Here is a 56921-nt window from a genome sequence, read left to right as displayed (position 1 = left end):
GATATCGGCAGCGCTCATGACCTGAGAGGTCTCAGGTGTGTCCACCATTCGACTCCTTCCTCGCCTCACAGGACGATCATTAAAGGAGTGTTTATTGTCTACTCCAGCCTATCAGGCCATCAGCCTGCTGCTGGCTCCGCCGGGAGGGTTCATCCGAGGGTCGGTTTGAGCTTCTGAATCCTGCCCAGGATGCCGTTGACGAACCGCGGGGATTCATCGGTGGAGAGGCGGCGGACCATGCCCACTGCCTCATCGACGGCGGTGCCGTCGGGGACCTCGTCGTTGTGCAGCAGCTCCCAGGTGCCGATGCGCAGGGCGATGAGGTCCACCCTCGGCATCCGCTCCAGGGTCCAGCCGCGGGCGTAGGTGGCCAGCAGCTCGTCGATCTCTTCTTTGTGCTCCCACACTCCGGTGATCAGGGTGCGGACATACTCGTCGACGACCAGTTCGGCCTTCTCGGTGCGTGTACTCAGAACCTCTTGGGGGCTGCAGTCGCGCTGCTCTGCTTCGAAGAGGATCTCCAGGGCCCGCATACGGGCCTTTGTGCGTTTGACTGCCACGGTGTGATCAGTCGTTGACGCGGCCGAGGTAGTCGCCGTTGCGGGTGTCGACCTTGACCTTGGTGCCCTGCTCGACGAACAGCGGGACCTGGATCTCTGCACCGGTCTCCACCGTGGCGGGCTTCGTGCCGGCCTTGGAGCGGTCGCCCTGCAGACCGGGGTCGGTCTGGGTGATCTCCAGGACCACTGAGGGCGGCAGTTCCACGTAGAGCGGGGTGCCCTCGTGCATGGCGATAGTCGCTTCGGCCGATTCCAGCAGGTAGTTGGCGGCGTCGCCGACTACAGAGGCGGGGACGTTGATCTGGTCGTAGTCGCGCAGATCCATGAAGACGAAGTCATCGCCGTCCTGGTACAGGTACTGGTAGTCGGAGCGGTCGACTGTGGCGAACTCCACTTTGGCACCGGCGTTGAAGGTCTTGTCGACGACCTTGCCTGAGGTGATGTTCTTCAGCTTGGTGCGGATGAATGCTCCGCCTTTACCGGGCTTGACGTGCTGGAACTCCAGAGTGGACCAGAGTTGTCCCTCGAGCTTCAGTACAGCACCGTTCTTGATGTCATTCGAAGTAGCCATGATTGCCCATCCTACCCTCTTCTGGGAGGCGGTCCTGCGGCGCGGTTCGGCACGTGGGCCTAGGGTATGGGCTTGCGTGAGTCGTAGCGCATGAACCCTGGCAGCCAGCGCATCATCAGCGCTGCCACCACGGCACACGCGATACCGCCGATGATCATGGTCCAGTGTTCACCGATGGCCTCACCCACTGAGCCGGAGACCATATCTCCTACCCGAGGACCGCCTGCGACCACCACGATGAATACGCCTTGGAGCCGGCCGCGCATATGATCCGGGGTTGCCGACTGCAGCACGGTGGAGCGGAAGATCGCCGAGACTGAATCAGCCGAACCGGCCATCATCATGAAGACTGCCGCAGGCCAGACCCACCAGGTCAGGGACCCATCACCTGGTACTGGGTGACCGGAGGCAAAGAGCACGACGACGCCGAAGCCGGTGATGGCTAGGCCATAGGCGACCACGGCCCAGAAGATCGCGGCTCCGTGTCGGTGAATGCGGGTCAGCGGCCCGGAGAAGAGTCCGGTGAAGAATGCACCGGCGGCCATGGCGGCCATCAGGATTCCCACGGTGAGCTCTCCCCCACCGATCATAATCGCCCCGATAGCCGGCAGCACTGCCCTGGGCGCTGCCATGACCATGGCGTTGATGTCGATCAGGAAGGTCATCCGCACGTTCTTGCGGGTGGAGAGGAATTTGAAGCCCTCCAGGACTGAACGCAGCCCGGCCCGGCGGCTGAGAGCCTCGTCGTCCTCTGCTTTGCCCGGTGGCAAGCTCGGCAGCAGCCACAGCGCCCAGAGTGCGGCCAGGAAGGTCAGCACTTCGATGGTGTAGGTCCAGGCGAAGCCGACGGTGACCACCAGAGTTCCGGCTAATAGGGGTCCGGCCATCATGGCGATGGACATGGTCAGCATGTTGAGCGCATTGGCTGCTGGCAGCAGCTCGCGGCCTACCAATGCTGGGATCATCGCGCTGCGGGTGGGCTGGTTGACTCCCTGGGCGGCTGAATGTGCAGCGATCAGGCCATAAAGCACCCAGACATTCCCGAGTTCAAGCCACGCCTGGGCGGCAATTCCGGCGGCTGAGGCCCAGAGCGCGAAACCTGAGATCAGGGCGACCTTGCGCCGGTCGTAGTTATCGGCGATGGATCCGCCGTAGAGCCCGGCGATCACCAATGGGACCAGGGCGAAGAGTCCCACCAACCCCACGTAAAGGCTGGAGGCGGTGAGGTCGTAGACCTGCAGGCTGACTGCGGTGAGGGTGACCTGCACGCCGACGGCGGAGATCGAGTTGCCGATCCAGAGCCTGCGGTAGGCCGGTGAGACCTTCAGCGGGGTGATATCGGCAAGGAATCTGGACACCAGAGAATTCTAATCCCGCTCACGCCACCCCGCTTGGTCCACTGACCGCGTAGCTGTCAGATTGTCGCGTCCCTATAAGAGCGCGACAACTCAATAAGAGCGCGGCGAATGGGCTTGCCGCGGGGCATATTCCAGTGGCCAACCCACCAACTTTACTGAGGGTTCCTGGCCGGACCGCTACTTATTCACATCCAGTGGATAGCGCCTGACGGATTCTTCAAAGACGGCAATGCTGGGGGTATGCACTACGCCGCAGACCCTGCTCCGCTCCGGCTGGCCGGACCACAACCTGATGGCCGCCACTCCTCGGAGGAACTCTCAGCTGCGATGAAGCAGGGACGCATGCTACGAATCCGCCGCGGAATCTACATCTCCACCGCTTTATGGCAAAGTATTCAACCCTCTCAGCGCTATCAGCTGAGTATCGCCGCAACTAGTCTTCTACATCCAGGCGCCCTATTCTGCCGAGAGTCGGCCCTAAGCATCCACGGCCTTCCGCTGCTCTCACTTCCACAAAAGGTTCACCTACGGGTCGGACATAAGAGTTCAGCCCGGCCAAGCCGGCAATGCCCCATGACTGGATCACTCACGCCTGAAGACTTTCTTAGACGAGCTAAGGAATCGGAAGCAATAAGCGCCGACAGCACTACCTCGAGACTTCTTCAGGGCTTCGATATTGCCCGCCATATGGGCACCGCGCTTGACCCGGATCCGGAAACGGCCCGGCTTCCTCTGCCGCATCCCGGTCAATCAGATGACAAACTGCACCACCTGCCCCTACGGGTCGAACCTCTGGGAGCTTGCTTAGTCGACACTCTTCCGAGGCTACCCTTTGCCGATGCCACTGTGGCGTTGGAAGCGGTCATGAGCCGATTCAGAAAACCTGCACCTTTGGCCTCGCCGGAATTACTGGAGCTTGTGGAGGATGGGATTAAATCGCAGCGAAAACGGCGGTACCTCACCCAGCTCCTGCAGTTTGCCTCATCCCTTTCGGAATCACCTGGTGAGTCACTAACCCGGGTTCGGCTTCATGAGCTAGGAATCGTTCAGCCTGACCAGCAGGTGGAGCTTGAGGCCGACGGGAAGAGATTTCGAGTGGATTTTCTCTGGGAGAAGGCCAAGGTCATTCTGGAGTTCGACGGGTGGATGAAATACCGGAACCATGCTTCCTCATTCGACCAGACCCATAAGCAAGAGAAACTCCGTGAAGATGCCCTCCGCAGCCTGGGCTACTCGGTGCTCCGGGTCTACTGGGAAGACCTCATGGAACCAGGCTGTACAAGACTGCGAAAGCTGCTTCACCGGCACGGGATCCCATCAGCCAATCCTGATGCACATACTCGATAAGGTCGGATCGACGGGAAGACATTAAGGAGGAGCTCCTGCTCATGGGAATGTTCGATGAAGTCCGGTGCCGGTACCCCCTGCTTCGTGCTCAGGATGAAATATTCCAGACTAAGGACCTCAACTACCTCGTCTTCGGCGATCACATAAGCGGCACTATGAGCCTGTTCGAGATTACTGAGACAGGCCGACTGCGTATCGAGAAGCACGAACGCAAATGGGTAGAGGCACCTGAGGCTGTCCTAACAAAGGGTTACTACAAATCTGTTAAGAGTTGGTGGGAGCAGGTGGACAGTGTCCACGGTGATCTGCGTATCTACACCAACCTCGAGACGGGCGGCCAAGAGCCGGAATGGGTGGAGTACTGTCTAAGGTTTACCCACGGTCAGTTAGAGAGCGTTGTAGACGCCTCAGAAAACTGTCCAGACGAAGTAGCAACGCCGGAGACCAGTGGCACATACCTAGTTGTCAAGGACGAGACACCCTTATACATCGGTAAGGGTGGCCCAGAACGAGCGCATACGAGCCAAACTAACAAAGGCGGAAGTGATTTCATCATGCTCGCTTACGGCATCACCTCCGATGAAGCCCACCGGGTTGAAACAGCGGTCATGCGAGCCTTCGAGGTCGCTGGTCTCGAGGTGGACAACGAAGTCAAGGGGCACGGGAACAAACGTCTGGACCAGTCCCTGGTTCTCGCCGATATGACGACTCCCAAAACAGGTCCTCGAAGAACCCTGACCGGTGCCGACACTGGTCTGGCGATTGTCGTACCCGTCGATTTAATTCATTCGGAAGCAGGAGACAATAGGCACTTTGCAACTTCTGAAGAGAGAGTTCATTTCAATATGACCCGATGGTGGAGGATGGACTCGGCGAAACGTGTCCTGACCTCCGAACTGGCCAGTGCTGGCCATCCCGTCCGGCTGATTGCAGTGGTCCCAGGTGCTACCAATGGAATCGTGGTCAAAACCTATCTGATTACCTCAGTCACAGTGGATGACTCAGGCGTCATCTTTGACACTGAGGAGGACCCGCAGGGACCGCAGCTCACGGGACACTTTGGACCATTCCCTCGCCAGCTATCCATCCAGTACATAAGCTCTAGAGGCAGCGGCGCCACCCCATTTATTGAAGAGGCAGAAGAGACTCTCAGAGCGGTCTCCTAAGATGCACAGCCCAGCCCGATAATTCACCGTAGCTCTGTTGGGAAATCATGGCCTTATAGGGCGGCGACGTCCCAACAGGTAAGCGGCAAATGAGTGGGTCAGAGGCTGATGGTGGTGGAGGTGTCCGGTTCCTCGGCGATTTCCTGGTATGTGGCAAAGAGGATGGAGGGATCGGGGATCTCGACAGTGGTCGGGGATCCGATGCCGTTGAGCAGCACGAAGCGCAGGGTATCGCCGCGGTTCTTCTTATCCCGGCGGATGCCCTCCAGCAGCTGGTTCCAGCGGTCTCCTCGGTAGGTGACCGGCAGGCCCAGGCTTGTGAGAATCTCGTGGTGCCGGTCAGCCTCGGCGTCGCTGAGTCGACCAAGGGAGCGGGCCAGCTCTGCGGCGAAGACCATACCCACCGAGACTGCTGCACCGTGGCGCCACTGATAACGCTCAGCCAGCTCGATGGCATGGCCCAGGGTGTGCCCGTAGTTCAGCGATTCCCGAACTCCGGATTCGCGCACGTCCTCACCAACCACCTTGGCCTTGACTCGGATCGAGCGCTCAACCAGCTCCCGCAACTGCCAGGAGTGCGGGTTCTGCGCCTGATCCGGAGCAGATTCGATGATCTTCAGGATCTCCTCATCGGCGATGAACCCGCATTTGACCACCTCGGCCAGCCCGGCCACCAGCTCATTGCGCGGCAGAGAGATCAGAGTGTCCAGATCGGCCAGGACCCCTGCGGGCTGGTGGAAGGAGCCTACGAGGTTCTTACCCTCGGCAGTGTTGATACCGGTCTTACCGCCCACGGCGGCATCGACCATACCCAGCAGGGTGGTGGGCATATGCACCACGCGGACCCCACGCAGCCAGGTGGCGGCAACGAATCCGGCAACATCGGTGACTGCCCCGCCACCGACTGAGACCACCGCATCGGAGCGGGTGAAGTCGTTCTGTCCCAGCACCTGCCAGCAGAAGGCCGCGACCTGGATGTGCTTGCCCTCTTCGGCGTCGGGGATCTCGGCCGTCACGGCCTGGAATCCGGCCTTCTCAAGGTCCTCTCGGACCACATCGCCAGTTGCCCGCAGAGCACGGGGGTGGATGACCAGCACACGTTCGGCCTGGGTGCCGATCATAGTGTGCAGCCGGGCGAGCAGACCATTGCCGACAACGACGTCGTAGCCGAGCTCCTGCCCTCCGGCCCCGGTACCTTCGCCGACGGTAATAGTTGTAGATTCGGTGCTCATAAAGTCCTGTCGCGTCCTTTCCTCATGGCCTCCACGATGGTATCGACTCTGTGGCCCACCGTCGCCTCGGCCGCGCTGACTACGAAGTCAGCGCAATCGCGGTAGAGAGGCTCGCGTTCGGCGTAGATTCTCTTCCACCGCTCCACTGGGGCTTCTCCACCCTTTGTCAGCATAGGGCGTGTGGTCGCATCGCCGATACGGGCCTGTGCCTGTTCCTCGGTGACATCGAGCATCACCACGTATTGGTTTTTCAGCAGCTGGCGAATTTCTGGCGAGAGGATCGAGCCTCCGCCGAGGCTGATCACTGAGGGTCGCGGCGAGTCCAGCAGCTCGGCGACAACCTGGGCTTCCCGTTCTCTGAATGCTTCTTCACCGTGCTCGGCGAAGAACTCCGGAATGGGCCCGTAACGAGCTACGAAGAAGTGATCAGTGTCGATATGCGGCCGGCCCAGCTTTCGGGCCAGGGCCGCGCCGACAGTGGATTTCCCGGAGGCCATAGGGCCTATGAGGACTACGTTGCTCATGGGCCCGTCAGGAATCGGACTGCATGGCGGCCGGGGCCTGTACGGGGTCCCCATCGTGTCCGGCGAGGCCGGGTTCGCTGCCGACCTCGGGCAGGGCTGCCAGGTAGTTCTCCAGGTTGCGGCGCACCTCGGGCAGGGAGTCCCCGCCGAATTTCTCCAGTACTGCCTGGGCCAGCACCAGCTGGACCATGGCCTCAGCCACGACTCCTGCGGCCGGCACAGCGCAGACATCGGAGCGCTGGTGGTGGGCGGTGGTGGCGTCGCCGCTGGCGATATCGACTGTGCGCAGGGCGCGCGGAACGGTGGCGATGGGTTTCATACCGGCACGGACCCTCAGGGTCTCCCCAATGCTCATCCCGCCTTCGATACCGCCGGCCCGGTTGGTGGTGCGGATGATATTGCCCTCGGCGTCGCGTTCGATCTCGTCATGGGCCTCGGAGCCGCGGCGTGCTGCGGTGCGGAAACCATCACCGACCTCCACGCCCTTGATGGCCTGGATGCCCATCAGGGCTGCGGCCAGGCGGGCGTCGAGGCGGCGGTCCCAGTGCACATAGCTGCCCAGTCCTGGGGGCAGACCATCGACGACGACTTCGACGACGCCGCCGAGAGTCTCGCCGGCCTTATGGGCTGCGTCGACCTCGGCCACCATGGCTTCGGAGGTCTCGGCGTGGAAACAGCGAAGGGGGTCGTTGTCGAGGTATTCGACATCGTCTGCCCCCGGTAGCGGAGCATCCTCTGGGGAGCTGACCGTGCCGATGGCGACGGTATGGGAGACAGTGCGGATGCCCAGGCCGCTCAGCAGTTGGTTGGCTGCAGTGCCCAATGCGACCCGGGTGGCGGTCTCTCGGGCTGAGGCGCGTTCCAGCACTGGCCGGGCTTCGCTGAAGCCGTATTTCTGCATGCCGGTGTAGTCGGCATGGCCAGGGCGGGGACGGGTCAGGGGCGCGTTGCGGGCCAGGCCTTCGACCTCGGTGGGGTCCACGGGATCGGCCGACATGACCTTCTCCCATTTGGGCCACTCAGTATTGGCGATCTCGATGGCTACCGGTCCGCCCATGGTGACTCCGTGGCGTACGCCGCCCAGCAGCTGGACCTGGTCCTTTTCGAATTTCATCCGGGCGCCACGACCGTAGCCCAGGCGGCGCCGAGCCAGGGCATCCTGAATCTGCTCAGTGGTCAGTTCGATCCCGGCGGGCAATCCCTCGATGATGCCGGTGAGGGCTTTGCCATGGGATTCTCCGGAAGTCAGCCAGCGCAACATGGGGTTCATCCTATCGTTGTGGTCAGCCGAGGCAGCCTCAGAGGCCGACGGCCGAACGCATCCGCTCGACCATGATCAAGTGCTGTTGCTCAGCCAGCTCCCCGGCGGGGTTGGTGGTGCTGGCAGTGAACAGCTCAACCTGTTTGACGGCTTGGTGCAGCAGCATGTCTAGCCCGCTGATCACTGTCCATTCGCGCTCAGTCCAGGCCTGGGCCAGCACTGAGGGCCAGGGGTCATAGGCGACATCGAGCAGGATCGGATAGGGAGGACCTGCTGGTGGAAGCTGACTGACCAGGGAGTCTGCTGCCCGCGGAGGCAGAGTCGAGACGACGACGTCGACGAGATTGTCTTTCAGGTCCTCGCCCAGCTGGTCCAGCCTGCGAATGACCAGGGGTAGACCGAGCTGTTCGGCCAGGGGCGCGGCCGAGGCGGCTCGTTCGGGGCTGCGGGCGTAGACGCGGGCTTCGGCGAAGTTCAGTTCAGCGGCGGCTGCCAAGGCGGCTGCCGCTGTTCCCCCTGCGCCCAGTACGGCGAAGCTTCCAGCAGCCTGCTCATCCCGGGCTACGCCCTGTTCGCGAAGTGCGTTGACGATGCCATCGACATCGGTGTTCTCTCCGTGCAGGGTTCGGCCCCCGTGGCCATCCTCACCAATAACGACCGTGTTGAGCACGCCCAGGGCGGAGACGCGCTCTGAGACGGTGGTCATCTGCTCCACCATGGCGGCCTTCAGCGGCATGGTCACTGACCAGCCAAGCCACCCCTGCTGGGCGCCGTCACCGGTGAGGAACTCTGAAATATGGGGTTCCTCCACCTCGATGCGGGTGTAGTCGATCTCCAGCCCGAGGTACTGGTAGGCGGCACCGTGGAGCTGCGGTGATTTTGAGTGGCTGATCGGAGAGCCGAGTACTGCAGCTCTCTGATCTGAGGCGGGCTGGCTCATCCGTCCAGTTCGTCCTCAGCGGCTTCCACATCTGCCGGCCCACAAGCGCCAGGGTTGTCACTGCAGAATTCGAGGAATTCATCCACGTCATCCTCGTGTTCAGCGTAGGTCTCGTTGAACCGGGTCTCACCGGTGACCGGGTTAACCGTCACCCAGAAGTAGGCGTTGGTATCTGCGGGATCGGCAGCCGCGGTGATGGTGTCACCGATGGGTGCTGCAATCGGGCCTGGGGGCAGACCGGGATGCACATAGGTGTTGTACTCATTGGACTCGTTGAGTCGTTCTTCCTCCGGGAAGTGCAAGTCCCCAGTCAACCCCAGGCCGTAGTTGACCGCCGCGTCAATCTGCAGAAGACCTTCAATACCCTCGTGATCGGGGTTATCAATGCGGTTATGGATGGCTCCGGCCATAATCCGGTAATCCTCCAGCCGCTCTTCGCGGGTCCGTTCCTCAGTGATGGAGTTATTGGCCTCAGCAGTGATCAGCGAGGCGACGATAACCGTCTCCCACTGCTCATCGGGGTCGGTGATGCCGGCCTCCTCAAGACGATCGAAGGTCGGCTGGACCAGCATCTGTAGGACTTCCTCGGCTTCGGCATCCAAGGGGATGTCCTCGTACTCACCTGGGGCGATGAACCCTTCCAGGTTTTCGGCTTCCTCAGGGAGACCGAAGTGTTGGGGGTTCTCGTTATATTCCTGCAGCTCGGCCATGGAGATGCCAGTGCGGGTGGCAACCTGCTGCAGAGCCTCGTCAATTGTCCAGCCGGTGGCGATGTCGATGTAGTCTCCGCCGGCGTCTGCGCCGAAGAGTTCGGTCACAGCGTCCTCAGCGGGCATCTGCTCACGCAGTTCGACTGTGCCGGGCTGGGGTACTGGCTCACTGTCCAGTTCTCCGATGGCATCGCGGAAGGCGTCCGATGAGGCGACGATCTCCTCCTGGACCAGCCGTGTGGTGATGGAGTCCAGGCCGTCGTTCTGCACGATCTCGAATTCAACGGTGTCGCCGGCGACGGTGTCGTAGTCATAGACAGTGTCATCGGTGAACATATCCCTGATGAACCACACCAAAAAGCCCATCACAGCGATGAAGCCCACAACTGTGATGAGCAGCGTGATATTGCGCCGGCGGCGTTTGGCCCGACGCTGCCTCAGCAGGTTGCGGCTCATACGTCCCTCCATCGGGGCGACGGTCTGATAGCCGCGTCCATAACCGGAAGCGCCAACCAGCACCGGGGCGCCGTCTTCGTCATGGTCGATATGTTCGTCGTGGTACTCGGGATCCCACTCGCCGAACTCGTCGTATTCCCAGGGATATCCCTCATCGTAGCTGTGGTCCTCGAGCTCCTCATAGTGTTCCGCCTCCGGTGAGACTGCGGAACGCGAGGGAGCAACGACCTCTTCGAAGGGAGTCGCCGGTGCCGGGGAGATCGAAGGCTGAGGTGCAGGCTGTCCCGTCTGGGGTTCGGGCTGCTGAGGCGCCGGTGTCGGAGTTGCCGGCGGAACCGCCTGATTGTCCTGAGTCTGGAGCCTGCGGCGTTCTTTGCGGGAGACGAAGTCACGCTGGCCAGAGGCCGAACGTTCCTTGCGCTTGTCCTTGGGTGTGGTGGTCTCCTGGTCAAAGAGCGCAGGAGTGGGCTCATCTGCAGTGGATGAGTTGCTCAGCCGCCGCACCGCGGATTCGCGTTCGCGCTGGGCTGCTCGCTCTCGCTCGCGCGCCTCGCGAATCTCCCGGCGCCGACGCCGGGCCCCCACCTCATGGATGGGCTGTTCATCGCTCACGCGGTTCCTCGCTGGACATGTCGACGGCTCGGTCTGTGGGCAGAACTAGAGCAGCGCCTAATTCCGGACCCAAACGATTGTAATCTACCTGTGACCTTAGCTCGAAGTGAGCATCTGCAACCAACTCCGGCGTGCCGCCAGAGCGTCCTCAGCTTCGCGTTTGGCCTTGTCATCCCCGGCCTTCTCGGCTGCGGCCAGTTCATCCTCCAGTTGAGCGATGGTCTCCTCCAATTGGATGACCATGTCGTTCTGGCGGTCATTGCGGGCCGAAGCGCGGGTATCGGTACCTGCACCCTGGGCGTCACGGAAGGCGCCCTGGACCTCCCCGATGGCGCGTTCCATACGCTTGACGTCCCCACGCGGAACCTTGCCTGCTGCCTCGAATTCGTCCAGCAGCTTGAAGTACCGGTCCCGGACGGCGTCGGGCTTGGTGAAAGGCATCAGTTCCCGCAGTTTGCCGAGGATCTCTTCCTTCTTCTTAAGGTTCTCGGCGTACTCAGCATCGATCTTGGCGTTAGCTTCATCACGTGCTGAGAAGAACGTGTCCTGAGCCGCACGGAATCGGGTCCACTGGGCGTCCTCAGTCTTACGGGGTCCGCGGCCCAGGGACTTCCACTGGTCCATCAGGCGGTGGTAGGCCTTGGTGGTCGGCCCCCATTCAGTGGAGCTGCTGAGCTTCTCAGCCTCAGCGATCAGCTCTGCCTTGGCGCGCTTGATCTCAGCGGCTTCCTTATCGCGTTTGACGAAGAAAGCCTTCCGGCTGCGCTCAAAGTTACTGCGAGCCTCCCGGAATCGCTTCCAGAGGGGATCCTCCTGGGATTTGCTCAGCCGGGGCGGGGTCCGCTGCTCGGTCTTCCACTGCTCGAAGAGCTCAGCCATCTTCGCCTGTGCAGTCTTCCAGTGGGTGTTGTCGGGATCGGAGGCGGCCAGCTGCTCGGCTTCGGCCACAATCTCCTCACGCTGGGCGATCTTGGCTGCCACAGCTTCTTCGTTCTGTTTCTTCTCCTCCTCGGAGATGCCCTCGATACCGGATTCGATCTCCTGCAGGATCCCGCGCAGGGATTCCACGTCACCCACCCACACTCCGGCCTCGAGCTCTTTGCGTAGTGAATCCAGAGCAGTACGCAGCGACCCCGAAGAGTCGGCCTGGGTGGCCACCCGCGCCCGCAGCAGCAGTGACCGGTTATAGAGGTCGTCAAACTTGCGGATGAAATACTGCAGGGCTGCCTCGGCATCGCCGGCGGAGAACTGGCCGACGTATGCTTCCTCGGCTCCCGGGGTCGGGGCTACATAGACGTGCCCCTCCCCATCCACACGGGTGCGGTCGGAGACCTCCTCAACGGAGGTCTGGTGATACTTCGGCTTGATCGCAGGACTCATGTCTTCAAGAGTACCGCCTGGCGGTATGATGGTCAGGTTTGACACCATCAGTTGAAGGAGCAGAACCCGCAAATGGCACGTCAGGCCTCGCTTTCCGGTTACCTCGAGCTACTGCCTCAGGAGCGCCTGGCCGAGCTGCATCTGCTGGACACTCTGCGTGGAATCTTTGAGTCTCACGGTTACGGATCTTTGGAGACACGGGCGGTGGAGACTGTCGAGACTCTGCTGCAGAAAGGCGAGATCGACAAAGAGATCTATACGGTCTCCCGGATCCACGACGACGGCGCGAAAGACGCCCGGCTGGCCCTGCGTTTCGATAACACTGTCCCCTTCGCCCGGTATGTGACAGAGAATGCCGGTCACCTCGCATTTCCCTACCGGCGCTATCAGATTCAGAAGGTATGGCGCGGTGAGCGCCCCCAGGCCGGCCGGTTCCGGGAGTTCACCCAGGCCGATATTGACATCGTGGGCGATGGTGCCCTGCCGCCGCGGGCTGATGTGGAGATTGCGGTGGTGATGGCCAGCGCTTTGGAGGCTCTGCAGATCGGTGACTTCACCATGCGGATCAATTCCCGGAAGCTCTCGGAGGGCTTCTACCGCGCCATCGGCATCGAACAGACTGCTGAGGTGCTGCGCGCGGTGGACAAACTGGAGAAGATCGGCCCTGCCCGAGTGGAGCAGGAGATCATGGAGACCGCCGGAGCCACCAGTGAGCAGGCTCAGCAGGCCCTGGCCCTGGCGCAGATCCGCACCCCGGATGTCTCCTTTGTCGAGCAGGTCCGTGCACTGCTGCCGGATCAGACCGGCCACGAGCTGCTGGAAGAGGGCCTGGCCGAGGTCACCGAGGTCATCCACGAGATGAGCATCCGGGTTCCCGGCCGAGCCGTGGCGGATCTCTCGATCGCCCGGGGTCTGGACTACTACACCGGCACCGTATTTGAGACGGTGCTGCATGATCACCCGCAGCTGGGTTCGATCTGTTCCGGCGGCCGCTATGAATCCCTGGCCACTAAAGGCAAGCGGACGTTCCCCGGCGTCGGGCTTTCCATTGGCGTAACCCGGCTGCTCTCAGCACTCTTCGACTCCGGTGAGCTGGTGGCATCCCGCAGTGTGCCCACCGCGGTGTATGTGACCCTGCGTTCGGATGACGACTGGGGTGCTGCCCAGAATGTTGCCGATACGCTGCGTTCCCGCGGGATCAACGCCGAGGTCGCTCTGAGCGCGGAGAAGTTCGGCAAGCAGATCAAATACGCCGATAAGCGCGGCATCCCGTTTGTGTGGTTCACTGACGACGACGGCCGCCACGAGGTCAAGGACATCCGCAGTGGTGACCAGGTTCAGGCGGATCCGGCCAGCTGGACTCCGGCTGATGAGGACCTCTCCCCCCAGATCATTCGCAAGACAGCAGACCTTTAGGAAGGACACCGTGCTCCGCACCCACACCACCGGCGAGATCAACGCCGGATTGATTGGCCAGACCGTCACCCTGACCGGATGGGTTGCCCGACGCCGCGATCACGGCGGCGTCGCCTTCTTGGATCTGCGGGATGCCGCCGGCATCGCTCAGGTGGTTGTCCGCGATGAGGCTGATTTCGACCCGCTGCGCAATGAGTGGGTGCTGAAGGTCACCGGCACTGTGGAGCGCCGCCCCGAGGGCAATGAGAACCCCAACCTGCCTTCTGGTGAGGTGGAGATCATTGTCGAAGAGCTCGAGGTGCTCAATAAGGCTGCCGCGCTGCCCTTCCAGATTGATGAGCATGTGGAGGTCGGTGAAGAGGCTCGCCTGAAGCATCGTTACCTGGACCTGCGCCGGCCCGCCCCGGCCAAGGCGATGAAGCTGCGCTCTGAGGCCAACCGTGTGGCCCGTGAGTACCTGCACGAGCAGGACTACACCGAGGTTGAGACTCCGACCCTGACCCGGTCTACCCCGGAGGGCGCCCGCGACTTCCTGGTGCCGGCACGTCTGGCGCCCGGCTCCTGGTATGCACTGCCGCAGTCCCCGCAGCTGTTCAAGCAGCTGCTGCAGGTCGGCGGGCTCGAGAAGTACTACCAGATTGCCCGCTGCTACCGCGATGAGGATTTCCGTGCTGACCGTCAGCCGGAGTTCACCCAGCTGGACATCGAGGCCTCCTTCGTGGAGCAGGAGGACATCATCTCCCTGGTGGAGGAGTTGGTTCGCCGTCTCTGGAAGCTGGTCGACGTCGATATCGAGACTCCGATTCCGCATATCACCTACCGGGAGGCCATGCGGCGCTACGGCACCGATAAGCCGGATCTGCGCTTCGACCTGGAGCTTACTGAGCTCACCGAGTTCTTCAAGGACACCCCCTTCCGTGTATTCCAGGCACCCTATGTGGGCGCTGTGGTGATGCCCGGTGGCGCTGACCAGCCGCGACGCACCCTGGATGCCTGGCAGGAATGGGCTAAGCAGCGCGGCGCCAAGGGTCTGGCCTATGTGCTGGTTCAGGAGGATGGCGAACTCGGCGGCCCGGTGGCCAAGAACCTCTCCGATGCGGAGAAGGCTGGCCTGGCTGAGGCTGTTGGCGCTAACCCCGGTGACTGCATCTTCTTCGCCGCCGGTGAGGTCTCCCCCTCCCGGGGACTGCTGGGTGCGGCCCGCAACGAGATCGCTCAGCGGCTCGGGCTCATCGAGGAGGGCAGCTGGTCCTTCGTATGGGTTGTCGACGCTCCAATGTTCGAATCCGCTGCCGAGGCCACTGCCGCTGGCGACGTCGCCGTCGGCTCCGGTTCCTGGACTGCAGTGCACCACGCATTCACCGCACCGAAGCCGGAGTTTGCCGATTCCTTCGACACCGACCCCGGTGAGGCTCTGGCCTATGCCTACGATCTGGTCTGCAATGGCAATGAGATCGGTGGCGGGTCCATCCGTATTCATCGCCAGGATATGCAGGAGCGGGTCTTCAAGGTCATGGGCATCTCTGAGGAGGAGGCCCAGGAGAAGTTCGGCTTCCTGCTCGATGCGATGAAGTACGGCGCTCCCCCGCATGGTGGTTTCGCCTTCGGTTGGGACCGCACAGTCGCGTTCCTGGCTGGCGAGGAGTCTATCCGCGAGGTCATTGCCTTCCCGAAGACCGGCGGCGGCTACGATCCGCTCACCGCAGCTCCGGCAGAGATCACTGCCCAGCAGCGTAAGGAAGCCGGCGTGGATGCCAAGCCGGAGCCGAAGGAAAAGAAATCCGCCGACAGCTAAGCCGCACGTAGACTCATGAAGCGGTCCCCGGAGGTCACCGGCCTCCGGGGACCGCTTTTTCTTGGCGACATCAGTGTCTCAAAGACCTCGATTAGCGTGAACTCACGATCATCACATCAATCTCTTGCTCCTCACCGCCGCCGGTAGCCGTAAAAGGAGCTAGCCAAGAGTCGACCAGAACCTCTGATTCCCGCTATTCGAGGGGTCATAAACTTCAGTCTCTTGGAGCTACACGCAGCCGGATTCCGTCCGGATCAGCTGCCACAAAAGTCCGACCAAATACCGCATCATGGGGTGGCTCGAGGATCTCGACGCCGCTATCGAGAAACTCGCGGTACGCAGCATCGATAGCCTCCGGCCCCTCGTCCAGGGTGATACACAACTGCAACCTTTCCGTTGTCTCTCAGGGACATGAGCAACGCTAAGCAGATAAGGTGACAGAAATTGACCAGTTTCGAGCGATGAGGTTGACGTGACTCCGGACCGGCTCTTTCTGCTGCTGCGGCTGCTGGAACAGAGCCCCACGACGACGGCGAGTACCCTGGCCTCCCAATTAGGCGTCTCGGTACGCACTCTCCGCCGTGATCTGCAGTGGTTGAGTGAGGCTGGCTTCCCCGTGCTCACCAGACCCGGTAAATATGGCGGGGTGACCTGGGTGCCGGGCAGTTTCTATGATCTCAGCAGGCTCAGCCCTCAGGAGCTAGTCCGCGAGTGGGAACAGCACGGGGACCTAAGAGTGCAGCTTCGCCTGGCACCATCCCAAGTGGAACGCGCCCATCGGCTGCTCGGGTCGCGACTGGTACCGCCGTCAGATGTTTCTGAGCAGCCTATCGGCGACGGCGCATCAGAGTGGGTGAGATTGGACTATCGCTATCGGGACCTTGAAGACATCCGTGGCCTGTTGCCCTTCGGCCCAGACCTGCTGATCATCTCACCACCCGAGGCTAAGCAGCGACTGCGCGAACTGGCAGAACAGACAGTGGCCCTGTACCGCGACTGAACTCTGCACCTCATTCCGAGAGGCCTCAACTACGTTCAGCCTCTACCAGGTGCCGCGTGGAGTGAGCGATGAATGCACCGTGTTCCCGAATGTGGGCGTCCATGTCTCTGAGTCTCTGGCGGTAACGCTCAGCGGTGAATTCCGGAACCCACCAGGGGCATTTCCGCAGAATCCAGACCACCGCCCCAACATCGAAGAATTCCATGCGGCAGCGGGCGGTGTGCAGGCCAATCACCCTGAGCCCAGCAATCTCGGCCTCAGCTCTTTCCACTTCGGGATGTCGGCGTCGTCGTGTGTCCTCTGACTGTGGCCCCAAGAAGAACTCTGTCAGTTCAAATGCCGACGCCGGCCCAACATGCTGGGCGAAGTAGCACCCGCCTGGTTTGAGCACGCGTGCAATCTCCGACCATACGGGAGTCACTGGATGCCGGCTGGTCACCAGATCGAAGCTGGCATCCGATAATGGCAAAGGCTCCCCTGGCACCGCCTCCAGCACCTCAACCCCGCGCGGGCCGAGCCGCTCGCGCGCCAGTCGGAGATTAGGCTCCCAGCCTTCTGTGGCGACCATCCGCCCCGGAAACACCGGGGCTTCGTTGAGCACTTCTCCCCCACCGGTGTCCAGATCGAGCGCAGACGACACCTGGGCCAGCCGATCGCCTAGCAACCGGGCATAACCCCAGGGCGGGCGTCCCTCAACGGCACGCCCCTTCAGCCATCCGAAGCCCCAGCCATCGACATCCGCGGCCGAGGCCTCAGCTACTAACTCCTGGCAGTCACGCACAGCCCCGATTCTTCCACGTATGAAGCATCCGCCTGCTCTAGCCCGCACTAGGCAAAGGCGCTAAGCTAAGTCGTGGCGATACGCCTCGCCGAACCTCCATCCACCCGGTGCTCGCGCCACCGGGGGTCGCGCAAGCGGCGGAGGCAAAGGGGACCGAAGAGTGCTCGGCGTGCGGAATGACCGGATCCCGTTAACGGGCGTATGTCCCGGCGGGCGCGAGCCGCTGACAGGCGCCTGCATGAGACGGAGAGACCGATGACCGCCCAAGAATCCCTGAAGAAACGCATCCGCGCCCGCATGGCCAAGACCGGCGAGCGCTACACCGCCGCCCGCGCCGCCCTACTCGAACAGCCCGCCCCACAGCCGAGTCACGCCAACTGGGCAGCTACTCCCCCACACAACGAGACCGCAATTCGTGAAAATACTGGCCACAGTTGGGATGAGTGGGTCGCCCTGATCGATGCCGGCCCCGGCCGGGAGGCAGGACACACCGCCATCGCCACCTGGGTGGTGGAGGAACACGGCATAGGCGGATGGTGGGCTCAGGGCGTCACCGTCGGCTACGAGCGGATCACCGGGCTGAGACTGCCCGGTCAGATGAAGGACGGGACCTTCACTGTCGCCAAGACTAAGAAGTTGGACCTTGACGGCACAGAGTTCCGTGAACTGCTCAACGACGACGACGCCCGTTCCTCCCTGCTGCCGGGCCTGACCTCACAGCCACGGTCCAAGCCCACAACTAAGGCCCCGAAGTTCAGCATCGCCGATGCAGAGACCGGGGACGACCTCGGCATTCTGCAGTTCCGGGTCGATCCCGCTGCATCAGGATGCAAACTGGTGGTCACCCACGAGAAACTCCCCGATCCGGACTCCGCCGAGACCTGGAAACAGTACTGGGCGGACTGGCTCGAGGACCTCGCCGACCAGGACCGCTGATCAGACCACACTCCCCTGGGCTGCCGGCGAGAGGTGTCTACGAAGACCCCGGTGGACTGTTGAGTTCCACCTGCCCCCGGTGGGCGGCCACGAGGTACCACTGGTCTGCTTTCAGGACCAGCCCAAGTGGGTCGAGTAGCCGTTGGACATGCAAGGGGTCCCGCTGGGGGCGCCGGTACCGGATCTGTAGTCGCTTACCGGACCAGACTGCTTTGGCCACCACCGGCAGTGCCCTGGGCTTCTCCGGCTCGATGAACCAGCGTCCGTGGTCCACATAGAACCGCTCCATGGTCGACTCACCGGCCTCGGCCGCCGGAGTTCGAGTCGCCAACATCTTCAGCCGGGCAGTCTCGAGATCTGCCTCCAGCCCCAGGTCCGTGGCCCCGGCCTCCCCCATGAGCAGTGCCTGCAGTTCGGTTGCGGTCATACCGGTCAGCGGCGAGCGCCAGCCTTGGACCAATCCGACACCACCGCTGGGGCCAGGTTGTGTCCAACCCCTGCGCCTACCGGGTGTTCGACGTCGATGATCTCTTGGCCAATACCTCCGGTGCCCTACTGGGTGCAGTAGCCGCAGCCGTCCTGGTGGCTCTGCGGGAGCGTATCTTCCCCGCCGACCGCCCTCGCACCGGAACCCGCGGTGTGACCACCGGCCGACGGCTCACGGCCATGGTCTGCGACCTGCTGTCCATGATCCTTCTCGGGGTGGGCGCCGGTGTGGCCAGCAACGCCTATCAGATCTACGTGTGGGACCGTACCTCCGCCAAACTCGACACCCACCTCACCGGTCAGATCAGCCTCTGGGCTCCGTTGGTGCTGCTGGGCCTGCTGACCCTGGCCACCGGTCGCACTGTGGGCGATCACGCCGTCCGGTTGCGCTACGCAGATTCCTCCGGTGGGTCCAATCTGCTGCGGGCCGCCATTCGCTACCTCGCCGGCATCGGAGGCTTCCAACTCTTGGGGCTGGTTTCGCCGGCGGATCTGGCCTTCCTGATCCTGAGCTTCGCGGCGATTTTCATCACCAAGGACCGCGGCGGACTCCCCGGTCTGCTCTCCCGCAGCACCCTGCAGGACGATGCTGCCCCTGTCACCACGGACTCCCCTGCCTCCAGGTAGTAGACCGTTGTCACCTGCCTCGGGCAGCAATACCCTAGTGTGACAGTTAACACAGGGGGCAGGAACATGTGGGAGCCAGTACGCCGGCGGTGTACTCCGCCGCGCCTATTCGCCATCGCGATATCGGGGCCACTGCTGCTGGCCGGCTGCGCTGGGGAGTCCTCAGGACCCGGTGAGCCGACGGAGACCACCAGCGCCACCCCCTCCACCACGATTTTCGTGGAGCAGTCCGATTACGACGACGTCCCCACCTCCACAGTTGAGCTACCGGACGGGCGAGACCTCGAGGTTCAGGCCCAGGAGGCTCTGCTGCGCGATGATGTCACTGTCACTTTCCGGGAGTTCGGCGACTCCGACGGCGGCATGATCGTGGCTACATCTGAGGCGGAAGAGCCGGTGCTGATCTCAGCAGAGATTGCCATGGAGGACGGTCCCGCCGACGGAGTCCTACTGCTGGCCAGCCCTTTGGATGTTGGTTACGAGCGCGGTGAATGGGAGTACGCCGAACCGCCGCGCACACCTACTGTGCTGCTGCCACCTGGGGGCGTGGCGCCGGTCAGCCCTGCCGGCACTGGTCTTGAGATCCTCTGCGTGGAAGTGGTCTCAGAGCGGGATACTAGTCCACAGAATGATTTCGAGGCCGATGTGCCGGGGCTGCGGGTCGACACACTGTACCGCTCCTCTACCGGCACCTTGGAGATGGCCTGCTCAGAACTGGACTCCGATCCAGCGGAGGTCACCACTGAGACCTGGGCCTATGAGCGGCTGAATATTCCTGTTCTAACCGACGAATATGCTGACCTCGCCGTCGATATCGAATCCGAACTGACCGAGACCGATGATTCTCTTCAGCTGGATATGACGGTCACCGCCTTGGAGGACATCACTCTTCACGCACCAGGCACCAGAGATGCTTTCTTCGTCGTCCTGGGCGATGCTCAATGGATACCGGATATCAGCGCCGAGGAGAGGGAACTCGCAGCGGGGGAAGACTTCGAGCTGACTGAGGAATTCTCTCCCCGGCTCCGCAGCCGCACAGACAGTCTCACTGTGTGTTTCGAGGCCCACGGCGAGGAGATAGCCACCAGGGCCTGCCATGATGTGGAGGACTGGTGAGTCGGCTACGACGAGTAGGCTAGCGGTGTGACTGGTGACCTCTTCTCAACCCCTGAGGAAGACTACGACGACGCCGCTGAATCTTCCGGTGGCCGTCGTCGTCATACCCCCTTGGCTGTGCGGATGCGGCCACGTTCCATCGAGGAGATCGTGGGGCAGAAGCATCTGCTGAAAGAGGGGTCTCCCCTGCGGGTTCTGGCCGAGGGCGCGAAGGGGCCGGCCGGACCCAGTTCGGTGATCCTCTATGGTCCTCCCGGTACGGGTAAAACGACAATCGCCCATGTGATCGCCCGCGGCGGCTCGAGGAAATTCGTGGAACTCTCGGCCATCCGTGCCGGAGTCAAAGACGTCCGGCAGGTGATGGATAAGGCCCTGGATGATCGGGATCTGCGGGGTATCACCACCGTACTGTTCCTCGATGAGATTCACCGGTTCAATAAGGCTCAGCAGGATGCGCTGCTACCAGGTGTTGAGAACGGGTGGGTAATCCTGGTGGCAGCGACCACTGAGAACCCGTCCTTCAGTGTGGTGGCCCCGCTGCTGTCCCGATCGCTCCTGCTGACGTTGACATCCTTGACCAGTGAGGATCTCGGTGAGCTCATCGACCGTTCACTCCATGATTCCAGGGGCTTGGCTGATCAGTTCACCCTCGACGACGACGCCCGAGATCATATTCTGCGGGTCTCCGGAGGTGATGCCCGCCGAGTGCTGACCACTCTGGAGGCAGCTGCGGCAGTGGCGGCCGGGCGGGATTCTGCCGAGATCACCTCAGCCGATGCCGAGCAGGCAGCCGATTTCGCCGTGCAGAGGTATGACAAGGATGGCGATCAGCACTATGACATCATCTCGGCCTTCATCAAATCCCTGCGCGGCTCCGATGTTGATGCGGCCCTGCACTATCTGGCGAAGATGATCGTTGCCGGGGAGGACCCGCGGTTCATTGCCCGGCGCCTGGTGATTGCAGCCAGCGAGGAGGTGGCCATGGCTGACCCCAGTGCCCTGCAGACCGCTGTGGCCGCGGCTCAGGCTGTGCAGCTGATCGGGATGCCTGAGGGCCGGATCATTCTGGCCCAGGCGACCGTGCATATTGCCACGGCCCCGAAGTCGAATGCTTCCTATAAGGCCCTGGATGCGGCAATCGCTGATGTTCGTGCCGGCAAGGGCGGGCCGGTGCCGCCGCATCTGCGTGATGCTCATTATTCAGGGTCACATCGCCTCGGGCATGGCAAGGGTTATATCTACGCCCATGATGCGCCTCATCATGTCGCTGCCCAGCAGTATCCACCCGATGATCTGGTCGGCACTGACTACTACTCCCCCACCCAGAGTGGTTATGAGCGCAGCGTCAGCGAACGCTTGGAACGGCTCCGCGACATCGTTCGAGGAACGTGAGGGAAGCAACCCGTAATTTCCAGAGCATCTTCCCTATGTTTTTTCCATGGACGGATCCCGGGAGCAGGCCGAGGCTGAAGAGCTGAACTCGGAGCCCAAAAAGCCAAAACAAGCTCGGAGACGCTGGGTGAAACACGTGGTTACGAGTGCACTCCCGTTGGCCATAGTTGCCGGTATCGGGCTCTATAAACATTGGCCCCTCAGCGTGCCTACTAAGCGATGACTTGCGGGTCAGAAGCGAAAACCAGTGCATCAGCAGGTGACGCCCAGCACCCCCTCACCCCAGCCCATGAAGCCCGGGTCCGCAGGGCGGCTGTGGGCTCCCGATCTCAGAGAACTGGAGGAGCTGTTCGACGTCACTTTCCGGCACCACATTGGCGACCTCGATCAGGAGCACTCCACCGATAAAGGCAGCAGCATGGTCGTCAGTGATGAGGAAACAGCGCTCCAATGTGGACGACCCACCGCATGCTGCTGTCAAGAGCCGGAGATCGACTCACTCACCGAGGCTGGGCTGTACCGGCTAGAAGAAGTCCTCGATGATGCCGACTTCGAGGTGGTCCCTGCACCCTGGGCGGTCAAACAGCGCCTGCGGGCCATGCTGGCCGCCAAGGACATCTCAGCGGTCCAGAACGCCCGAATTGACTTCTAGATGACCGTGGCAGCCGCTGACATGGTAGAGACAGACAAGATGGCGGCCACCGTCAAGAAGTGGTGGACCGAGATCAAAGTCTTCGTGCGCACCCGAATCAACAATGGACATACTGAAGCCGCCAATACCGCGATCAAGCACATCAAACGCGCCGATCGCGGGTTCCGCAACCATAGGAACTATCAATCACGTATCCTAGGCACCAGCGTCAGGCACACATGCCGACACCAAAGGATTTCCTACCGACAAAGACTCCACGCTCCACGGGTAATAGCCGTTCCAGGGTTCTTCAAGCAAATTGTTCATTGGTGGCGGGAAAACGGCGTCGTCTTCATCGCCGATGAGGTGCAGACAGGCTTCGCCCGCACCGGCCGCTGGTTTACAGAAACTAGATCACGCCGCCCTATGAGTCGAAGACCTTGTCCGCGAACGCCTTGAAGAGGTTCAGAGAAGTGATCCGCGAGTATGGGATATACGGGACCGCGGAGCAATGCTGGCTTTTGAACTTTTGGATCCTGCGACAGAAGGTCTCGACGCGCCATTGACCTCGGCTGTGGCGTCGGCAGCCGGTCAGTCAGGTACGACCACTGTGACCTGCGGAACCTATTGCCATGTTGTCCGCCTTCTCCCCTACCCGCTCATTGCCAGCCACGATCTCCCCATTGAGGGTCTCGGCGTCATCACTGACGCTTTGGCTGAAGCTTGAACGCTGTGCCACGACTCAGCCAACCCGACTGCTCACGGCGAGCAGGGCCAGCCGCCCCTCCCGGACTAGCGTCTTGTTTCTGACGAATCGCTTGTGGCTGCCGGAAACATGGCTTCTACCAGCATTGCGGCAACATCTCTGCTGGGACCGGCCCAGGGGTAGTGATGACCGGTAATGAGCGGGCTACTGTTGACTTCTAAAACGTGTGGCTCGCTCCCATTGCCATCCCTGGGTAATAGCATGTCGAGACCCGCGACACGCAAACCTGGGATAGCGCGAGCAACGTTTTCTGCCATCGCTATTTCTCCAGGAGTCATATCGTCAGTGGCATCATGGGCCTCACCGCCACTACTGACATTTGAGTTTGAACGCAACCATACTTTCTGACCACGTGCAGGAACAGAATCCAGACTCAACCCTTGGGAGCCTAACTTGCTTAACACGGCGTCGTCGATAGTTATTTGAGATTCTATATATATTTTATTTTTCGAACTCAATCTCTGCTTATTTTTATTGTGTATAAGTTTGTTTATAGTTGACCTGCCATTTCCTAGAATATGAGCTGCAATACGCCGTTGAGCCGCCGCGACTTTTCCGTAGATGAGCAGAACTCGATGTTCCTCTCCGGGGATGAAACGCTCAACAAGGACCTCGGTCACAGACTCTGCAACCGTGTTGAAGGCACTTTCGAACTCAGCGAACCCGTCGATACCAACATGAACCAGGTCGCCCTTACCTCCGTTGGGAGGCTTCACCACCACTGGCAACTTGCACAGAGCCCACTGCCATGCTGGGCCAACATGTTCTGCACCGAACACCATGTTATCTGGTGCATTGACACCGTAATTTCTAAGCAGCCGGGCCGTCACGTCCTTATAGAGGGTGCAGCGCCTAGCCAGCACTTTATTGATATTCGATCGCGAGCCGTCAAACCAGATGCGCCGCTTCCCGAGATAAAGCGTCAACCGCCGACGCTCATCGGAAGACACCGCGATTCCACGACTCATGGCCCGGTTGGCAATTAAGGTGGCCGTGGGGCCAGCATTAATGCCGAGTTCACGCAGATGCTTGCGTGTTTCCGCGAGGTCCACTGAGCAACCTTTCGCTGTCCGCCAACGAACCAATACAAATCCGTCATTTACTGAACCACTGTCCTGGTTGTTGATTCTAAGCTTTTCAATAGTCATGCGCAATTTCGTTACTTCAGAAGAGCGGTCACCATACTGCCCTTACGAACGAGGTAAGCAAGCAGGTCATGGACACACGCCTAGATGAAGCTGACTGGGGTCTGGTGATGACACTTCGCAAATAAGCCCGATGTGGTTCTCCTTTAAGGAATCTATCAAACGACACTTTCTCTATTCTTTTAAAGACACATTGGCGGTTAATTGCGGAGGTATGTTGAGTCAAGGTGCTCACCCCTGTTGAATGATGGGTTTGCGAAGAATCAGATTGTCTACCGATGGACGCGAGCTATGTTCCAGCCTACGGACCCACACCCCTCTCTGCCCACTGCCAGCAGCCATGCCGAAGCCTTTCAAGATCCGGTCTCGGTGGTGTTCAACCTCGTCGGCTACCAGTAACAGCCTGTGATCTGCCGCTGGGTGGGCGCCGGGTCATCGCGGCGGCCAACAGGAGATAGGTGGCATGCCCGGACTGCGGTGTGATCTCGGGCCGGGTACGCCAGTGAATCAAGGACCTCGGGGCCGGGGGTGCCTCCAACTACGGCACGATCAAGCGGGTAACTACCCAGCTGGGCTACGGGGTGGAGTGCCTGCGCAGGTGGGTCCGCCAGGTTGAGGTCGATGCCGGAGAAGCACCGGGCGTTAGCAGCGAGCAGTCAGCACGGGAGAAGGCCTTGGAACAAGAGGCCCGGGAGCTGCGGCGGGCTCATTAGATCCTCAAGCGTGCAGCGTCCTTCTTTGGGGCGGAGCTCGACCGCCAGCACAAGATCTAGCCGATTTTATCGACACCCATAAAGACGAGATCGTCGAAGGTCGGCGGCTTGGAGTCGAGCCCATCTAGGCTGTCCTGCCCCAGGCGGGGTGGCAGGTGGCTTCCAGCACGTATTTCGCGGCGAAGATCCTGGCTCCTTCAGCCCGGGCGTCCCGGGACGCTGACCTAGTTGTAGTTCCCCGTGAGGTTGTGAACGCGAGCTGAGGGAACAGCGCCTCCTGGCGCGGTGTGGGTTCTGTGGTGATTGTAGTAGTGCAGGAAATTCTCGTACGAAGCTGCACGGCAGGATTCACTGATGTAGGAGCGAGCGTAGGCCCATTCGTTCATCAACGTGCGATTGAACCGCTCCACTTTGCCGTTGGTCTGTGGCCGGCGGGGTCGGGTTCTCTTGTGCTTGACCTCTGGACCGAGGGCGTTCTTGAATTCGCCTGAGCGGTAGCAGGAACCGTTGTCGGTCATCACCGCGCTGACCTGGACTCCGATGCTGGTGAAGAAGGCCTCCGCCCGGGCCCAGAACCTGGCTGCGGTGTGTTTTCGCTCATCATCGAGGATCTCCGAGTAGACCACTCTGGAGTGGTCATCGACCGCGTGATGCAAGAACCGGTAGCCACGAGAAGCTGGCGCCCCGGCTCGGGCTGCTGCGTCCGTGGCGCGGTGGGCCATAAGATCCTGGACTGACNGCCCCGGCTCGGGCTGCTGCGTCCGTGGCGCGGTGGGCCATAAGATCCTGGACTGACCCGCGGCCGTGGGCCCGCCATCCTCCTCCGTCGGGGATCCGGCCCAGCTTCTTGATATCGACATGGATCAGCTGCCCGGGGGTTGAGGCTTCATACCGGTTCGCCAGTGGGCGGCGGACTCGCAGCCCGGTGGCCTGATCGATCCAGGCCAGTTTCGGCATCCGATACCGATCCAGGACCCGGCCCACGGTTGATCGAGGGATGCCCAGCCGGGCGCTGATGCGATGTGGTCCCCACTGGCGGGTGAACCGCAGCGCGATGATTCGGCGTTCCTTTCCTCGGCTGAGCTGACGCGAGCAGCGGCGTGGCCGGCTGGAGCGGTCCCCGAGTCCTTGGTGGTCTCGTGCTCGACGGACCCAACGAGAAACGGTAGCCGGTGAGACCTGGAAGCGTTCAGCGACCCGCCGCTGCGGCCAGCCATGATCGAGGACGAGAGCGACCATCCGAGCTCTGCCCTCAGGTGTCATTGGGGCGTTACGGTGAGTCATGGAGACCTCCGGTTCTAGGTGTGCTGGTGGTACACACACCGATACCGGAGGTCTCTGTTCAACTCACGGACCGTTCACAACGTGTCGAGGAACTCAACCTAGTCCGGCAGCTAGTAGCCCTGCATGCGGGGAACTAGAGCGTCTATGGGGTCAGGAAGCTGTGGAAGGCCGTCCAGCGGGCCAGGGTGGGCCTCGGTCGGGAGTCAGACCGCCAGGCTGATGAAAGCAGCTGGGGTAGAAAGTGTTCAGCGACGGAAGAGGATCCGTACCATCACGCTCGATGCGGCAGCGTCTCGGCACCCTGATCTGGTGAACCGCCAGTTCACTGCCACCGCGCCGAACCGGCTATGCGTCACCGATCTGACCTTCGTGCCCACCTGGGCCGGTGTTGCTTATGTGTGTTTCATCATCGACGCGTTCAGCCGGATGATCGTCGGTTGACGGGTGGCATCCAATATGCCCACCGAGACCGTACTGGATGCCACTGAGATGGCCCGCTGGGCCAGAGGCCCGAAGCATGACCAGCTGCGGTGTCATTCGGCTGCCGGCATCCAATTCACCTCCATCCGCTACGGGGACCGGTTGGCTGAGATCGGGGCGGTGCCCTCGATCGGCAGCGTCGGAGATTCCCATGACTGTCAGTCTGTTTCCAGCGGGTTCTGCAAGAATCGAGTAGTCCCGGCCGGAGCGCTCTGACCCTTGCTTATGATTGGCTCCGAAGGTGTTTTGGCGTTGTACTGTCGAGCTGCCGGCCGGGCAGGCAAGAACATGCTGCCGGCCGGGTTGGGAGTGACCAATAGGACTCTGGAGCCAAGCGAGTCAACGAAGCATCCCCGTGACAGTCCTGTCCACCTGACCGACGACAGTGTGCAACGTTCACACTAGGCCGGCAAGGAACACCAGCACTATGGGCACAGAGCCTGACATCAGATCCGGGTACGTCGTCATCGGCGTCGATACCCACAAATACATCCACATCGCCGCAGTGATGGACTCCGTCGCTGGAATCCTGGCCACGTTGACGACCAGCACTGATACCGGCGGGTTCAAGCTGTTACTGACCTGGGCAGAATCCCTCGGGAAGGTCCTTGTCTTCGGCATCGAAGGCACCGGCTCTTACGGGGCCACCATGACCTCATTCCTGGGCCGAAACGGCCACAAGGCGATCGAAGCCGGAAGGCCAGATCGGCCGATGTGCCGGATGAACGGCAAATCCCACACCCTCGATGCCGAGAATGCCGCACGAGCGAGACTCTCAGGGCTGGCCACAGCGACCCCGAAGACCGCTGATGGCGCCGTGGAGACGATCCGGCAACTGAAGGTCATCCACGACACCGCAGTGCGTGACCGCTCAGCAGCTATGGTGATCCTCAAAGACATGCTCGTCCACGGCGACGACGACCGCGCACCTTCAGTCGGTGCGGGGGCGTCGTCGCTATTCAGCTATTGGGCCTCAGTGGCCGTGGGGGTCGTGGCCGTGCGGCTTTCCGCTGGTCACCGACTCCTGAGACTGGGCCGCCTCGAGACCGGTGGTCTCGTGGTCGTGGCCATGGTGCTCCAGGGCCTCGAGGTATTCCTCGCGGCTGACCGGCTCCACACGGTCCTCGAACCAGATGCGGTTCAGACGTGCCCGAATCTTCTCGGTCAGAGTCACCTTACCCTTGGCGTTCGGCTGCGGGCCGGAGGGCTCCGGTGCCTCGTAGGAGACCAGAGTCCACAGCTCGTACTCCGAGGGCATCTTGTGCCTCTCGTGGAACTCGCCCTCAGGGCTGACCTCAATGACACCAGCCTCATGGCCGTGCAGAGCGACCTCACGGTCCTTACGCTGCAGAGCCAGGCAGATGCGCTTAGTCAAGATGTAGGCGATAACCGGGCCGAGGAAGAACAGCACACGCGACCAATAGGTGATGTCGTTCAACGACAATCCGAAGTGGGTCGCGATGAGGTCGTTGGAGCCCATACCCCACATGATGAGGTAGTTGGTCACGACAGCAGCGCCGAAGGCGGTGCGGGTCGGGGCGTTCCGCGGACGGTCCAGCAGGTGGTGTTCCTTCTTGTCCCCGGTGATCCACGCTTCGATCCAAGGCCAGACGAACATACCGAGGAATATCGCCGCCACGGGCAGCATCGGTATCAGCACCGGCAATGCCAGTGAGTTACCGCCCCATGGTGTCGGGATCACCCATTCCAGGGAAAAGTCGCCGAGATAACCGGGCATCAGACGCAACACACCCTCGAAGGGTCCGATGTACCAGTCAGGCTGGGCGCCTGCCTGCACCGGTGATGGGTCATAGGGGCCGTAGTTCCACAGCGCGTTGATCTGGAAGGTACCTGCGATGAAGCACAGGATGCCCAGCACGATGAAGAAGAAGCCGCCAGCCTTAGCTGCATAGACAGGTCCGACCGGGTAGCCAACCACATTGCGCTCAGTACGACCGGGTCCGGGGTACTGAGTGTGCTTGTGAACGACCACCATGAACAGGTGGACCGCGATCAGGATCAGGATCAGCGCCGGAATGATGAAGATATGCAGGCTGTAGAGGCGCGGGATGACCTCGTTACCCGGGAACTCTCCACCGAAGAGGAAGAAGCTGATGTAGGTACCGACCACCGGCACAGCCTTGAGCATGCCGTCGATGATTCGCAGACCGTTACCGGAGAGAACCTCATCGGGCAGGGAGTAACCGGTGAACCCGGCACCCAGACCCAGGATCAGCAGCGAGCAGCCGACGACCCAGTTCAGCTCACGGGGCTTGCGGAATGCACCGGTGAAGAACACGCGGAGCATATGCACGCTCATGGCCAGGACGAACAGCAGTGCGCCCCAGTGGTGCAGCTGACGCATGAACAGACCACCACGGACATCGAAGCTGAGCTCCAGTGCGGTGGCGTAGGCCATGGACATCTCCAGACCCTGCAGCGGGGCGTAGGAGCCGGAGTACCGGGTGGTCGACATCGAGGGGTCGAACCAGAAGGTCAGGAAGGCTCCGGAGAGCACGGTGATGATGAAGCTGTACAGCGCCACCTCACCGAACATGAATGTCCAGTGGTCAGGGAAGACCTTGCGTCCAAACTCCCGGACGATGTTGGTGCCGCCTACACGGGTGTCCACGTAGTTGGCGATACGCCCGGATTGAGTCTTCGGCTCGTACTGGTCGACCTCGAGGTACTGGGCCTCGGTGTATTTCTCTTTGGAGGCACTCATGATGCTGGGTAGTCACCTTCCGGGTCGGTGTGGCCGCGCTCCCAGTAGGTCGGGCCGACGGGTTCGGTGAAGTCGCTGGTGGCGATGAGGAAGCCCTCGTCGTCCACGCTGATCGGCAGCTGCGGAAGCGGACGTCCGGCAGGGCCGAAGACCACCTTGAATTCGTCAGCTGCGTCGAAGGTCGACTGGTGGCAGGGGCAGAGCAGGTGGTGGGTGTGCCGCTCGTAGAGCGCCACCGGGCAGCCCACGTGGGTGCAGACCTTGGAGCAGGCGATGATGCCCTCGTGGGTCCAGTTCTCACGTCCGGGGGTGGGCTCCTGAAAGTCATCCATCGGCAGGCGCATCAGCAGGGTCACGGCCTTGGCCTTCTCAGAGAGGCGGGTGCCGTGGCCGGGGATCTCGCGGAGGGTCTCCGGGATCACGTGCATGGCCGAGCCCACGGTGACATCTGCTGCCCGAATGGGGGTACCGGTGGGGTCACGCACCAGGCGAACACCGGGGCTCCACAGGGAGTGGCGCATACGCTCGACGCCGAAGTCCTCACTGCGGTCGAGGTCACGGAACATGACCACTGCCGGCAGCGGGGCCAGCAGGGCGGCAGCGATCAGCGTGTTCCGCATCAGCGGGCGACGCTTGATCTGGGTCTCGTCGATCACGTCATTGACGATCTTCTCCGCCTCTTCGCGATCCTTCTCCAGGCGCAGAGGCTTCCGGTCCTCCACAACCTCGTGATCAGGCATCAGAGTCTTGGCCCAGTGGACCACGCCGAGACCGATGCCCAGCATTGCCAGGGCGGATCCGATGCCGAGCAGGGTGTTCTGGACCCGCAGAGCGGACATGCCTTCGAAGTAGTCCTCAAAGGCATCCATGCGGCCAACAGCGAAGTAGCCGACAAAGAAGATCACCGTGCCGATGATGGAGATGAGGAACAACGTGCTGACCTGGCGCTCACTGCGCTTGGCCGCCTTCTCGTCCACATCTGCCAGCCTGGGGCGGTGGGGCGGCAGGCCAGGGTTGTCGATGGCGTACTGGCCCGACTCCCCCTCGCCGGTGGCGACGACGGCGCTTGATGAGTCGCCGTTACCGTGCTCGGCCATATGGTTCTCGTCCTTTGCTGTGTCTTAGGTGCGGTATGGGTTTTTACAAGGGTGTAGCTAGGAGGACCGTGAGGTCAGCCAGACCATGGACCCGATCAGCAGGGCCAGGCCCAGGGTCCAGATCAGCAGACCCTCCGAGACTGGTCCAAGGAAGCCCAGTGAGAAACCTCCTGGGGTTCCCTGCTGCTCGTAAGTCTGCAGGAAGGCGATGATGTCTCGCTTATCCTCCGGCGGAATGTTCGAGTCACTGAAGACCGGCATGTTCTGCGGACCGGTGGTCATCGCGGTGTAGACATGCACCGGCTCAACACCGTGCAGACTGGGCGCGTACTTACCCTCGGTCAGTGCACCACCGGCGCCGGCGGCGTTGTGGCACATAGCGCAGTTGATGCGGAAGAGCTCACCGCCGCGGGCGGGGTCACCGGCTTCCATATCCAGGTACTCATCATCCGGAACTGCCGGACCTGCACCCAGGGAGGCCACGTAGGCGGCCATCTGGGTGGTCTGCTCTTCATTGAACTGCGGCGGCTTCTGCTGAGCCTGGGGGCCCTGCATCTGCATCGGCATACGGCCGGTGCCCACCTGGAACTCGACCGAGGCGGCGCCAACGCCCACCAGAGAGGGTCCAGCGTCGGTGCCCTCGGCGTTCATGCCGTGGCAGGTCGCACAGTTGGCGACGAACAGCCGCTCGCCCTCGTCTACCTGTTCGTCGTCGTACTCGCTGGCCGTGTTGGTGGCCTGCGCCTGGTTGACGGTAGTCGCGGCAGCATAGAGCCCGCCGGTCAGCAGCAGCCCCAGGAGGAGCAATGCCACGAACGCGAACGGGTGGCGGCGCTTCTGCGAGAGTGCCTTCACTTCAGCCGGTTCCTTTTCTTGTCGGTGCGGTGTACAAGCTTGGGTGTTCGGGTCATACCAGCAGCGGCAGGATGTAGACCACGCCGAAGAGCGCGATCCAGACAACATCCACGAAGTGCCAGTAGTAGGAGACGACGACGGCCGCCGAGGCTTCCTTATGGGTGAACTTCACGCTGAAGTACGCCCGGGCGATCACGTACAGGAAGGCGAAGAGACCGCCGATGACGTGAAGGCCGTGGAAGCCGGTGGTGATGTAGAAGGCGGAGCCGAAGGCATTGGTCTGGATGGAGACGCCGTGGGAGACCAGAACTGCGAACTCGTAGGACTGGCCGGCGATGAATACAGAGCCCATCAGGAACGAGAGGATGTACCACTCGACCATGCCCCAGTTCTTCACATTCCAGAACCCGCCAGTGCGGCGGGGCTGGTGACGCTCAGCGGCGAAGACGCCGAACTGGGCAGTCACCGAGCTGGCGACCAGAATCACGGTAATGATTCCGGCCAGCACAATGTCCAGGCGCCCACTGTACTCGGCCCACATGGCCGGCTGCGTGGAGCGCAGGGTGAAGAACATGGCGAACAGGCCGGCGAAGAACATCAGCTCGCTGGTCAGCCAGACCATGGTCCCCACGGAGACCATGTTCGGGCGATTCGGCAGCGTGCGAGCCGGCGAGGCGGGGGCTTCGGTTGCAGACGTCACACAGACATTATGTCCTGAAAACACTGCGCTTTGCATACGCACCGGCAGGTGTGGCGTGTGGATGCGATCCCTGCAATTGCAGTGTTTCCGCGCCATCTCTGGGATCGGAGGGTACTGGGGGCTCCGAAAGTGACGAAAATATTTCTACGAGAGGTAGAAGAACTTTGACATCGAGGGGTCCTCTCAGTGGCTAAGGTGGGGTGCATGAGCGATCCGTCGAAGACTTCTACTGTTACGTGGGCCGAACTTCTGGAGACCCTATTGGCCGGCGAGGACATGTCCGCCGAGACTGCCTCCTGGGCCATGGACCAGCTCATGGGCGGCACGCTCAGTGATGCCGAGGTTGCCGGATTCCTGGTAGCCCTTCGCGCTAAGGGTGAGACCGGCCCAGAACTGCTGGGGCTCTCTGAGTCCATGATGGGCAAGGCCACTGCGATATCGATCCCCTCCCCTGCTCTGGACATTGTCGGCACCGGAGGTGACCGGCTGGGTACGGTCAATATCTCGACGATGAGCTCATTGGTGGCTGTGGGGGCCGGAGCGAAGGTGGTCAAACATGGCAATCGCGGCGCTTCGACCACTGCCGGAGCCGCTGATGTGATTGAGGCCCTCGGCGTCGATCTCTCGATGCCCACCGAGCGAGTAGCAGCTGCTGCTGAGGAGGTCGGTATCACCTTCCTCTTCGCCCAGCAGTTCCACCCGGCGATGAAACACGTTATGGCTGCCAGGAAGGGCCTGGGTATCCGCACGGTCTTCAACTTCCTGGGGCCGATCTCCAACCCGGCACGACCCCATGCACAGGCCCTGGGATGCGCTTCAGCTGAGCTGGCGCCACAGATCGCCCAGTCACTGGCTGTACGCGGCACGCAGGCGCTTGTGTTCCGCGGCCAGGACGGCCGGGATAAGGTCACCACCTCCGCGGCTACGGACATTTGGGAAGTCCGCGACGGCGCGGTGACTCACCTCGAGCTGCGGCCAGAGGATGTGGGACTCCCCCAGGTCAGAGTGGAAGATCTCCAGGGCGGTGGAGCCGCGGATAATGCCGCGACAGTCCGGCGAGTACTCGGTGGTGAGCCTGGTCCGGTCCGGGATGCGGTCTTGCTGAACACCGCCGCGGGACTCACTGCGCTGAACCCTCAGGCCGAGGGTGACCTTGTCACACGACTGCGGTCGAATATGGACAAGGCCGCCCACTCCATTGATTCTGGAGCGGCGGCCGGTGTCTTGGAGAACTGGGTTCAGTTCAGCCGAAGCTGATGATGCACGGCCACTGGCAGCGGATTCAGGCGCTGCCAGTGACTACTCCTCGTCTGCGCCGAAGGGATCGGGGTCTACTCCTGGAAGCCAGGAGTGTCCCGGCTGATTCCAGCCTTCGCGTTTTACGATCTTCTTCCAGCGTTTGGCATAGCGGTCATTGAGCCGGTTCACATAGAGGCACCCGTCGAGGTGGTCATATTCGTGCTGCATGATGCGCGCGAACCATCCACTGGCTTCGAAGTGCAGAGGGTTTCCCTCGGGATCAATGCCGGTGATCTCAATGTGGTCGCTGCGTTTCAGGGGGTAGGTGTACCCCGGCGCAGAGAGACAGCCTTCGGATTCCTGGTCCGGATCGGGGTTCTCCCGGGAGACTTTGCCGATCAGCCGAAGCCTTGGATTGATGATGGCACCCTGGGGCGGAACACCTCCGGTGTCACCGCCGTATTTCCACAGAAAGATCCGCAGCCCCACCCCGATCTGAGGGGCGGCGAGCCCGACGCCGTTTGAGGCATCAAGGGTGTCCGCCATATCAGCGAGGAGGCTGCGGATCTCGTCGTCGATGGTGTCAACCTCGGCGGCCCGTCGGTGAAGGACGGGCTCACCGTGGATGACAATCGGTCGTACTGCCAAGGAAGGAACCTGCCCAGTCTCAGTGGGCGTAGGTCTTGCGGTTGCCCTCCATCACCCAACCGGTGATGAAGAAGACAGCCGGGATGCATGCGATGAGGAAGACCCACCAGTCGATGGCGATACCGAAGAACAGGAACGCCAGGGAGGCGCCCAGGCCCAGCGGCCACCAGCTCCAGGGGTAGAACTCACCGTAGTTGCCTGCCATGTCAGCGATCTCGCCCTCGGGGTTGTCACCGTCCATGGCACCGTGGTGCTTATCGGTGGAGCGCAGGTACCACCAGAGCATGAAGCCCAGACCGGCGGTCAGCAGCAGCAGTGGGAAGCCTGCCAGCTCGGTGAAGCCGGTGACGAACCCGTAGATGAAGGCTACGACCAGGCAGAAGACACCCAGCATGGCGAAAATGCCGATATTGGTTTTCATCCTTAGATACCTGCCTTGTCTTTCTGATCAGCCGGACCGAAGACCTTACCTGCCGGGCTGTGCAGGCTGTGCCGCTCTGCCAGCTCGGGGTGGTGGAGGTCGAGGGCGGGACGCTCGGAGCGGATCCGCGGCAGCGAGTAGAAGTTATGCCGCGGCGGCGGGCAGCTGGTGGCCCACTCGAGGGAGCCGCCGAAGCCCCAAGGATCGTCCACCAGGACCTTCTTGCCCTTGCGGTGGGTGATCCACACGTTCCAGAAGAACGGGATGAGGGAGGCACCCAGCAGGATGGAGAAGATCGTGGAGAACTGGTTCATCGCGGTGAAGCCGTCTTCGACCATGTAGTCGGCGTAACGACGTGGCATACCCATGACACCCAGCCAGTGCTGGATCATGAAGGTGCCGTGGAAGCCGATGAACAGCATCCAGAAGTTGATCTTGCCCAGACGCTCGTTGAGCATCTTGCCGGTCCACTTCGGCCACCAGAAGTAGAAGCCTGCGAACATCGCGAAGACCACGGTGCCGAAGACCACGTAGTGGAAGTGGGCGACCACGAAGTAGGTATCGGAGAGGTGGAAGTCCAGCGGCGGGGAGGCCAGGATGATTCCGGTCAGACCACCGAAGAGGAAGGTCACCAGGAAGCCGAGGCACCACAGCATGGGCGTTTCGAAGGTTATGGACCCTCGCCACATAGTGCCAATCCAGTTGAAGAACTTCACACCCGTTGGGACCGCGATCAGCATGGTCATCAGGGCGAAGAAGGGCAGCATGACCGCACCGGTGACGTACATATGGTGCGCCCAGACGGTCACCGAGAGGGCTGCAATGGCAATGGTCGCGTAGACCAGGCCCTTGTAGCCGAAGATCGGCTTACGGCTGAAGACTGGCAGGATCTCGGAGATGATGCCGAAGAACGGCAGGGCGATGATGTACACCTCGGGGTGGCCGAAGAACCAGAAGAGGTGCTGCCAGAGGATGGCACCGCCGGATTCTGGATCGAAAATGTGGCCGCCGAAGCGCCGGTCCATACCGAGACCGAACAGTGCGGCTGCCAGCGGCGGGAACGCCATGAGCACCAGGATGGAGGTGATCAGGGTGTTCCAGGTGAAGATGGGCATACGCCACATGGTCATACCGGGAGCACGCATGCAGATGATGGTGGTGATGAAGTTGACACCACCGGCGATGGTTCCGAAACCGGTCAGCGCCAGACCGAAGACCCAGAGGTCGCCACCGACACCCGGTGAGAACGTCGTATCGGATAGTGGCGCATAGGCGAACCAGCCGAAGGATGCCGCACCCTGCGGGGTCAGGAAGCCGGCGACGACGACCAGGGAGCCGAAGAGGAACAGCCAGAAGGCCAGGGCGTTCAGACGTGGGAAGGCCACATCCGGTGCGCCGATCTGCAGCGGCATGATCACGTTGGCGAAGCCGGCGAACAGCGGGGTCGCGAACATCAGCAGCATCACCGTGCCGTGCATGGTGAACAGCTGGTTGTACTGCTCCTTGGTCTGCAGGAACTGCATACCCGGTTCGAACAGCTCGGCGCGGATGATCAGCGCCATCACGCCGCCGAGGCAGAAGAACAGGAAGGAGGTGATCAGGTACATGTACCCGATCGTCTTGTGATCGGTTGTGGTCAGCCAGTTGACCACAATCCGGCCCTTGGAGACAGGCACCGAACGCGACACCTGCCCGCGGGCGTCATCGGAGGAGTATTCCATCGTCGTCATCGTCAGTTATTCCCTCCGGGAAAATCCTCAGCCTCGTGCAGGTCTTCGGCGTCGTGCATGTTGACGTTCCGGTTGTACTCGTCGCCCAGGTGGCCCTCGTCCAGAGTCTCGAGGTACTCAACGAAGACATCGGGTTCGACAACCTCAACGTTGAACAGCATCTCTGAGTGGTACTCACCGCAGAGCTCGGCGCACTTACCGTCGAAGCTGCCGGTCTCCTGCGGGTTCAGGTAGATGTAGGTGGTGCGGCCGGGCACCATATCCCGCTTCTGCAGGAAGGCCGGTACCCAGAACGAGTGGATGACATCGCGAGACTTCAGCTCGAAGGTGATGTCGTGGTCCACCGGGAGGTAGATAGTCGGCAGAGTGTCGCGCACGCCCTCTTCGCCGGCCTGGTGAGCCTCGTTGGCCTCGAAGTGGGCCTGAACGGAGGTGTCGTGCACCTCGTACTCATTGCCGTTCTCATCGGTGTAGGTGTAGTTCCAGTCCCAAGCCCACTGCTTGCCGTAGACCTCGATGGTCATATCGGGGTCCTCGTTGGGCTCATCGACTGACTGCTGCACGCGGTCGGTGTAGAAGAAGAACACAGCGACCATCACCAGCGGGACCAGGGTGTACATGATCTCCAGCGGGATGTTGTAAGCCAGCTGCCGTGGGTAGCCGGTCTCACCTTTGCGCCGGCGGTAGGCAACCATGCACCAGAGCATCAGCCCCCAGGTGATGACACCTACGATCAGCGCGGCGATCCAGGAGTTCACCCACAGGTCGGTGATCTCAGCGGTGTTGCTTGTGGTGTCCCGTTCGCCGGGCAGCCAGCCGCGGCGTGCGGGGTGGTCCTCAGCACAGGCGGTGAGCACCAGCAGTGCCACGCCGCCTAGGGCCAGCGACTTCGCCGTGCGGCCGAAGTTGCCGGTCGATTTCTGCGAAGAACTCACAGACGGCCCTTCCTCTTCACTTGTGTGCGAGTGACTCGCGCACGATCACTTGGGTCTTGACTGAGTCCAGACTACTACGAGTTGTAGAGGAAGTGCTGGAGCGCACAGGCCGGTAAGCCCCCCTTAAAGCGGAAACCCGCGTCCCTGAAGCGGAACGCGGGCCCAATATGACTTCTACATTACGTAGAGAAACTGCGATAGCGGTTTCTCTCTCCCTCAGTGGAACGAATCGCCACAGGCGCAAGAGCCCGTTCGGCCGATTCCCACGCTGCGCATTGCGCACCGCGGGTCCCGACGGCCTCTCTTACACGGCGGCTAGTACTTCAGTCCTCAGTGGAACGAGTCGCCGCAGGCACAGGAGCCACCGGCGTTGGGGTTGTCGATGGTGAAGCCCTGCTTGGAGATGGAGTCCTCGAAGTCGATCTTGGCGCCGTCGAGGTACGGCACGCTCATCTTGTCGACGACGACTTCGACCCCGTCGAACTCGCGGAGAGCATCGCCGTCGAGGATGCGCTCGTCAAAGTAGAGCTGGTAGATCAGGCCACTGCAGCCACCGGGCTGCACAGCCACACGCAGTCGCAGATCGGTGCGTCCTTCCTGCTCCAGCAGGGAGCTGACCTTCTGGCTGGCGGCTTCGGAAAGGTCCACCTGGTGGGTCTTGTAGCCCTCGACCTCATTTCCGCGCGGTGCGCTCTCTTCGGTGAGGGTCGCGTCCACTGTTTCCTGGGTCGGAGTGCTCATTGTCTCCCCTTACTCAACTCGGCTGGGAACTAATAGTTGTCTTGCACGGTATCAACGACGGGGGCCTCGGCAACATTCCCCTGTTACAGACAGCACAAGTACACTGGTTTGGTGCTTGGTTTCAAGAAGAAGACGCAGAATGAGATTCCGGAGGCGGATACTGCCGCCGAACCCGAGGCGGTAGACACCACTGAGGAGACTGCGGAGGAGCCCAAGAAGAAGCTCCCGCAGAAGAAGGGCGTGCCCACTCCCACCCGTAAGGAGCGCGAGGCTGCCCGCCGTCGCCCCCTGGTGCATAACAACCGCAAGGCTGCCCGCCAAGCACAGCGCAAAGCCCTGCAGGAGCAGCGGGCCAAGATGCGCCGCGCCATGGAAACCGGTGAGGAGAAGTACCTCCCGGTGCGGGACCGCGGCCCCCAGAAGCGCTACGCCCGTGACTACGTGGATGCACGAATCGGTCTGGGCGAATGGCTGCTGATCCTGATGCTGATCTTCCTGTTCGCCTCGTTCATGATGACCGATGTGGCCCGCGGAATGGTCACCTACTTCATGTTCCTACTGATGCTGGGTGTGCTCATTGAGCTGATCTGGGTTGCCCGCAGCGTGCGGAAGCGACTCGAGGCCAAATACGGCGTGGGCAATGTGGAGAAGGGCGTGCGGTTCTACTCCGCGATGCGCGCCCTGCAGATGCGCCGGCTGCGTCTGCCCAAGCCGATGGTCAATCGCGGAGAATTCCCGAGCTAATCCCGGCGGCAAGTTCGCCAATTGAATCTGAGCGGTGGGTGCCCCTCCGCCCCGACACACCGCTCTATTTCTTTGACTTCTTCTTCAGCTTGGCCAGGCCGCGGTTGATGCGGCGGACCCAGAACGGGCCTTGGTAGATGAATCCGGTGTAACCCTGGACGAGGTCGGCACCTGCCTGCAGCCGTTGGGCCACATCTTCTGCACTAACCACTCCCCCGACAGAGATGACGACGACGTCTTCGGGGAGTCGATCTCGCAGCTGCTTCAGCACCGCTGCTGAGCGCTGAGCCAGAACAGGTCCGCTGAGCCCACCTGCGCCGATAGGTTCCACCTCAGTCTCCGGGGTACGGAGCCCATGCCGGGAGATCGTGGTGTTGGTGGCGATGATTCCTTCCAGGCCCAGTTCTACAACGAGGTCCGCGACCGCATCGATATCCGCATCGGCCAGATCGGGTGCAATCTTGACCAACAGAGGCACCTGCCGGCCGGCCGCGGCGGCTGACTCCTCACGCACTGCCCGCAGCAGTGGCCGCAGGGAGTCGATCTCCTGCAGCTGCCGCAGACCCGGGGTATTGGGGCTGGAGACGTTGACCACGAGGTAATCGGCCAAGGGTGCAAGGATCTTCGTGGAGCTGAGGTAGTCCTCCACTGCCCCCTCTAGGGGCACCACTTTGGTCTTGCCGAGGTTCACTCCGATAACCGGTGTATGCCGGCCGCGGCTGCGCAGTCGTTCGGCCCGCTGCCGTGTTTTCTCCAGCCGACGCCGGACGGCTGCTGCGCCGTCGTTGTTGAATCCCATCCGGTTGATCAGGGCTCGATCGGAAGGCAGGCGGAAGAGCCGGGGCTTCTCATTGCCGGGCTGTGCCTGAGCGGTCACAGTGCCGATCTCAATATGGCCGAAGCCGAGGCTTCCCAGCGGCAGCACCGCAGTTGCACCTTTGTCGAACCCTGCGGCCAGACCGAAGGGTGAGGGAAATTCCAGTCCCAGGGCCTGGGTCTTCAGTTCGGGTGCAGGCCGGGTGAGTTTTTCGAGGATTCCGCCGAACCCAATCCGGTGGGCGGTACGCAGACCTGTGACCACCAGGTGGTGCGCCTGTTCGGGCTCCATCCGGGTGAAGACTGTTTTGAAGAGCAGGGAGTACAGAGGCGCGGACATGGTCTCGATCCTATCGACCATCCAGGATCCGTACAGCCGGCCCCTCCTAGAATCGGTTTATGGCCACTTCCTCCTCATCAGCTCAGGTTGCCCAGGATGCTGCTGCTCTGCTGACTGACTCCGAGCCGGATACCTGGGTGGAAGATTACCTCACCGGCTGTTCCCGGATGACTCTGCCGCTCGGCGAGGATTTCGAGGGCACGGTCTCGGCCACTCTGGTCCGCTGCGAGCGCCTCCCAGAATCTGCGGAGGCCCCGGCTCCCCCTGTACTGCAGGTCCATGGCTGGTCGGATTACTTCTTCAACCTGCCGATGGCGCATAAGTGGGTTGATCGCGGGCACCGGTTCTACGCCCTGGACCTGCGCAAATACGGACGGAGCCTACGCGATCATCAGACTCCGGGGCATATTGAGGATCTTGCCGAATACGATGCCGAACTCAATGCGGCAGTCGAGGTCATCGCCAGAGAAAACCCAGAGGCGGGCCCTCCCATTGTGGTGGGGCATTCCACCGGTGGCCTGGTCACCGCCCTCTGGGCCCAGCGGCATCCTGAATCGGCTTCCGCCCTGGTGTTGAACTCGCCCTGGTTGGAGTTACCTGGCCACTCCCCTGCTCGGGCGGCTGCTGAAGGTATTGTCACCCCGCTGACGCTGGTGAGTTCGACGGCGACGCTGAAAGTCCCCCGGTTGGAGACCTACTGGGAGTCGCTGTCGGATCAGGCCCATGGGGAGTGGGATCTGCACCCCCGCTGGAGGCCACGTAAGTCCTTCCCAATGACGATGGGCTGGTTGAAGGCCGTCTTCGCCGGCCACCGGCAGGTCTATCACGGGCTAGATATGGATACTCCGGTCCTGGTTCTGCTGTCGACCCGGACTGCATACCGTACGAACTGGTCACAGGACTGCCAGGAGAGCGACAGCGTCCTGGATGTGGAGCTGCTGGCCAGGCGTGCACCGAAGCTCAGCCGGCGGGTCACCGTGGTGCGGGTACCGGGTGCGATGCATGATATCTTTGCCTCGGCCGAACCGGTGCGGCTGGCCGCCTTCGAGGAGGCCAGCCGTTGGCTGCGGGCCTATACCTAGGAGCTGACCTTATCCACCGCTCCCCCATACCGGCGGTCCCGGCGGGCGTAGATCTCCATGGCCTCCCACAGGGTGGTGCGGTCGACGTCGGGCCATAGGGTGTCCAGGAAGACGAACTCCGCATAGGCGGACTGCCAGAGCAGGAAGTTGCTCAGTCGCTGTTCTCCTGAGGACCGCAGGAAGAGGTCGACCTCGGGGAGATCTGGCTGCTGAAGATGAGCCGCGACGGTCTTTTCGCGGATCCGCTTGGGATCCAGCTCCCCGGCTGCTGCTTTCTCTGCGATGGTGCGTACCGCATCGGTGATCTCGGCCCTGCCGCCGTAGTTCACGCACATCGTCAGGGTGGCCCGAGTGTTGTTCTTAGTCAGCTCCTCAGCAGCCTCGAGCTCTTTGATAACGGATCGCCAGAGTTTGGGACGGCGCCCATTCCAGCGGATGCGCACACCCCAGGAATGCAGAACATCGCGCTGGCGCCGCAGAACATCGCGGGAGTAGCTCATGATGAACCGGACTTCTTCCGGGGAACGTTTCCAGTTCTCGGTGCTGAACCCGTAGACACTGATGTGTTCGACGCCGGCCTCGATCGCCCCGGCCATGACCTCCATGAGGCTGTGCTCGCCTGCCCGGTGGCCCTCAGTGCGGGGCAGGCCGCGCTGGTTGGCCCACCGGCCATTGCCGTCCATCACCACTGCGACGTGGCGTGGGATTAACTGCTTGGGCAGCTCCGGCGGTTTCGCCCCTTCCGGGTGGGGCCATGGGTCCTGATAGGTGCGTTCTTTCATCGAGCCTCATTCTGCCAGGTCCCACAGCCAGCCCAGGGATGCCGTGCAATATCGGTATTCTCTTGACATGACAGCCCAGGAGGAACCCCAGGCTGAAGGGGAAAGACACAGCCGAGTCCGGGTGCACTGCTGTGAATGACTCCGATGATGAGACACATCAGCTGCGTCTCCAGCTGGCCACCGAATGCCTCTGGGCCGAGGGAGTGACTGAGGACCAGGATTTCCCGATGGAACAGTTCATCCGACCTGAGGGTCACTGAAACCCACATCTGGGTTCAATAGGCGTAGGCGCCCAGTGAGGTCAATCGGCGTTCCAGATGGTGCTGGGCGTAGTCGGTGACCACCGCTACTGCCTCATGGCGAAGGTCTGCAGTTGCCTCGGTGGTCTTCTCCCATTGGCCGTGCTGCAGGGCGTGGAGGAACTCCGCGATTCCTGCGGTGAGGTTGCGGGTCCCCGGTGGGCGGCAATCCTGGCAGACCGGACCGCCGGTGGGTGCATGGAAGCCGGTATGCGCCCCGGGTTTGCCGCAGGCCACACAGGAAGACCAGGTCACCGCCCAGCCGGCGGTGCTCATCGCCCGCAGCAGATAGGACCCCAGAACCAAGTCAGGGGCATGGACTCCGCGGGCCAGGGCCGAAAGTGCCCCATGCAGGAGGTCGAACTGTGAGCGGTCAGCGGTCTCGCCGGTATCGGTGAGCCTCTCTGCGGCCTCGGACATCGCCGATGCTGCGGTGTACTTCTCGTAATCAGCGGCGATCATCGTGCCATAGGAGCTGCGCCCCTGGGCCTGGGTAATGATGTCCAGGCTGCGGCCGTGGACCAGCTGCACATCGGCAACCATAAAGGGCTCTAGGGTGGCGCCGAACTTTGAACTGGTTCGGCGCACACCCTTGGCCACTCCCCTGATCAGACCGTGGAATGCGGTCATCAGGGTGATGATCCTATCGGCCTCCCCCAGTTTCTGGGTGCGCAGGACTATCGCAATATCGCGATAGCTGCGGGAGGCGAAGGTGGATCCGGCCATGTCACCACCTTACGAGGTTCCCCGCAATTGCGGCCCGAGGCGCGAGCGGTGCCGGCCCCGGGCTGTATCCGGGCTCAGCGTCCGGCGCGATTGACCGCGGAGATCACGGCCTTCAGGGAGGCCAGTGTGGTGTTGTGATCAATGCCCACACCCCAGAGCACTCGCTCGCCAATGGCCAGCTCCACGAAGCTGGCGGCCTTGGCGTCACCTGAGGCGCTGAGGGTGTGCTCGGTGTAGTCCAGCAGCCGCACGTCCGCCCCGTCTTCCTGCAGGAGGTTCAAAAGGGCGGAGATCGGGCCGTTGCCGGAGGCCAGCTGTTTGCGGTTCTCGCCACCGACTGTCAGTTCCACATCCATGGTGAATTCGCCCTCGGCGGTGGACTGTGTGGTTACCGTGCCCAGGCGGTAGTGGCCCCACTGTTCGGCGCCATCTTCTGCCGGGAGGTACTCATCCTGGAACATCCGCCAGATCTCTTCGGGTGTGACCTCGCCGCCGGATTCGGCGCGGCGCTGGATGACCCCGGAGAATTCGATCTGGGCCCGGCGCGGCAGGTCGATACCGTGTTCGGCCTTGAGCACATAGGCCACACCGCCCTTGCCGGACTGGGAGTTGACTCGGATGACAGCCTCGTAGCTGCGTCCGATGTCCTTGGGATCGATGGGCAGGTAGGGCACCGCCCAGGTGATCTCGTCCCGGGAGGTTCCTGCGGCCTCGGCGCGTGCGTCCATATGGGCGAAGCCTTTATTGATGGCGTCCTGGTGGGATCCGGAGAATGCGGTGAACACGAGATCGCCGCCGTAGGGGGAACGCTCAGGCACCGGCATCTGGTTGCAGTATTCGACAGTGCGTCGGATCTGGTCCATATCGCGGAAGTCGATCTGGGGGTCCACACCTTGGCTGAAGAGGTTCATCCCCAGTGTGACCAGGTCAACGTTGCCGGTGCGCTCTCCGTTGCCGAAGAGGCAGCCTTCGATCCGGTCGGCCCCAGCCTTATAGCCCAGTTCCGCGGCAGCGACTCCGGTTCCACGGTCATTATGCGGGTGCAGCGAGAGGATAATGGACTCGCGGTTGCGCAGGTTGCGGTGCATCCATTCGATGGAGTCGGCGTAGACATCCGGGGTGGCCATCTCCACGGTGGCCGGCAGGTTGACGATCACCGGTTTCTCCGGGGTGGCACCCAGTACCTCGAGGACCTCATTGGAGATTTGAGCTGCGAACTCCAGTTCGGTGCCGGTGAAGGATTCGGGGCTGTACTGGTAGACGATCTCAGTCTCAGGGGATGTGGCGGCCAGCTGCTCTTCGAATTTCTTGCACAGCCGGGCGCCGGTGGTGGCGATATCCACGATGCCGGCCTTGTCCTGTTTGAAGACCACTTCCCGCTGCAGCACAGAGGTGGAGTTGTAGAGGTGGACGATGGCCCGCGGGGCGCCTTCGAGTGCTTCGAAGGTCCGCTCGATGAGGTGTTCCCGGGACTGGGTGAGGACCTGGATGTAGACGTCGTCGGGGATTTTGTTCTGCTCAATGAGCTGCCGGACGAAGTCGAAGTCGGTCTGCGAGGCCGAGGGGAATCCGACCTCGATCTCCTTGTATCCCATGTTGACCAGGAGGTCGAACATGCGGTGTTTGCGCTCCGGGCTCATGGGGTCGATCAGCGCCTGGTTGCCGTCACGGAGATCGACTGCGCACCAGCGGGGCGCGGTGTCGATGGTCTTATTCGGCCAGGTGCGGTCGGGAAGGTGGACGGTGATCTGGTCCTGGAAAGGTGTGTAGCGCTGGTAGGGCATTCCGGAGGGCTGCTGCAGGGTACGCATGGACTGCTTCCTTTGAGGTCTCGAGGTTCTTGAGGGGAATCGGGCCGAGTTCAGCAGAAGGGGGTCTCCGCAGCGGGGATCCGGCCCGGGAAGTCCTTGCGTTTGAAGGCAGCTGTTATGCGCACGCAAGCTCTTCCCCGCTGCGGCGGAGAAGTAGCTCGTTTAGTAGCCCAAGGGGACGCATGATCTGCACATCACGAACCTAACACATGTGATCACGACGACGCCCACAGCTTTCAGACGAAGTCATAGGAGCGGATGTCGCAGCGCTGGTTACGGCCATAACCGGCTCAGAAGCCGAGGCGGTTGAGCTTCTTGGGGTCCCGCTGCCATTCCTTGGTGACCTTCACATGCAGGTCGAGGTAGACCGGAGTGCCCAGCAGTTTGGTGATCCCCGCCCGGGCCTGGCTGCCGATCTCCTTCAGCCGGGAGCCGCGGCGGCCGATGATGATTGCCTTTTGGGAGTCACGCTCCACATGGATCGTGGCATGGACATCCAGCAGCGGCTTATCCTCCGGCCGATCCTCCCGAGGGATCATCTCCTCGATGGTCACCGCAATGGAATGCGGCAGCTCGTCCCGCACATCCTCCAGTGCGGCTTCCCTGATGAGTTCAGCGACCATCACCTGTTCGGGCTCATCGGTCAGCTCCCCAGTGGGGTACAGCGGCGGTGAGGTGGGCATCATGGCGATCAGCTCATCGGCAACGACGTCGACCTGCTCCCCTGCCACGGCAGAGACCGGAATGATCGCTGCGAAACCATCGGCCTGTTTGCCCTCCCCGGCCAGGTGTTCGCGGCCCAGCTGATCGATGGCCATCAGCTGCTCAGCCAGCTCCTTCTTGGGCAGCTTATCGGTCTTAGTCACCAGAGCCACCACCGGCTTATGCGGCAGTTTGGTCAGCTGCCCGGCAATGAACTTATCCCCCGGCCCGACCTTCTCATCAGCGGGAATGCAGAAGCCCACTGCATCAACCTCGGAGAGAGTGTCGATGACCAGATCGTTAAGCCGTGAGCCCAGCAGGGTCCGTGGCCGGTGCAGTCCCGGCGTATCCACCAGCACCAGCTGAGCCCCTGGGGTGTCCTCGGTCTGGGGTCGGTGGACGATCCCCCGGATCGTATGCCGGGTGGTCTGGGGCTTGGAGCTGGTGATCGCCACCTTCTCCCCCACCAGCGCATTGGTCAGTGTGGATTTTCCGGCATTGGGCCGTCCCACGAAGGAGACGAATCCTGCCCGGTAGTCTTCGGTGTACTCCGGGAACTCCGGCAGCTCAAACTCGTTCATAGTCCTCTTCTCGGCTCGCGGGGGATTCGTCTTCAGTGCCCACACCGGCGCGGGCGCCTCGGCGTTCCTCGCCGTCTTCGGTCTCGTCTTCCCCGAGGTCAGCATCCTGCAGGGGTTCGGCGCCGGGTCCCCGCCAGGCCAGCACATGGGAGACCCGATTGCGACGGCCGGTGAGGCGGTCGGCATGCAGCACCACGCCCTCGATCTCCACCTCTGAGCCGGCAATCGGCACCCGGCCCAGCATCTTGGCCAGCAGTCCCCCGACGGTGTCGACATCCTCCTCATCGTCGAGGTCCAGGCCGAAGAGCTCACCGAAGTCGTCCACGCTCATCCGTGCCGAGACCCGGTAGCGATGGTCCTCCAGTTGTTCGACCTCGGCGTCCTCTCGGTCGTATTCGTCCACGATCTCACCGACCAGCTCCTCGATGAGGTCCTCCATGGTCACCAGGCCTGCGGTGCCGCCGTATTCATCGACGACGACGGCGACATGGGTGGATTCCCGCTGCAGCTCGGAGAGGAACTCGCCGACGGCTTTGGACTCGGGGACATAGCGGACATCGCGCTGGAGCTCACCGACCACAATCGTCGAGGGGCTGCGATCAGCGAAGGCCGCCGGGGCCCGGCCCAGCCGCATCATATGTTCCAGATAGGCGACATCTTTGAGATAGACCATCCCGGTGATGTCATCGGCAGAGCCCCTTGTCACCGGCATTCGGGAGAACCCTGAGCGCAGGAACAGGGTCATCGCCTCTTCGAGGTCGGCGTCCTCTTCGATGGTGACCATATCGGTGCGTGGGACCATCACCGAGCGCACTCGGGTATTGGAGAGATCCAGAACTGATTCGATCAGTTCCGCCTCGGAGTCCTCGATGACATCGGATTCATTGGCCCGGGCGATGTACTCCAGCAGCTCGTCGTCGTCGAAGAATCCTTGATCATCAGCGGTGCCGGGCAGGATCTTCCCGCCCAGGGCCGCCAACCAGCCCGGGATCGGCCCCAGGGAGATCCGCAGTCCGCGCACCATCCGCGCTGTAGCCGAGGCGATGGGCATATGGTGTGCCCGGCCGATCTTTCGCGGGGAAACTGCCGCTGAGAGCACTCCGACCACAGCCAAGGCCACCCCTGCGGTGAGGGCACCGAGTTCGATATCCCCGATGACGCCCACGGCAGTGATCGTGGTCAGCACCACTGCTGCGGTGGTGAGCACCCATCGCCAGATCTGCAGGGCCAGGGTATGCGGCACCGGTTGGCTCAGGATCTGGGCCACCGCACGGGAGCCGTGTTTGGCGGCGATCTCCTCGGCCTCTTTGCGGGTGAGCCGGATGAATGCGGCCTCCGCGGTGGAAAGCAGGAAGGCCAGCATCGCTGCGGCCAGGGCCGCTGTCATCAGCAGCGCAATGGTCATACCCGGTCGGCCTCCGGTGGGGCAGGTGCGGGGTCTGATTCAGTGGGCACAGGGGCTGGCCGGCCCAGGTATTCGGTCAACAACTGGGCCTGAAGGCCGAACATCTCGGCCCGTTCCTGGGGCTCATCGTGGTCGTATCCCAGCAGGTGCAGCACCCCGTGGGTGGTCAGCAGGCAGAGTTCATCGGCCAGGCTGTGCCCGGCTGCCTCGGCCTGGGCTGCGGCCACTGGCGGGCAGAGCACAATATCTCCCAGAGTCCCCTCGGTCACCGGTTCCTCGGCGGTGCCGGGGCGGAGCTGGTCCATCGGGAAGCTCATCACATCCGTGGCTCCGGGCAGGTCCATCCATTCCAGGTGCAACTGTTCCATCTCGGCCTCATCCACCAGGGTGACCACCAGTTCCACCTCCGGCTGCAGGTGCAGCTTGGCGTAGAGGAATGCGGTGAGGTCTGTCAGCTCCGCGAGGTGATCTGCGGTGACCTGGGAGCTGCCGGAGGATTCGGTCAGAGAGATGTTCACCGTTGTCGCCTCCCATTGTGCTCAGCCTGAGCGTTCTGGTGTTTCTCATAGGCATCCACAATGCGGCCCACCAGCGCATGGCGCACCACATCCTGGGAGCCGAATTCGGAGATGGAGATGTCCTCGACGTCTTTGAGGATATCCAGCACAGTCCTCAGCCCGGAGTCGGTGCCCCGCGGTAGGTCCACCTGGGTGATATCCCCGGTGACCACAATCTTGGAGTTGAAGCCCAGGCGGGTCAGGAACATCTTCATTTGCTCGGCGGTGGTGTTCTGCGCCTCGTCGAGGATGATGAACGAGTCGTTCAGGGTCCGCCCGCGCATATAGGCCAGTGGGGCCACCTCGATGGTTCCGGCTGCCATCAGCTGAGGGATGGACTCCGGTTCGATCATGTCGTACAGGGCGTCGTAGAGCGGCCGCAAATAGGGGTCGATCTTCTCGTTGAGCCCGCCGGGGAGGTAGCCGAGTTTCTCACCGGCCTCGACTGCTGGTCGGGTCAGGATGATCCGGTTGATCTCCTTGGCCTGCAGGGCTTGGACTGCTTTGGCCATGGCGAGGTAGGTCTTACCAGTACCGGCCGGTCCGATCCCGAAGATCACAGTGGACTCATCAATGGTGTCCACATAGGTCTGCTGGTTCCGGGTCTTGGGCCGGATGGTCCGTCCGCGGTGGGAGAGGATATTGGTGGCCACCATCCGGGCTGAGGCCGGGGCGTCCTGGGCGCGGACCATAGTGGCGATCTGCTCGACGACATCCGTTGTCGCGGTGGTGCCGGAGGCTGCCAGGGTCTTCAGCTGGGTGAGGATCTCAGCGATCTGGTTGACGTCCTCCCCTGCCCCGGTGACGGTGATCAGTTTCTCGCGCAGCCCGATGGAGGCCTTCGGGTAGAGGCCGGCCAGGATACGCAGGGCCAGGTCCTGGACGCCGAGGGTTCGGAACATCGTCTCGGCGTCGGCGAAGTGGACTTCGCGCTCAACAACGGTGGGGGTGGGAGTCTCGGTAATCAGATGCCTCACTGACAGTCGGTTCTGGGTGTTGCCAATTGTACTCCCCCGGCTTCAGCTTGAAATGGGGGATTTTTTGCCGATACTGGTGCCTAGTCCCAGCGGCCCAGCAGCAGTTGGACGGCTGCCAGGGCGGAGGGACCGGCTGTGGAGCTGCGCAGCACGTTCTTCCCCAGTCGCGCCACCTGGGCTCCGGCCTCGGTCAGCTGCTGGACCTCCCGGTCGCTGATCCCGCCCTCGGGTCCGACCACCAGGTGCAGTTCGGCGGCCTCTGGCACCGATTCCACGGCTTTGGCCAGGGTCGCCTCTTCCGTCTCATGGAGAACGACGACGGCGATATCCGGGTGCTCTGCCACGGCTGCGGCATACTGGCCAGTGCTGTGCAGCTGCTCCACCTCTGGGATGACTGCCCGGCGGGTCTGTTTGGCCGCTGCACGGACGGTGTTGACCCATTCGCTGTGCTTCTTGGCTTCACGTCCGGCCTTCCATCGGGCCACCGAGCGTTCGGCCTGCCAGGGAATGATCCGGTCGACTCCGAGTTCGGTGGCTGATTCCACGGCTTGGAGGTCGCGTTTGTCCTTGGCCAGGGCCTGGACTAGGACCAGATGGGGTCTCTGGGGCTTCTCCTGGTGGACCTCTTCGAGCTGGATGCTCAGCTGGTTGCCGGTGACCTCTTGGATGGTCCCGGTCGCCCGGTGCTGGGCGGTATCGGAGAGTTGGATGGGCTCACCGGCCTGCAGACGCATCACAGTGGCGGCGTGATGGCCTTCGGAGCCTTCCAGCTGCACCACTGAACCAGGCCCGGCGCCGTCGAGGGCTCCGGGGCTGAGATGGAACAGGGGTGCAGTCATCGGTGGTCTCCGGTCACAGGGATTCCCAGGCCTCGCGCAGCTTCTTGAACATGCCCTTATGTTCGGTCACTGATTCTCCGGGTTCCTCACCGCGTTCCTCGGCGAGCATGCGCAGCATCTCTTTCTGCTTCTCGCTGAGCTTGGTGGGGGTCTCGACCTTCAGATGGACCTTGAGGTCTCCTCGGCCCATTCCGCGCAGATGGGAGACGCCCTTACCGCGCAGGGTCAGGGTCTCACCGGACTGGGTGCCGGGTTTGACCTCCAGATGCTCTTCGCCGTCGAAGGTGTCCAGGGTGATGGAGGTGCCCAGGGCGGCTGCGGTCATCGGGATGGTCACCGAGGCGTGGAGGTCGTTGCCGCGCCGGGTGAAGACATCATGGGGCCGGATGTCGACCTCGATGAAGAGGTCGCCGGAGGGTCCGCCGGCGATTCCGGCCTCGCCCTCGCCTGCGAGGTGGATGCGGTTGCCGCGGTCGACACCGGCGGGAATCTTGACCTTGAGGCTCTTACGCTCACGGACCCGGCCCTGACCGTCGCATTCCTGGCAGGGGTCTTCGATGATGTTGCCGAAGCCGGCGCAGCGGGCACAGGTCTGGGTCTGGATAACAGTGCCGAGGATAGAGCGCATCGGCCGCTGGGTCTGGCCCTGGCCACCACAGTCGGGGCAGGTGGTCGGTGAGGTACCTGGCCGCATGCAGGAGCCGTCGCAGACGCTGCAGGTCACGGCAGTCTCGACCTCGACCTCTTTGGTGGTGCCGAAGACGGCGTCTTTGAGGTCGATGCGTACCCGGATCAGGGAGTCCTGTCCGCGGCGGGTTCGGGATGCGGGTCCGCCGGAGCCGCCTCCGCCGAAGAAGGTCTCGAAGATGTCGCCGAAGCCGCCGAATCCGCCCCCGCCGGCTCCGCCGAAGCCTGCACTGCGGCCGTCGGGGTCACCGGTGGTGTCGTAGTTCTGCCGCTTCTGGGGGTCAGAGAGGACCTCATAGGCTTGACCGAGCAGTTTGAACTGGTCTTCGGCGTCCTCGGCTGGATTGACATCCGGGTGGAGTTTTCGGGCCTTCTTCCGGTAGGTCTTCTTGATCTCCTCGGTCGATGCGCTGCGGTCTACACCGAGTGCCTCGTAGTAGTCAGTCAATTCTCACCCTTCAGACAGAATGCGGGACAAATAGCGTGCCATGGCGCGCACAGTCGACATAGTGGAGCCGTAGTCCATGCGGGTCGGTCCGACCACGCCGAGTTTGGCGCCGGTTCCGTGGTTCTCCACCGGTGTGTACTCGGCGGCGACCACGGCAGTCTCCTGCAGCGATTCGTGGGAGGTCTCCTGACCGATCCGGATGCTCAGCCCGCGCTGGTCCTGCTGCATCTCGTGCAGCAGCCGCAGCAGCACAACCTGTTCTTCCAGGGCCTCCAGTATGGGCCCTATGGCTGGCCCGAGGTCACCTCCCGACCTGGCGAGGTTAGCAGTCCCGGCCATCACGATGCGATCCACGCGTCCGGATTCCAGGATGGTCTGCACGGCATTGGCCACCACCGCCATGGCCGGCTGCAGGTCCGGTTCCACTGCGGTGATCAAAGTGTCCACCGGGATCGGCAATGCGGAGGACGACCGGTTGAATAGCTGTTCGCTGAGCCGTTGCCCCAGGTGGTGCAGGGACTCCTCGCTGACCGCCTCGGCCAGGGTGACCATCCGCTGTTCGACCTTCCCGGAGGAGAGGATCACGATGACCAGGGCCTTCTGGGGTGTCATCTGCACGATGTCGACATGCCGGATGCGGGCGGTGACATGTTGGGGGTGCTGGATGACCGCGACCTGGTTGGTCAGCATGGCCAGCAGCCGGACGGTCTGCTCCAGCATGGAGTCGTAGTCATCGGCGGTCTCGGCCAGGATGTCCATGGCCCGGCGTTCGGCCTTCGACAGTCGCCGGACCTCGGTGATCTTATCCACGAACAGCCGGTATCCCTGATCAGTGGGGATCCTTCCGGCGGAGGTATGTGGGGCTGCGATGAGCCCCTCCTCCTCGAGGTGGGCCATATCGTTGCGGATCGTGGCCGGGGAGACTTCGAGGTTATGCCGTTCCGCTAGGGCTTTGGAGCCTACGGGTTCCCGGGTGTGGACGTAGTCCTCCACGATGGCGCGCAGCACCTGGAGCCGCCGGGTATCGGACATAACTCCTCCCCACTGGTTAGCACTCGATAAGTTCGACTGCTAATTCTACGACTCTTTGCCCCCGGAGACGAGCTGCCACAGCGCCGATCCCCGGGATTGGGCTGCCCAGCCCTGCGCGCGTCCGCCACCTGAAATCAGCCGCGGGAAGCTAAAGTGCCAGCTTATGTCCTTCACCAACTGGAACTCCTGGGGCGCCCAGGATCTTACGCAGCGGCGGCGGGCCCAGCAGCGGCAGCTGCCTCAGGTGCCCGCTAATCCGGGCACTGAGGTGGAGGAACGCGCCTCGGGCTGGGTCGGCGTCGTCGTCGGTGTGGAGGCCTCCGGTGGCATCAAACTCGTCCGCCTGCGTGACTATGGCGGGGCCGAGCGGGCCTTTCCGCTGGGTTTCGGATTCCTGATCGATGGTGAGGCGGTGGAGCTCACCGCCCCGGTGCGCACTCAGAAGCCCACCGGCCCGCAGCGGACGGCCTCAGGCTCCTTTGTCAGTGCCACACCCCAGCCGGCCCGGACCGCTCGGGCCTCACGGATCTGGGTGGAGGGAACGCACGACGCCGAACTGGTGGAGAAGGTCTGGGGCGAGGATCTGCGCGGTGAGGGGGTTGCTGTGGAACCACTCCACGGCGCCGATGACCTCGTGGCGGCCCTGGCCGATTTCCAGCCCGGCCCACAGCGGCGGGTTGGTGTGCTCTTGGATCACCTGGTGCCCGGTTCCAAGGAGTCTCGGATCGCCCAGGAGGCGATGGCCTCCCCCGGGGCTCGGGGCAATGTTCTGGTGCTGGGGCACCCCTATGTGGATGTCTGGCAGGCGGTGAAGCCCCAGCGGGTGGGACTGCGCGAATGGCCACAGATCCCCCGAGGCACCGATATCAAGATCGGGACACTGAAGGCCTTGGGCTGGCCGCATTCGAACCAGCGGGATATCGCCCAGGGCTGGAAGCGCATCCTAGGCACAGTGCGCAGCTATACCGATCTGGAGCCGAGCCTGCTGGGCCGGGTTGAGGAACTGATCGATTTCGTCAGCACAGAACCGGCAGAATCCTAGGGATCAACACGCCCCTGGCTGTGGAGTGTTCTCCCAGATTCGGGCTCTAAAATACACAGAAAGCACATATTTCTCATCCCCTTACCTTCCCCCTCCGAAAGGATGACCATTTCAGTGACCCAATCGCAGCAGCGACGTCCAGCCCCTGCGCAGGCAGCCCCGATGCTGACCCGCGAGGAAGACACCCGGTGGGCCATGCTGTCCCACTTCGGGGCGGTGGCCGGCTGCATTCCCGCGCTGATCATTTACTTGATCTTCCGCGACCGCGGCCCCTTCACCGCCCAGGAATCCAAAGAGGCACTGAACTTCACCCTGCCGCTGACCGTGGTCATGCTGATCTGCTACGGCCTGGCCTTTGTGCCCGCAATTGCGGCCTTCGCCGGTCTCGGTGGTGTGCTGATCTGGGCTTATATGGCGATCTCGGGGCTCATCGGCGGCTCCGAATGCAATAAGGGACGCCCCTACCGCTACCCGCTGAATCTCCGACTGATCCGCTGATTCTGCTGACTGCTCAGCAGGTGGTCAGCCCAGCAGCCGGCGGGTGACCGCATCGGCCAGCAGCCGACCCTGCAGGGTCAGCACAACCCTGCCCTGGGAGGCTGAACTCGACTGGGACTGCTCTGCTTCGATGAGACCTTCTGCGACCAGCTCAGCCAGCACCGCTGGTGTGATGGGCTCGGCACCGGGCAGTTGGTTGTACTCAGCGATATCCAGGCCTTCCCGGATGCGCAGGCGCAGCATGAGGTACTCCAGGACTCTGGCCTCATCGTCGAGCAGTTCGCGGCCGTGCCCCGGGGAGGTTCCCTGGTGCAGCCGCTGGGCATAGGCAGCCGGATGCTTCACATTCCACCAGCGCATCCCCGCCAGATGGGAGTGCGCCCCGGGGCCTGCACCCCACCAGTCGGAGTCCAGCCAGTAGTTGAGATTATGCTGCGACCGGGTGGCCTCACTGCGGGAGAAGTTCGAGACCTCGTACCACTGGTAGCCGGCGGCTGAGAGCAGCCGGTCGGTCACCAGGTATTTCTCGGCGTGATCGTCCTGGTCGATATCCGGCAGCTGGCCTCGTTTGACCTGGGCTGCCATGGCGGTGCCCTCTTCGATGATCAGTGAATAGGCCGAGATGTGATCCGGGGCCAGGGCGATGGCTGTCTCAAGGCTTCGCTGCCAGTCCTGAAGGGACTCCCCCGGTGTTCCGTAGATGAGATCCAGTGAGGTCTCCAGACCGGCTGCACGGGCGGCGTCGTGGGCTGTGGGGACGTTCTCCGGGTTATGGGTGCGGTCCAGGGTCTTCAGCACCTCTGGGACTGCTGACTGCATGCCCAGGCTGAGCCGGGTGAATCCGGCATCGGCCAGCAGTTGTGCTGAGGCCTCGGTGACTGTATCCGGATTGGCCTCGGTGGTGATCTCAGCCCCGGGGGCGAAGCCGAAGAGTTCCCGGGCCCGGGTCAGGATCCGGGCGAGGTCCTCGGCCGGCAGCAGGGTGGGTGTGCCTCCGCCGAAGAACACCGTGGACAGCTGCCGCTGTGGGGCCCCGGAGGACTCCAGCAGGGCGGCGGCGAGTTCCAGCTCGGAGATCAGAGTCTCGGGATAAGACTGCCGGGAGGCCCCGGGACCGAGATCCTCGGCGGTATAAGTGTTGAAGTCGCAGTAGCCGCAGCGTACCGAGCAGAACGGGATATGGACATAGAGCCCCAGGGGCTTATCCGAACGCTGCGGCAGGGCCTGCAGTACCGCTGGCGGGAAACTGCCGTCGGCCGGAACGGGGTCACCCAGCGGAAGTGTGGATGGCATGTAGTCCGGTCACTTCTTGGCTTTTTCTTTCGCGTTGCCCTCATCGGAGCTCAGGGCGGCGATGAAGGCCTCCTGCGGGACCTCCACAGTGCCGACCATCTTCATCCGCTTCTTGCCTTCCTTCTGCTTCTCCAGCAGTTTGCGCTTACGGCTGATGTCACCGCCGTAGCACTTAGAGAGGACGTCCTTGCGGATGGCCCGGATATTCTCGCGGGCGATGATCCGCGAGCCGATGGCCGCCTGGATGGGGACCTCGAACTGCTGGCGCGGGATGAGGTCCTTGAGCTTGGAAGCCATTTTGACCCCGTAGGAGTAGGCATGGTCCCGGTGGGTGATGGCGGAGAAGGCATCGACCTTATCGCCCTGCAGCAGGATATCGACCTTGACCAGATCGGCCTCCTGCTCCCCGGTGCCCTGCCAGTTCAGGGAGGCATAGCCCTTGGTCTTGGACTTCAGCTGGTCGAAGAAGTCGAAGACGATCTCGGCCAGCGGCATCTTATAGCGGATCTCCACCCGTTCCTCAGAGAGGTAGTCCATACCTTCCATCTGGCCGCGGCGGGACTGGCAGAGCTCCATAACTGCGCCGATGAACTCGGCTGGCACGATCACGGTGGCATCCACTACCGGTTCGCGGATCTCGGCGATCTTGCCCTCGGGGAACTCCGAGGGGTTGGTGACCTCGTGCGTCTCCCCTGCCTCATCGGTGACCTGGTAAACCACATTGGGCGCGGTGGAGATCAGCTCCAGGTTGTACTCCTGCTCCAGGCGCTCCCGGGTGATCTCCAGGTGCAGCAGGCCCAGGAAGCCCACACGGAACCCGAAGCCCAGGGCAGTGGAGGTCTCGGGTTCGAAGTTCAGGGCGGCGTCGTTGAGCTGGAGTTTCTCCAGGGCCTCACGCAGCACCGGGAAATCGGAGCCGTCGATGGGGAACAGCCCGGAGAAGACCATCGGCCGGGGGTCCTCATAGCCGCCGATGATCTCATCGGCCGGGCGGTTCTGGCTGGTGACGGTGTCACCGACCCTGGACTGGCGGACGTCCTTCACACCAGTGATGAGATAGCCGACCTCGCCGACACCCAGGCCCTTGGTGGCCTCGGGTTCGGGCTGGGAGACACCGATCTCCAGCAGCTCGTGGGTGGCTCCGGTAGACATCATCTGGATCTTCTCGCGGTGGCCCAGGGAGCCGTCCACCACGCGGACGAAGGTCACCACACCGCGGTAGGTGTCGTAGACGGAGTCGAAGATCATCGCCCGGGCAGGGGCATCGGCATCGCCCTCTGGCGGCGGGATCTCCTGCACGATCCGGTCCAGCAGGGCCTCTACGCCCTCACCGGTCTTACCGGAGACTCGCAGCACATCCTCGGGCTCGCAGCCGATCAGATGCGCCAGCTCCTCGGCGTATTTATCCGGCATGGCCGCCGGGAGGTCGATTTTGTTCAGCACCGGGATGATCGCCAGATCGTGTTCCATGGCGAGGTAGAGATTGGCCAGTGTCTGGGCCTCGATGCCCTGGGCGGCGTCGACCAGCAGCAGTGCGCCCTCACAGGCGGCCAGGGAGCGGGAGACCTCGTAACTGAAGTCCACGTGTCCCGGGGTGTCGATCATATGGAAGGCATAGGTGGTGTCATCCAACTCCCAGGGCATGCGTACCGCCTGGGATTTGATGGTGATCCCGCGTTCACGCTCGATATCCATCCGGTCGAGGTACTGGGCTTTCATATCCCGCGGCTGGACCACCCCGGTCAGCTGCAGCATCCGATCGGCCAGGGTCGATTTGCCGTGGTCGATATGGGCGATGATGCAGAAATTGCGAATCACATCGGGGCTGGTACTGGCAGGCACCTGCGGGGTGCGGGCCTTGGGACTCACGTGGGTTATCCATCCTTCACATCGGGGCTCAATCCATCATACGTGGATACGCAGAAGGCCCCGCGCGTCTGCAAACGACGCGCGAGGCCTCCGGCGAAAGAAAGTCAGATTAGAGCTTAGCGACCAGCTTGGCCAGACCGGACTTGCGGTTGGCTGCCTGGTTCTTGTGGATGACGCCCTTGGAGGCTGCCTTGTCCAGTTTGCGGCCGGCCTCGCGCTGAGCGGCTGCAGCGGCGTCCTTATCGCCGGCTGCCACAGCGTTGCGGACCTTCTTCACGGCGGTCTTCAGCTCGGTACGCACACCCTGGTTGCGCTGGCGGCGCTTCTCATTGGTGAGGATGCGCTTCTTCTGGGACTTAATGTTTGCCACAGGTGTTTTCCTTTTGTCGTGCGGTTCAGGGGCAGCACTGCCAGTTACCCGTGGGGCACGACGACGGCGGAAGACTTCAGTGGTGTGGGGCACCTTGGCGATTCACGCTGAGCTCTTCAGGTAGAGGGGCCCATGAGCTTACAGCGCGCTATTGCCGTCGTCGGGCAGTGCATGGTCCTTTTACGGACCTAGACACTAGCCATTAATACTAGCAGAAACCCGGCCGATCGCCTTTTCCACGGCGT

The 56921-nt window shown here is 62.3% G+C and carries 54 protein-coding genes and 6 pseudogenes (2 of these 60 cut by a window edge); 21 read left to right on the top strand and 39 right to left on the bottom strand.

What is annotated here, in order from left to right; translation table 11 throughout:
• The 4 genes from pyrR to HGQ17_RS09065 form a co-directional block, all read right to left on the bottom strand.
• On the bottom strand, positions 1 to 48 hold the beginning of the coding sequence (gene pyrR / locus HGQ17_RS09080) for a bifunctional pyr operon transcriptional regulator/uracil phosphoribosyltransferase PyrR (RefSeq protein WP_168887625.1). The gene continues 516 nt to the left of window position 1, outside the view; the window shows 48 of its 564 coding nt (coding positions 1-48); it begins with the start codon at positions 46 to 48; the stop codon falls past the left edge of the window.
• 101 nt (positions 49 to 149) lie between these two features.
• A complete protein-coding gene (gene nusB, locus HGQ17_RS09075) occupies positions 150 to 560 on the bottom strand; it encodes a transcription antitermination factor NusB (RefSeq protein ID WP_168887624.1) in 411 nt (136 codons plus the stop codon).
• Between the two features lie 7 nt (positions 561 to 567).
• Positions 568 to 1131, bottom strand: a complete 564-nt coding sequence (efp, locus tag HGQ17_RS09070; RefSeq protein WP_168887623.1) for an elongation factor P — start codon at positions 1129 to 1131, stop codon at positions 568 to 570.
• A 59-nt stretch (positions 1132 to 1190) separates the two neighbouring features.
• Positions 1191 to 2489, bottom strand: coding sequence for an MFS transporter (locus tag HGQ17_RS09065; RefSeq protein ID WP_168887622.1), 1299 nt, complete (start codon positions 2487 to 2489; stop codon positions 1191 to 1193).
• Between the two features lie 573 nt (positions 2490 to 3062).
• On the opposite strand from HGQ17_RS09065, the gene HGQ17_RS09060 reads away from it, so the two are divergent.
• The gene (locus tag HGQ17_RS09060; RefSeq protein WP_168887621.1) at positions 3063 to 3836 is read left to right on the top strand and encodes a DUF559 domain-containing protein; all 774 of its coding nucleotides are present in this window, start codon (positions 3063 to 3065) and stop codon (positions 3834 to 3836) included.
• 41 nt (positions 3837 to 3877) lie between these two features.
• Entirely contained in the window at positions 3878 to 5002 is a 1125-nt protein-coding gene (locus HGQ17_RS09055; RefSeq protein ID WP_168887620.1) for a hypothetical protein, read from the top strand.
• Between the two features lie 98 nt (positions 5003 to 5100).
• Here the strand turns inward: HGQ17_RS09055 and aroB are convergent, their stop codons facing one another.
• The 6 genes from aroB to HGQ17_RS09025 all read right to left on the bottom strand — a co-directional run bounded on the left by aroB (position 5101) and on the right by HGQ17_RS09025 (position 12117).
• A complete protein-coding gene (gene aroB, locus HGQ17_RS09050) occupies positions 5101 to 6234 on the bottom strand; it encodes a 3-dehydroquinate synthase (protein ID WP_168887619.1) in 1134 nt (377 codons plus the stop codon).
• Complete coding sequence (locus tag HGQ17_RS09045) at positions 6231 to 6758, bottom strand: shikimate kinase (RefSeq protein WP_168887618.1); 528 nt, start codon at positions 6756 to 6758, stop codon at positions 6231 to 6233. The genes aroB and HGQ17_RS09045 overlap by 4 nt, the downstream gene beginning before the upstream one ends.
• A gap of 7 nt (positions 6759 to 6765) precedes the next feature.
• Positions 6766 to 8019, bottom strand: a complete 1254-nt coding sequence (aroC, locus tag HGQ17_RS09040) for a chorismate synthase (protein ID WP_168887617.1) — start codon at positions 8017 to 8019, stop codon at positions 6766 to 6768.
• Positions 8020 to 8056: 37 nt separating this feature from the next.
• Positions 8057 to 8959, bottom strand: coding sequence for a shikimate dehydrogenase (locus HGQ17_RS09035; RefSeq protein WP_168887616.1), 903 nt, complete (start codon positions 8957 to 8959; stop codon positions 8057 to 8059).
• On the bottom strand, positions 8956 to 10737 hold the full coding sequence (locus tag HGQ17_RS15715; RefSeq protein ID WP_168887615.1) for an endolytic transglycosylase MltG: 1782 nt from the start codon (positions 10735 to 10737) through the stop codon (positions 8956 to 8958). Before HGQ17_RS15715 ends, HGQ17_RS09035 begins: the two co-directional genes overlap by 4 nt.
• Before the next feature lie 96 nt (positions 10738 to 10833).
• Positions 10834 to 12117 carry a DUF349 domain-containing protein gene (locus HGQ17_RS09025; protein WP_168887614.1) on the bottom strand — a complete coding sequence of 428 codons (1284 nt, stop codon included), beginning with the start codon at positions 12115 to 12117 and terminating at the stop codon, positions 10834 to 10836.
• A gap of 72 nt (positions 12118 to 12189) precedes the next feature.
• Between HGQ17_RS09025 and hisS the strand changes: the two genes are divergently transcribed.
• Both hisS and aspS read left to right on the top strand, forming a co-directional pair.
• On the top strand, positions 12190 to 13533 hold the full coding sequence (gene hisS / locus HGQ17_RS09020; protein ID WP_168887613.1) for a histidine--tRNA ligase: 1344 nt from the start codon (positions 12190 to 12192) through the stop codon (positions 13531 to 13533).
• Positions 13534 to 13543: 10 nt separating this feature from the next.
• Complete coding sequence (gene aspS, locus HGQ17_RS09015) at positions 13544 to 15328, top strand: aspartate--tRNA ligase (protein ID WP_168887612.1); 1785 nt, start codon at positions 13544 to 13546, stop codon at positions 15326 to 15328.
• A 214-nt stretch (positions 15329 to 15542) separates the two neighbouring features.
• On the opposite strand, the gene HGQ17_RS09010 is transcribed toward aspS, so the two are convergent.
• Positions 15543 to 15710, bottom strand: a complete 168-nt coding sequence (locus tag HGQ17_RS09010) for a VOC family protein (protein ID WP_229503434.1) — start codon at positions 15708 to 15710, stop codon at positions 15543 to 15545.
• 90 nt (positions 15711 to 15800) lie between these two features.
• On the opposite strand from HGQ17_RS09010, the gene HGQ17_RS09005 reads away from it, so the two are divergent.
• Positions 15801 to 16328 (top strand): helix-turn-helix transcriptional regulator, encoded by a 528-nt coding sequence (locus HGQ17_RS09005; protein ID WP_168887610.1) that lies wholly within the window; start codon positions 15801 to 15803, stop codon positions 16326 to 16328.
• 25 nt (positions 16329 to 16353) lie between these two features.
• Here the strand turns inward: HGQ17_RS09005 and HGQ17_RS09000 are convergent, their stop codons facing one another.
• On the bottom strand, positions 16354 to 17109 hold the full coding sequence (locus HGQ17_RS09000) for a class I SAM-dependent methyltransferase (RefSeq protein WP_168887609.1): 756 nt from the start codon (positions 17107 to 17109) through the stop codon (positions 16354 to 16356).
• A gap of 255 nt (positions 17110 to 17364) precedes the next feature.
• On the opposite strand from HGQ17_RS09000, the gene HGQ17_RS08995 reads away from it, so the two are divergent.
• Positions 17365 to 18045, top strand: coding sequence for a DUF4287 domain-containing protein (locus HGQ17_RS08995; RefSeq protein ID WP_168887667.1), 681 nt, complete (start codon positions 17365 to 17367; stop codon positions 18043 to 18045).
• Positions 18046 to 18082: 37 nt separating this feature from the next.
• On the opposite strand, the gene HGQ17_RS08990 is transcribed toward HGQ17_RS08995, so the two are convergent.
• Positions 18083 to 18472 carry a helix-turn-helix transcriptional regulator gene (locus HGQ17_RS08990; protein ID WP_168887608.1) on the bottom strand — a complete coding sequence of 130 codons (390 nt, stop codon included), beginning with the start codon at positions 18470 to 18472 and terminating at the stop codon, positions 18083 to 18085.
• 59 nt (positions 18473 to 18531) lie between these two features.
• Between HGQ17_RS08990 and HGQ17_RS08985 the strand changes: the two genes are divergently transcribed.
• The 6 genes and pseudogenes from HGQ17_RS08985 to HGQ17_RS15895 all read left to right on the top strand — a co-directional run.
• Positions 18532 to 19158 carry an RDD family protein gene (locus HGQ17_RS08985; RefSeq protein WP_168887607.1) on the top strand — a complete coding sequence of 209 codons (627 nt, stop codon included), beginning with the start codon at positions 18532 to 18534 and terminating at the stop codon, positions 19156 to 19158.
• A gap of 66 nt (positions 19159 to 19224) precedes the next feature.
• The gene (locus HGQ17_RS08980) at positions 19225 to 20274 is read left to right on the top strand and encodes a hypothetical protein (protein WP_168887606.1); all 1050 of its coding nucleotides are present in this window, start codon (positions 19225 to 19227) and stop codon (positions 20272 to 20274) included.
• A gap of 27 nt (positions 20275 to 20301) precedes the next feature.
• Positions 20302 to 21666, top strand: a complete 1365-nt coding sequence (locus tag HGQ17_RS08975) for a replication-associated recombination protein A (RefSeq protein ID WP_324615239.1) — start codon at positions 20302 to 20304, stop codon at positions 21664 to 21666.
• A gap of 462 nt (positions 21667 to 22128) precedes the next feature.
• Positions 22129 to 22579, top strand: a pseudogene (locus HGQ17_RS15710) (transposase); the annotation flags it as partial.
• Positions 22553 to 22756 carry an aminotransferase class III-fold pyridoxal phosphate-dependent enzyme gene (locus HGQ17_RS15900; protein WP_407670771.1) on the top strand — a complete coding sequence of 68 codons (204 nt, stop codon included), beginning with the start codon at positions 22553 to 22555 and terminating at the stop codon, positions 22754 to 22756. The pseudogene HGQ17_RS15710 and the gene HGQ17_RS15900, both read left to right, overlap by 27 nt.
• Positions 22743 to 23024: pseudogene (locus HGQ17_RS15895) on the top strand (aminotransferase class III-fold pyridoxal phosphate-dependent enzyme); the annotation flags it as partial. The gene HGQ17_RS15900 and the pseudogene HGQ17_RS15895, both read left to right, overlap by 14 nt.
• A 65-nt stretch (positions 23025 to 23089) precedes the next feature.
• Here the strand turns inward: HGQ17_RS15895 and HGQ17_RS08955 are convergent.
• On the bottom strand, positions 23090 to 24211 hold the full coding sequence (locus HGQ17_RS08955) for an ATP-grasp domain-containing protein (RefSeq protein ID WP_168887603.1): 1122 nt from the start codon (positions 24209 to 24211) through the stop codon (positions 23090 to 23092).
• A 503-nt stretch (positions 24212 to 24714) separates the two neighbouring features.
• Here HGQ17_RS08955 and HGQ17_RS15300 point away from each other — a divergent pair.
• Positions 24715 to 25148: pseudogene (locus HGQ17_RS15300) on the top strand (transposase); the annotation flags it as partial.
• Here HGQ17_RS15300 and HGQ17_RS08950 read toward each other — a convergent pair.
• Positions 25146 to 26205 (bottom strand): annotated as a pseudogene (locus tag HGQ17_RS08950) (IS481 family transposase). The pseudogenes HGQ17_RS15300 and HGQ17_RS08950 sit on opposite strands and share 3 nt — an antisense overlap.
• A gap of 140 nt (positions 26206 to 26345) precedes the next feature.
• Between HGQ17_RS08950 and HGQ17_RS08945 the strand changes: the two are divergent.
• Positions 26346 to 26841, top strand: a pseudogene (locus HGQ17_RS08945) (DDE-type integrase/transposase/recombinase); the annotation flags it as partial.
• A gap of 271 nt (positions 26842 to 27112) precedes the next feature.
• Positions 27113 to 27577: pseudogene (locus HGQ17_RS15890) on the top strand (IS110 family transposase); the annotation flags it as partial.
• An 81-nt stretch (positions 27578 to 27658) separates the two neighbouring features.
• Here HGQ17_RS15890 and qcrB read toward each other — a convergent pair.
• Genes qcrB through ctaE form a run of 4 tightly spaced genes read right to left on the bottom strand, consistent with a single transcriptional unit; the run spans position 27659 to position 32062 of the window.
• The gene (qcrB, locus tag HGQ17_RS08935) at positions 27659 to 29410 is read right to left on the bottom strand and encodes a cytochrome bc1 complex cytochrome b subunit (protein ID WP_168887602.1); all 1752 of its coding nucleotides are present in this window, start codon (positions 29408 to 29410) and stop codon (positions 27659 to 27661) included.
• Positions 29407 to 30507: a cytochrome bc1 complex Rieske iron-sulfur subunit gene (gene qcrA / locus HGQ17_RS08930; RefSeq protein WP_168887601.1), complete on the bottom strand. Its 1101-nt coding sequence runs from the start codon at positions 30505 to 30507 to the stop codon at positions 29407 to 29409. Before qcrA ends, qcrB begins: the two co-directional genes overlap by 4 nt.
• Before the next feature lie 57 nt (positions 30508 to 30564).
• Complete coding sequence (gene qcrC / locus HGQ17_RS08925) at positions 30565 to 31362, bottom strand: cytochrome bc1 complex diheme cytochrome c subunit (protein ID WP_168887600.1); 798 nt, start codon at positions 31360 to 31362, stop codon at positions 30565 to 30567.
• A 52-nt stretch (positions 31363 to 31414) separates the two neighbouring features.
• Positions 31415 to 32062 (bottom strand): aa3-type cytochrome oxidase subunit III, encoded by a 648-nt coding sequence (gene ctaE, locus HGQ17_RS08920; protein ID WP_324615238.1) that lies wholly within the window; start codon positions 32060 to 32062, stop codon positions 31415 to 31417.
• Between the two features lie 204 nt (positions 32063 to 32266).
• Between ctaE and trpD the strand changes: the two genes are divergently transcribed.
• Positions 32267 to 33319 carry an anthranilate phosphoribosyltransferase gene (gene trpD, locus HGQ17_RS08915; protein ID WP_168887599.1) on the top strand — a complete coding sequence of 351 codons (1053 nt, stop codon included), beginning with the start codon at positions 32267 to 32269 and terminating at the stop codon, positions 33317 to 33319.
• A 42-nt stretch (positions 33320 to 33361) separates the two neighbouring features.
• On the opposite strand, the gene def is transcribed toward trpD, so the two are convergent.
• The 5 genes from def to HGQ17_RS08890 all read right to left on the bottom strand — a co-directional run bounded on the left by def (position 33362) and on the right by HGQ17_RS08890 (position 37776).
• Positions 33362 to 33949 carry a peptide deformylase gene (def, locus tag HGQ17_RS08910; protein WP_168887598.1) on the bottom strand — a complete coding sequence of 196 codons (588 nt, stop codon included), beginning with the start codon at positions 33947 to 33949 and terminating at the stop codon, positions 33362 to 33364.
• 19 nt (positions 33950 to 33968) lie between these two features.
• Entirely contained in the window at positions 33969 to 34370 is a 402-nt protein-coding gene (locus HGQ17_RS08905) for a cytochrome c oxidase subunit 4 (RefSeq protein WP_168887597.1), read from the bottom strand.
• A 2-nt stretch (positions 34371 to 34372) separates the two neighbouring features.
• The gene (gene ctaD, locus HGQ17_RS08900; RefSeq protein ID WP_168887596.1) at positions 34373 to 36100 is read right to left on the bottom strand and encodes an aa3-type cytochrome oxidase subunit I; all 1728 of its coding nucleotides are present in this window, start codon (positions 36098 to 36100) and stop codon (positions 34373 to 34375) included.
• A 2-nt stretch (positions 36101 to 36102) separates the two neighbouring features.
• Positions 36103 to 37035, bottom strand: a complete 933-nt coding sequence (gene ctaC / locus HGQ17_RS08895) for an aa3-type cytochrome oxidase subunit II (RefSeq protein WP_324615237.1) — start codon at positions 37033 to 37035, stop codon at positions 36103 to 36105.
• Between the two features lie 330 nt (positions 37036 to 37365).
• The gene (locus tag HGQ17_RS08890; RefSeq protein ID WP_211090555.1) at positions 37366 to 37776 is read right to left on the bottom strand and encodes a HesB/IscA family protein; all 411 of its coding nucleotides are present in this window, start codon (positions 37774 to 37776) and stop codon (positions 37366 to 37368) included.
• Positions 37777 to 37887: 111 nt separating this feature from the next.
• Here HGQ17_RS08890 and HGQ17_RS08885 point away from each other — a divergent pair, with 111 nt between their 5' ends.
• Positions 37888 to 38520 carry a DUF3043 domain-containing protein gene (locus HGQ17_RS08885; RefSeq protein WP_168887595.1) on the top strand — a complete coding sequence of 211 codons (633 nt, stop codon included), beginning with the start codon at positions 37888 to 37890 and terminating at the stop codon, positions 38518 to 38520.
• 64 nt (positions 38521 to 38584) lie between these two features.
• Here the strand turns inward: HGQ17_RS08885 and HGQ17_RS08880 are convergent, their stop codons facing one another.
• A complete protein-coding gene (locus tag HGQ17_RS08880) occupies positions 38585 to 39676 on the bottom strand; it encodes a quinone-dependent dihydroorotate dehydrogenase (RefSeq protein ID WP_211090553.1) in 1092 nt (363 codons plus the stop codon).
• 59 nt (positions 39677 to 39735) lie between these two features.
• Here HGQ17_RS08880 and HGQ17_RS08875 point away from each other — a divergent pair, with 59 nt between their 5' ends.
• Positions 39736 to 40758 (top strand): alpha/beta hydrolase, encoded by a 1023-nt coding sequence (locus HGQ17_RS08875; protein WP_168887593.1) that lies wholly within the window; start codon positions 39736 to 39738, stop codon positions 40756 to 40758.
• On the opposite strand, the gene HGQ17_RS08870 is transcribed toward HGQ17_RS08875, so the two are convergent.
• Entirely contained in the window at positions 40755 to 41540 is a 786-nt protein-coding gene (locus tag HGQ17_RS08870; RefSeq protein WP_168887592.1) for an isoprenyl transferase, read from the bottom strand. The two genes, HGQ17_RS08875 and HGQ17_RS08870, sit on opposite strands and share 4 nt — an antisense overlap.
• Before the next feature lie 131 nt (positions 41541 to 41671).
• On the opposite strand from HGQ17_RS08870, the gene HGQ17_RS15535 reads away from it, so the two are divergent.
• Positions 41672 to 41800, top strand: a complete 129-nt coding sequence (locus HGQ17_RS15535; protein WP_267873176.1) for a hypothetical protein — start codon at positions 41672 to 41674, stop codon at positions 41798 to 41800.
• 15 nt (positions 41801 to 41815) lie between these two features.
• On the opposite strand, the gene recO is transcribed toward HGQ17_RS15535, so the two are convergent.
• The 9 genes from recO to hrcA form a co-directional block, all read right to left on the bottom strand.
• Positions 41816 to 42565, bottom strand: a complete 750-nt coding sequence (gene recO / locus HGQ17_RS08865) for a DNA repair protein RecO (RefSeq protein WP_168887591.1) — start codon at positions 42563 to 42565, stop codon at positions 41816 to 41818.
• Positions 42566 to 42639: 74 nt separating this feature from the next.
• A complete protein-coding gene (gene leuA / locus HGQ17_RS08860) occupies positions 42640 to 44376 on the bottom strand; it encodes a 2-isopropylmalate synthase (RefSeq protein ID WP_168887590.1) in 1737 nt (578 codons plus the stop codon).
• Positions 44377 to 44666: 290 nt separating this feature from the next.
• Positions 44667 to 45659, bottom strand: a complete 993-nt coding sequence (gene era, locus HGQ17_RS08855; protein WP_168887589.1) for a GTPase Era — start codon at positions 45657 to 45659, stop codon at positions 44667 to 44669.
• On the bottom strand, positions 45646 to 47064 hold the full coding sequence (locus HGQ17_RS08850; RefSeq protein ID WP_168887588.1) for a hemolysin family protein: 1419 nt from the start codon (positions 47062 to 47064) through the stop codon (positions 45646 to 45648). Before HGQ17_RS08850 ends, era begins: the two co-directional genes overlap by 14 nt.
• Complete coding sequence (gene ybeY / locus HGQ17_RS08845) at positions 47061 to 47576, bottom strand: rRNA maturation RNase YbeY (protein WP_324615243.1); 516 nt, start codon at positions 47574 to 47576, stop codon at positions 47061 to 47063. The genes HGQ17_RS08850 and ybeY overlap by 4 nt, the downstream gene beginning before the upstream one ends.
• Before the next feature lie 2 nt (positions 47577 to 47578).
• Positions 47579 to 48598: a PhoH family protein gene (locus tag HGQ17_RS08840; protein WP_407670769.1), complete on the bottom strand. Its 1020-nt coding sequence runs from the start codon at positions 48596 to 48598 to the stop codon at positions 47579 to 47581.
• An 80-nt stretch (positions 48599 to 48678) separates the two neighbouring features.
• Positions 48679 to 49437, bottom strand: coding sequence for a 16S rRNA (uracil(1498)-N(3))-methyltransferase (locus HGQ17_RS08835; protein ID WP_168887587.1), 759 nt, complete (start codon positions 49435 to 49437; stop codon positions 48679 to 48681).
• Positions 49438 to 49450: 13 nt separating this feature from the next.
• Complete coding sequence (gene dnaJ, locus HGQ17_RS08830) at positions 49451 to 50572, bottom strand: molecular chaperone DnaJ (protein WP_168887586.1); 1122 nt, start codon at positions 50570 to 50572, stop codon at positions 49451 to 49453.
• A 3-nt stretch (positions 50573 to 50575) separates the two neighbouring features.
• Positions 50576 to 51604, bottom strand: a complete 1029-nt coding sequence (hrcA, locus tag HGQ17_RS08825; protein WP_168887585.1) for a heat-inducible transcriptional repressor HrcA — start codon at positions 51602 to 51604, stop codon at positions 50576 to 50578.
• Between the two features lie 163 nt (positions 51605 to 51767).
• Here hrcA and HGQ17_RS08820 point away from each other — a divergent pair, with 163 nt between their 5' ends.
• Positions 51768 to 52646: a DUF3097 family protein gene (locus HGQ17_RS08820; protein ID WP_168887584.1), complete on the top strand. Its 879-nt coding sequence runs from the start codon at positions 51768 to 51770 to the stop codon at positions 52644 to 52646.
• A gap of 114 nt (positions 52647 to 52760) precedes the next feature.
• Complete coding sequence (locus tag HGQ17_RS08815) at positions 52761 to 53144, top strand: DUF4870 domain-containing protein (protein ID WP_324615236.1); 384 nt, start codon at positions 52761 to 52763, stop codon at positions 53142 to 53144.
• 24 nt (positions 53145 to 53168) lie between these two features.
• Here the strand turns inward: HGQ17_RS08815 and hemW are convergent, their stop codons facing one another.
• The 4 genes from hemW to holA form a co-directional block, all read right to left on the bottom strand.
• Positions 53169 to 54437 (bottom strand): radical SAM family heme chaperone HemW, encoded by a 1269-nt coding sequence (hemW, locus tag HGQ17_RS08810; RefSeq protein ID WP_168887582.1) that lies wholly within the window; start codon positions 54435 to 54437, stop codon positions 53169 to 53171.
• Positions 54438 to 54446: 9 nt separating this feature from the next.
• The gene (gene lepA / locus HGQ17_RS08805) at positions 54447 to 56306 is read right to left on the bottom strand and encodes a translation elongation factor 4 (RefSeq protein WP_168887581.1); all 1860 of its coding nucleotides are present in this window, start codon (positions 56304 to 56306) and stop codon (positions 54447 to 54449) included.
• 109 nt (positions 56307 to 56415) lie between these two features.
• A complete protein-coding gene (rpsT, locus tag HGQ17_RS08800; protein ID WP_168887580.1) occupies positions 56416 to 56676 on the bottom strand; it encodes a 30S ribosomal protein S20 in 261 nt (86 codons plus the stop codon).
• A 195-nt stretch (positions 56677 to 56871) separates the two neighbouring features.
• A protein-coding gene (gene holA, locus HGQ17_RS08795; RefSeq protein ID WP_168887579.1) for a DNA polymerase III subunit delta crosses the window boundary here: on the bottom strand, positions 56872 to 56921 show its 3' portion. Its footprint extends 955 nt past the window's final position; the window shows 50 of its 1005 coding nt (coding positions 956-1005); its start codon lies beyond the right edge, outside the window — the gene reads right to left on this strand; it ends in the stop codon at positions 56872 to 56874.

Source organism: Nesterenkonia sedimenti (assembly GCF_012641515.1).
Lineage (GTDB): Bacteria > Actinomycetota > Actinomycetes > Actinomycetales > Micrococcaceae > Nesterenkonia > Nesterenkonia sedimenti.
This window is presented reverse-complemented; position numbering and strand designations above follow the sequence as displayed.

Bases quoted from the DNA above. Each gene is read 5' to 3' on its own strand.
- efp (WP_168887623.1), bottom strand. From the start codon at position 1,131: ATGGCTACTTCGAATGACATCAAGAACGGTGCTGTACTGAAGCTCGAG.
- HGQ17_RS09060 (WP_168887621.1), top strand. From the start codon at position 3,063: ATGACTGGATCACTCACGCCTGAAGACTTTCTTAGACGAGCTAAGGAA.
- HGQ17_RS09055 (WP_168887620.1), top strand. From the start codon at position 3,878: ATGGGAATGTTCGATGAAGTCCGGTGCCGGTACCCCCTGCTTCGTGCT.
- aroB (WP_168887619.1), bottom strand. From the start codon at position 6,234: ATGAGCACCGAATCTACAACTATTACCGTCGGCGAAGGTACCGGGGCC.
- HGQ17_RS09045 (WP_168887618.1), bottom strand. From the start codon at position 6,758: ATGAGCAACGTAGTCCTCATAGGCCCTATGGCCTCCGGGAAATCCACT.
- aroC (WP_168887617.1), bottom strand. From the start codon at position 8,019: ATGTTGCGCTGGCTGACTTCCGGAGAATCCCATGGCAAAGCCCTCACC.
- HGQ17_RS09035 (WP_168887616.1), bottom strand. From the start codon at position 8,959: ATGAGCCAGCCCGCCTCAGATCAGAGAGCTGCAGTACTCGGCTCTCCG.
- HGQ17_RS09025 (WP_168887614.1), bottom strand. From the start codon at position 12,117: ATGAGTCCTGCGATCAAGCCGAAGTATCACCAGACCTCCGTTGAGGAG.
- hisS (WP_168887613.1), top strand. From the start codon at position 12,190: ATGGCACGTCAGGCCTCGCTTTCCGGTTACCTCGAGCTACTGCCTCAG.
- HGQ17_RS08995 (WP_168887667.1), top strand. From the start codon at position 17,365: ATGACCGCCCAAGAATCCCTGAAGAAACGCATCCGCGCCCGCATGGCC.
- HGQ17_RS08990 (WP_168887608.1), bottom strand. From the start codon at position 18,472: ATGACCGCAACCGAACTGCAGGCACTGCTCATGGGGGAGGCCGGGGCC.
- HGQ17_RS08980 (WP_168887606.1), top strand. From the start codon at position 19,225: ATGTGGGAGCCAGTACGCCGGCGGTGTACTCCGCCGCGCCTATTCGCC.
- HGQ17_RS08955 (WP_168887603.1), bottom strand. From the start codon at position 24,211: ATGACTATTGAAAAGCTTAGAATCAACAACCAGGACAGTGGTTCAGTA.
- qcrB (WP_168887602.1), bottom strand. From the start codon at position 29,410: ATGAGTGCCTCCAAAGAGAAATACACCGAGGCCCAGTACCTCGAGGTC.
- qcrA (WP_168887601.1), bottom strand. From the start codon at position 30,507: ATGGCCGAGCACGGTAACGGCGACTCATCAAGCGCCGTCGTCGCCACC.
- trpD (WP_168887599.1), top strand. From the start codon at position 32,267: ATGAGCGATCCGTCGAAGACTTCTACTGTTACGTGGGCCGAACTTCTG.
- HGQ17_RS08905 (WP_168887597.1), bottom strand. From the start codon at position 34,370: ATGAAAACCAATATCGGCATTTTCGCCATGCTGGGTGTCTTCTGCCTG.
- ctaD (WP_168887596.1), bottom strand. From the start codon at position 36,100: ATGACGACGATGGAATACTCCTCCGATGACGCCCGCGGGCAGGTGTCG.
- HGQ17_RS08890 (WP_211090555.1), bottom strand. From the start codon at position 37,776: ATGAGCACTCCGACCCAGGAAACAGTGGACGCGACCCTCACCGAAGAG.
- HGQ17_RS08880 (WP_211090553.1), bottom strand. From the start codon at position 39,676: ATGTCCGCGCCTCTGTACTCCCTGCTCTTCAAAACAGTCTTCACCCGG.
- HGQ17_RS08875 (WP_168887593.1), top strand. From the start codon at position 39,736: ATGGCCACTTCCTCCTCATCAGCTCAGGTTGCCCAGGATGCTGCTGCT.
- HGQ17_RS08870 (WP_168887592.1), bottom strand. From the start codon at position 41,540: ATGAAAGAACGCACCTATCAGGACCCATGGCCCCACCCGGAAGGGGCG.
- recO (WP_168887591.1), bottom strand. From the start codon at position 42,565: ATGGCCGGATCCACCTTCGCCTCCCGCAGCTATCGCGATATTGCGATA.
- leuA (WP_168887590.1), bottom strand. From the start codon at position 44,376: ATGCGTACCCTGCAGCAGCCCTCCGGAATGCCCTACCAGCGCTACACA.
- era (WP_168887589.1), bottom strand. From the start codon at position 45,659: ATGAACGAGTTTGAGCTGCCGGAGTTCCCGGAGTACACCGAAGACTAC.
- HGQ17_RS08850 (WP_168887588.1), bottom strand. From the start codon at position 47,064: ATGACCATTGCGCTGCTGATGACAGCGGCCCTGGCCGCAGCGATGCTG.
- HGQ17_RS08835 (WP_168887587.1), bottom strand. From the start codon at position 49,437: ATGACTGCACCCCTGTTCCATCTCAGCCCCGGAGCCCTCGACGGCGCC.
- hrcA (WP_168887585.1), bottom strand. From the start codon at position 51,604: ATGTCCGATACCCGGCGGCTCCAGGTGCTGCGCGCCATCGTGGAGGAC.
- HGQ17_RS08820 (WP_168887584.1), top strand. From the start codon at position 51,768: ATGTCCTTCACCAACTGGAACTCCTGGGGCGCCCAGGATCTTACGCAG.
- hemW (WP_168887582.1), bottom strand. From the start codon at position 54,437: ATGCCATCCACACTTCCGCTGGGTGACCCCGTTCCGGCCGACGGCAGT.